This is a genomic window from Aureibaculum flavum, assembly GCF_016406085.1.
Lineage (GTDB): Bacteria > Bacteroidota > Bacteroidia > Flavobacteriales > Flavobacteriaceae > Aureibaculum > Aureibaculum flavum.
The window spans coordinates 57,672-115,342 of sequence record NZ_JAEHFJ010000008.1 but is presented as its reverse complement, the minus strand read 5'-3'; the positions used below and the strand labels follow the sequence as shown (position 1 = coordinate 115,342).

The window sequence follows — 57,671 nt, the reverse complement described above, 5'->3', positions numbered from 1 at the left end:
AAAGGCATTAATGGTTATCAAATTGTATCCTCATCTAAAAACAATTATATCCTTTTTGATGGAGCTATTGCAACACTTGATATTGATGGTAATAAGTTAAAGGAAATTGAAACCAATTTCACATTTAATAAAGCTCTTGTAAATGAATTTGACCAAATGTTTTATGAAGCTTGGGCGGGTATGGAAGAGAATTTCTATGATGAAAATTTCCATGGTCAAAACTGGCAAAAATTACGCGACCATTATGCTCAATATTTACCCAATGTTACCAGTAGAAATGATTTGAGCTTAATTTTTAATGATATGTTGGGTGAATTGAACACATCACATTTTGGATTCAACTCTCACGGTGATGAACAAGATGTTTATTATGGTACGCGTTCTTTAGCAACCGGAATTTTATTTAATAATACTGATCCGTTTATCGTAGATGCGATTGTAAAGGAAAGTCCGACAGATGTAAAAGGTAAAAACATAAAAAAGGGTGATGAATTGGTAGCCGTAAATGGAGTGAAAATTTTAAAAACAGAAAATAGAGAAAAATACTTCTCTGTTCCCTCTTTTATAAATGAGATTACGCTAACATTGAAACGTAAAGGTGTTGAACATAAAGTAAATATTCATACTGCATCAACTAATACTATCAAAAGCTTACTTTATGATGAATGGCAAGATTTTAATCAAAACTATGTAGATAATAAATCAAATAATAAAATAGCCTATGTTCATATGAAAAATATGTCTGGTGGAGAATTGACAAAATTTAAAGAAAATTTAGTAAGTAACGAGGCCGATAAAAAGGCTTTAATAGTTGACTTACGTTTTAACACAGGTGGAAATGTACATGATGGTGTGCTTAATTTTTTACAACAAAAAAAATATTTAAATTGGAAATATAGAGAAGGGAAGTTAACCGGTCAGTCTAATTTTAATTATGGTAATAAACCAATTGTTCTTTTAATTAATGAACAATCATTATCTGATGCTGAGATGACTGCGAGTGGATTCAAAGAGTTGGGTTTAGGTACCATTGTTGGAACTGAAACGTATCGATGGATTATTTTTACCACAGGTAAATCTTTAGTTGATGGCTCTTTTTATCGATTACCTTCTTGGGGATGTTATACCCTCGATGGTAAAAACTTAGAAAGTGAAGGTGTAAGTCCTGATGTTTATGTCGCTGAAAGCTTTAAAGATAGATTAGAAGGTAAGCAGCCTCAATTAGATAAAGCCATTGAAATACTATTAAAAGAACTAAATAAATAGTATTTGGTTTTTATTTCGCTTAAAAGCAAACTATCTTTGCCGACAATTAAAAACGAGTACATTTAAAAAATATAATAATGAAAGACGGATTATACGCAAAATTCAACACCACCAAAGGTGAAATAATAGTTGAGTTAACTTACGACAAAACACCAGGTACAGTTGGAAATTTTGTAGCTCTAGCTGAAGGGAATTTAGAAAATAAGATACTTCCACAAGGAACACCTTACTATGATGGTTTAAAATTTCACAGGGTAATACCTGATTTTATGATTCAAGGTGGTTGTCCACAAGGAACAGGTACTGGAAACCCAGGTTATAGTTTTGATGACGAATTTCATCCTGATTTAAAACATGACAAACCAGGTGTTTTATCTATGGCCAATTCTGGTCCAGCAACTAACGGAAGTCAGTTTTTTATTACACATGTACCAACCCCTTGGTTAGATAATAAACACACCATATTTGGAAATGTTATAGAAGGTCAAGACGTTGTTGACAGTATTCAACAAGATGACAAAACAGAAAGCATTGAAATTATAAGAGTTGGTAAAGAAGCGGAAGACTTTAACGCTATAGAGGCTTTTAGAACTTTTGAAGGTTCTAGAGCAAAAAGAGAAGCTGAAGAAAAAGAAAATTCTGAAAAATTATTGAGTGATGTTTCTAAAGGTTTTGAAAAAACGGATAGCGGATTAAGATATAAAATCACGGAAAAAGGAAATGGAAAAAGTGCAACTAAAGGAGCTAAAGTTTCTGTACACTACAGAGGTCAGTTATTAGATGGTACTGTTTTCGATTCATCATTTGAACGTAAAGAACCTATCGAATTTGCAATTGGTGTTGGCCAAGTTATTGCAGGTTGGGATGAAGGTATTCAACTATTACAAGTTGGCGATAAAGCACGTATGGTAATTCCTTCTGAATTAGCTTATGGTTCTAGAGGAGCTGGTGGTGTTATTCCTCCAAATGCTCCATTAATCTTTGATGTAGAATTAATAGATGTGAAATAAAATTTCGCATAAGATTTTATAAAAATTAAAAAAAGACTCCACAAAATGGAGTCTTTTTTTATATTTGTAGCGTTGTTGCTTCTTAAAATTATAACTAATATGCCAGTAACAGACATCGATATTCTTAAATATCCTATAGGTAAAGCAAAAATACCCACTCCCATTTCTTCTCAACATATTACAGATTGGATTCAAATTTTGGAAGATTTCCCAGAACAATTGACAAAACTTGTAAGCTATTTAAATGATTCGCAATTGGATACACCTTACAGACCTGGTGGTTGGACGGTAAGACAAGTTGTACATCATTTGTCAGATAGCCATTACAACAGTTATATTCGTTTTAAATGGGCATTGACAGAAGTAAAACCTATCATAAAAACCTATTATGAAGATCGTTGGGCTGAACTTAGAGATGGTAAATCTGCCCCCATCCTACTCTCTTTAAGATCTTTAGATGCCTTACATCAAAAATGGGTGTATTTTTTAAAGGGATTAAGTGCTAACGAGTTACAACATACTTTTGTACACCCTGAAACCAATGAAGAAGTTTCTCTTGCTGAAAATATCGGAATTTACGCATGGCATTCAGTCCACCATTATGCTCATATTAACGGATTAATAAAAAGAATGAATTGGTAACCTGCTACTTATAAATTAAACCATTCTTAAAATTAGCGTTTTCTCCATTTAGATTAATTAAATAACCGTTTACCACTGCGTACTCAATCGTACCGTTTTTCTCCAATAAAAAGGTCGGATTTCTACCTACATTAATATTCAATTTAGGAGTAGCCTTAGTTACTTTTAATACGGTCATAGGTTTACTCGTGTATCTAACATCAGGTAATTTTGCCATTTTAACATAGGCATATCCCTTTTTTAACATCGATAAAGCATTCAGTCTTTCGTAACTTGTACTAGAAGCAATCATAGTTGGGTATAATGTACCTGCAACAATTTTATAACCTTCTGCATCAAAAGTTTCATATCCGTAATAAGTAGACAAATCTCCTAGATCTACAATTCTACCAACGTTATAAAAATCTGTATTTTCTCTATTATCAACTTCTATACGATTAATACCTAAATCTATTTTATAAGGTTTCCCGTTTAGCTCATAGGTAAGATTTTTAATTTTTAGATTAAATAATTTCCGATCATTCTGAGGAATTTTATTGTAATCTTCAACAGCGATATCATTATAATCTCCATTTGCTATTGTATAAATTGCTGAAAGTATAGAAACATAATTTAGTTTTCTAATTTCTTGTTTTTCCACATCATTTAAATAACCACCCGATTCTATTAAAATGGCACTCGTACCCCACTTTGTAATATTATCGCCAAATGCTCTAGGTTCAAAATCATCATTATAACGCCCTACTTGTCCTGGGGCATATTTTTGTATAATAGAATTCATATAAACAATAACCTTCATGGCATTGGCTCTAACATCGTTTATTTCCTTTTCATAATTATAGGCAGGTGCCAAATACGATATTGTTGCAGGTTTATCGGTTCTCTCAGCATTGTAATAGGTACTTTGGTCATGTAAATTAAATCCGAATTCAGCATTCAAACTATCCCTAACACGCTTTAACGTTTTTCCTTCCGGTGATTGTAAACGTAATGCATCTCTATTTATATCAACACCTAATGCATTTCTTCTCGTAAAAACTTCCGCTCCATCGGGATTCAACATCGGTAAAAAATGTAAGGTCAATTTTTTTAAAATTTTCTTTTTCTCTTTCGAAAAATCATCACTATCTAAAAAGTTTAAAATATCAAAGATGGCTTGCGTAGCTGTTGGTTCATCACCATGCATTTGTGACCATAAAAAAACATTGGTTTTACCATTACCAATACTAATTAGATTTAAATCGCGACCTTCTATAGATTCTCCAACTTTGTTTACAATAAACTTAGGGTTCTTACGAAGTTTATCAACTAATGGCTTTATAGTATTATGCTTAATTCTACGTTTGTCTAGACTTGCCTCTTTAAACTTTTCATAAGTCTTATAAAGTTCGCTGGTCATTTCTTCAGATTGACCCAGCATTAATTCTGTACTTAATAGGATAATAGTTATAAGTAGTATTCTTAATTTCATAGTTTAATTGTCTTGATAGTTATTCGTTGAAGTTTTACCCTCGGCATTATCATAAAATCATTTTTAATGCCTCGTATAAATCATTTATAATTTTAAAGGTGTTGGTTTCAAATTTAAGCTTTTTGTAGCACTTTTAACTTTGTTTACAAAATCTACACCAGGATCGGTTTTTTCGGTCCTATAATTACCATCTTTTTCCAACCATAATGGATGACCTTCAAAATTAGTATATTCATAATGTCCAATCACATATTGAATATCATATTTTTTAGCTAAATAAGTAACCAACCATATATTCGATTTTAATTGAGCTGATGTCAATGGTGTATCTTTTGTACCTCCTACATTTTCTATGCCAATTGCTGCATGGTTTAATCCAATAACATGCCTAGCCATAAAAGTTTCGGGCATTAAACGATAAATAGTACCATCTTGAGCTACTAAAAATTGTGAAGAAACATTTAGCCAACTCTTATCAACCAATTCAGGTCTCCAATTCGGTAAAGCTGATTTATTAAAAGCAGTAAAAGATCTTTCTAAAGTAGGAATAGCCGTCCAGTGCAGTACCACCATTTTAGGCTCAATTGTTGGCGATTCTTGTTCTAACCCATAACGATTAGATAAATAAGCTAAAGTCAACTCTTTCCTTTCTTGATCAAAAATTATTGGTTTATCCACAATTTTCTGAGCAGATTTACAGGAAAAAAAGGCTATAAAAACAAGTAACAATACACTACATTTCATTGAGTACAATTTTCCACTTTTAACGTTTCAAAAATACTAAACTTAATTACATATAATAATGTATTTTGAAAATTTAAAATAACGCAAAAAAAAAACTGCCTTAACTCACCAATGCGTTAAGACAGTTTTTACCCCTTTGTTCTATTAATCTTATAGTATATCTGAATTTATAATTTGATTAATATTATTTCACTATTCATTATTAAAACAACTTCCATTCAAAAACTCCTACATAAAATCCATGTTTTTTTACATTATTTAGAAGATATTATATAAGCGACTAATTATCAGATTAATAAAATTTCATTTAAAAAAATTATTTTAATTACTACTTGACGATTTTTCAAGGTCCTTTAATAAATCTTCACTCGATTGTGTAACATTATTTACACATTTAATTCCCCATCTTGAAAAGAAAAATAGAAATACCAACATTACAGGTAAATAGATATACCAAATGTTACTTTCAAAGAAAATATCTTTATTATTTATTATTTTACCTGCCAAAGGCATTGCTGTAAATACTAGTAAAAGACTAAAGTAGATACTTGATTTTTGAATCATCATATATCTTTTTTTGTTTCTTGAAAATTTAATTAAGGTCTGCTTATAATTAGTATCATCAAGCGAAACATTTTTCATTTTGAATAAACTTCTTAACGAAACTATAGGCAGTAAAATGAGATATGAAATAGTAAAAATACCACAGGTAATAAAATACCAGGTATCTAATTTTGAGAAATTTGCTAAAATAAATAAGGCTCCTGCAAAACAAACCAATGCTCCAATCATTTCAGGAAGTGCTATTTTATTCAATTTCGAGTTAATACGTTCCTTAGTCATTTCCATAATTAAATTATCAGTTAATATTTTTTGTTGTTCAACTTCTTTAGATAAATTGGACCAAAGTGATTTCATTTCTTCTAGTTCCATATTACTTTAAAATTTGCGTTTTTAATTTTTCTTTAATTCGAGATAATCTGGTACCCACATTTGTATTTGTAAATCCGGTTATTTCCGCTATTTCATCATAGTTTTTTCCTTCTAAATAAAGCAGAATTATACCTTTTTCTATAATATTCAATTTCTTAATCTGAGTATGTAACAGCACAATACGATCTTCTATAATAGTATCTTCTTGTTCCGTTTTATATGTAAGTATTTTTTCAATTGGAATTCGAACGCCACCTCTCTTTTCCTTTTTCAAGTAGGTTATTGATGTATTTAAAGCGACCCTATACATCCAGGTGCTAATTTTTGCGTTACCCTTAAAGGTCTTATAAGACTTAAACAGCTGATAAACTATTTCTTGATATAAATCTTGTTGATCTTCTTTGTGGTTTGTATAAACTGAGGTTATTTTAAAAATAATTCCTTGGTTCTCTTTTATAACTTCAGTAAATGCTTGTTTCTTGGTCATTCAAAATTAATTACACTCCATTAGTATCTGAAGTCTCTGAAAAATCACAAAAAAAATTATTTTTTTATTTTTGTAGTATCGATAACACCATATTGTATCTCTAATTTCTTGCGGCCCCACTCTTTCGCTCGCTTAATATCTTTACCCATATAGATATCAATTTTATTTCTCCAACGGTAATGCATTTTATCTTTTACAAGATACGTTCCTTTTATTCCTTCAATTTTTATGGGTGTATTATGCTTTAATCCCATTCTCAATAAATCTCTAGAAACGGCAATATATGGCATTCCGGGTCGTAGACTATCGCCCCAAGCGGTAATATGTGGATTCCCATCTGTTTGTGCTGTTGTAGAATTATAGGCAGTAGCAGTAACTTTAATTGTTTTCCAAGTAAAAGGATCTTCAATTTTTTTCTTACATCCAATTACAACGGATAAGACCATAAATAGGCAGATATTCTTTAGCATAATAGTCTATTCAACATTCAGTTAGATGAATGAAATTTACTAAAAAATTTCTTAATGATTAAATGAGCTGTTTTTAATAAAAACAGGTAAGTACTTTCTAAGACGTAAATACCTCCGTAAATTTTATGCCTAAGCTCTTTTGAAGTCCATGAATCATTTGTAATTCATTAGGTAAAATCAATGCCATTGAAACTCCTTTTTTTCCGGCTCTTGCCGTTCTACCACTTCTATGGGTATAATATTCTAGTTGTTCTGGTAATTGGTGGTGAATTACAAAGGCTAAACTATTAACATCAATACCACGAGCAGAAACATCTGTAGAAATAAGGATTTGTACACTTTCATTTTTAAATGCTCGCATTACCTTATCACGATCTCTTTGCTGCATATCTCCTTCCAAAGCTCCTACTGAGAAGCCTTCTTCTTTCAAAATATTTGTAAGGTTTTGTGTACCAGCTTTTGTTCTACAAAAAATAATACCGCGTTCTTCAGGCTTACTTTCTAAAAACTGAATAAGGACATCTACTTTTTTCTTTATAGTAGTGATTAAATATTGATGACTAATATTTGAATTGACTAAATTATTTTCATTCACTGCAATCCGTACCGCCTTTGGCGACATGTATTTCTTGATGATACTTTGAATTTCATCAGGCATTGTAGCTGAAAACAACCATGTATTTCTAAGTCCACTTGTATATTTTAAGATGGTATTTAAATCTTGTTTAAAACCCATACTCATCATTTCATCAGCCTCATCTAAAACTAACGTCTTCATGTGTTGTAAATCAATTTCTCCTCTTTCAATAAAATCAATTAATCGTCCAGGTGTAGCAACAACAATGTGGGTAGTACGCTGAATTCTTTTCAATTGAATATCAATTTTTTCACCACCATAAATACCTTCAGAAAATATTTTTTTTGAATGGTACTTTGTAAACCTAAATAATTGTTTCTGAATTTGTTGTACCAACTCTCGTGTGGGAGCCAAAATTAAAGCCTGAATCTCATCTTTAGAAGGATCTATTGCTTGTAATATAGGGAGTCCGAAAGCAGCAGTTTTACCCGTACCTGTTTGAGCTAATCCAATAAAATCTGTTTTTGAACTTAAAAGTACAGGAATAGCTTTTTCTTGAATTTCAGTGGGAACAGTAATCCCTAATTCTTTCAAAGATTTTATATAAGACGATTGAACACCTAAATCAGAAAACGTTGACATAATTTAATGTAATTTTCTGCAAAAGTACGCTTAATAATAGAATTGATGAGCAGTTTAACTTTTATTGGCTTTTTTTAACTGCTTCTTTATTTTGTTAATAGCAGATTCAATAGACTTTTCAGGTTCGATAACATTATAAGCTCCCCAAAATCCTGGATCTGAAAACCCTGATGCAGAATCACTTATAACGACAGATTTCTTAAGCTTTTCTCTATTCTTTAACTTCTCATTATTACTATTAAATTTCCAATCGGTTACTGCCATTTCACTCGTTAATGAATAGTTAGAACTAAACAATTTTCGTTTCCGTTTCACTTTAAAACTCAATTGTACATTTCCATAACCATAATAATATTTACCATCTTTTTCACGATAATCCACCCTATATGCTGCATTGGTTGGGTATACTTTAATATCCCTCGGTTTTTTTCGCACAAATAGGTCGCCCGTTAATTCTTTATTTTCAACATTTAAATTGTAGATCGCACTTTTTAACGCTGACGTTTCAACATCTATATATAATTTACCATAATATAAAGGTTCCGTAACCGTATTTAGTTGCTTAAACTCGACTACATAAACGGCTTTACCATTAATTGTTGTTGAAGAAGCAAAGCTAAATCGATAAGAATTAATCATATCCGAATTAAAAATATATTCAGGGTACTTCATTAAATCTATATATAACGGATTATAAGGACCTCCTTGCAATTTTAAAGCTACAGTATCTAACTTGTTATAATCTGTACTTTTTCTTGCCTTAAACAGCTCAATATCATCTTGTCTAGATGAGGTATACGGTTGTTTATACACATTTACAATTGCCTCAGCTAAAGAGGCATTTTTACGACCTTTTTTAATAGTTTCTCTATAAAAAGCGGTCATTAGGACAGGTTTATTTACATTATTATCAGCTTTTTTCTTTAATGTAGATTTCACCAAAGCTTTAGCATCATTTGGAGCGACCAATTTAATTTCACTTAACTTGATGATTGAATTGATTAATACAATCTCATTACCTTCAGCCTGTAGCGTTGTCAATAAAACCTCCTTCGTATCAAATCCGATATAGGATATTACTAACACTCCATTGTCAAGATCTTTTGGTACTTTTAATAGAAATTGGCCATCGGAATTTGTAATCGTACTGATATTTGTTTCTTTAACAGTTAATGTTGCAAAAACCAATGCATTACCAGTTTCACTATCTAAAACAACACCGCCATATTCTAAATATTCATTAGCATACGCAATTGAGTCATCCTGAAAATTTGAATAGGCAAACACTGAACCTACTGACAAAGTCAAGCAAATAAAAGAGAACAATATTTTTGTTGAAATTGAAGTAATATTTATAGCTACCATAGTTTTAAGTCAAAAATTAAGGTAGTAATTTAATCAAAAAAAAGGAATATTTGGCTATATATTTAACTTTACTAAGGTTAAATTATATTCAACATCTTTTGAGTCGCTTTTATAGCTGAGACGGTTTGATCAGAATCTAACCCTCTTGTTTTAAAAGTTTTATCAGCTGTTTTCCAAGTAATAACAGTTTCACAAAGTGCATCAGAGCTCGACCCTGGTGGAATTCTAACAGCGTAATCTGTAAGTTTAGGTAATGTTAACCCTTTACTTTTATACACCTTACCTAACGCATTCATAAACGCATCAAATTGTCCATCACCTTGACAATGCTCTTCTATTAAGACGCCATCAATTTTAACAGAAACGGTAGTTGATGGTTTTAACCCCTGAGCATGTGTTAACACGTATGATTCAATAGTAATACGTTCTTCATAAACATTACTATCCAATACATCAGAAATTATATAAGGTAAATCTTCCTTGGTAACTACTTCTTTCTTATCACCTAATTCAATAATACGCTGCGTTACTTTTAAAACATCTTCATCGTTTAATTGTAAACCTAGCTCTTGTAAATTCTTTTGAATATTGGCTTTTCCAGAGGTTTTTCCTAAGGCATACTTACGTTTTCTACCAAATCGTTCTGGTAACAAATCATTAAAGTAAAGATTCTTTTTACTATCGCCATCCGCATGAATACCTGCGGTTTGAGTAAAGACATTATCTCCTAAAACAGGTTTGTTAACCGGTATTCTAAAACCAGAGAAGGTCTCTACCAATTTACTTACTGTATATAACGCTTTTTCATTGACACCAATTTCAACATCAGGTAAAAAGTCATTTATTACAGCAACAACGCTAGCCAACGGAGCATTGCCCGCTCGCTCACCCATTCCATTAACCGTAAGATGCAAACCGTTTACACCTGCCTTTACCCCTTCTAAGGCATTTGCAACTCCCAAATCATAATCATTATGTGCATGGAAATCAATATGCATTTTAGGATATTTAGCACGAATGGTGGAGAGATATTTAAAACTTTCTTCTGGCGATAATACCCCCAAAGTATCTGGTAATAAAATACGTTCTACAGGTTGCGTTTCTAAAAAATCTAAATATTCATAGACATAAGCTTCTGAATTACGCATTCCATTACTCCAATCTTCTAAATAAACATTAGTTTTAATTGAAGCGGCTACAGCAAGTTCTATAACTTTTTTTATTTCTGAAAAGTGTTGCTCAGGTGTTTTTTTAAGCTGATATTTTAAATGATTTAAGGAGCCTTTGGTCAGTAAGTTCTGAACTTTGGCTCCTGTATTTTTCATCCACTCGATGGACAATCCATTATCTACAAAAGATAAAACTTCTATTTTATCTAAATAACCTTTTTCTTTAGCCCATTCCGTTATGCTTTTAACCGCATTAAATTCACCTTCAGAAACTCGCGTTGAAGCAACTTCAATTCGATCTACCCTTAGTTCTTCTAATAATAATTGAGCAATGGTCAACTTTTCTGATGAAGAAAATGATACACCACTAGTTTGTTCACCATCTCGTAAGGTGGTGTCCATAATTTCAATTTTACGCTTGGTCATATAGGTCTGCTGTAGAAAATTATATTAAAAAGGACGAGTTTTTACAAACTCTTGAATCTCTCCTTTTATATTTTGTAAATAGTCTATATCATCAAAACCATTGAGCATATTTTCCTTTTTATAGGAATTAATTTCAAACGATTCTGAGTTACCCGAACTTAAAAGTGTAACCGTCTGATTTTGTAAATCTACTTTGATTTCCGTGTCCGGATTAGCTTCAATTGCTCCAAATATCTCTTGTAAAAATTCTTCGCTTACCTGAACTGGTAAAACACCAATATTCAAACAATTCCCTCTAAAGATATCTGCAAAAAAACTAGAAATTACACATCTGAATCCAAAGTCATATACTGCCCAAGCGGCATGCTCTCGTGAAGATCCTGATCCAAAATTTCTTCCTCCTACTAAAATTTTACCACTGTATTTTGGATCGTTTAAAGGAAAATCAACTTTCGGACTATCATCTGCATTGTATCTCCAATCTCTAAAAAGATTATCTCCAAAACCTTTTCTTTCTGTAGCCTTTAAAAAACGAGCAGGAATGATTTGATCGGTATCCACATTTTCTATTGAAAGTGGGTATGCTGATGTTTTTAATATATTAAATTTATCGTATGCCATTGTATGGTTATTCTATTATTATACTTATTGTTATTTGGTAGACGCTTACGCCATCAATTCACGTGGATCAGTTACTTTTCCAGTCACTGCCGCTGCTGCTGCCACTAAAGGACTTGCTAATAATGTACGAGAACCGGGTCCTTGACGGCCTTCAAAATTTCTATTTGAAGTACTTACTGCATATTTCCCTGCAGGTACCTTATCATCATTCATTGCTAAACAAGCTGAACAACCAGGCTCTCTTAATGCGAAACCTGCATCTGTTAAAATATCTAAAATACCTTCTTCTTTAATTTGAGCTTCAACTTTATGTGAACCTGGTACTAACCAAGCGGTAACATTGTCTGCTTTTTTTCTTCCTTTAACAATAGATGCAAAAGATCTAAAATCTTCTATTCTACCATTAGTACAACTACCAACAAAAACAAAATCTATAGTTTTACCAATCATAGATTCTCCTTGTTCATACCCCATATAGCTCAATGATTTCTCATAAGTAGCTTTTCCATCTTTTACGGTATCTGATTGTGGAATTTGATTAGAAATACCCATACCCATTCCTGGATTGGTACCATACGTAATCATGGGTTCTATATCTGATGCATTAAATGTATATTCTTTATCGAAAGTAGCATCAGCATCAGTTTTCAACGTTTTCCAATACTCCATAGCTGTATCCCAATCCGCTCCTTTTGGTGTAAACTTTCTACCTTTTATATAATCAAATGTTTTTTCATCAGGGGCAATCATTCCACCTCGAGCTCCCATCTCAATACTTAAGTTACAAACGGTCATTCTTCCTTCCATGGACATTTCCTCAAATACATCACCTGCATATTCTACAAAATAACCTGTGGCACCTGAAGTTGACAATTGTGAAATAATATATAATGCAACATCTTTAGGTGTCACTGCTTTATTCAGTTTCCCAACGATATTAATTCTCATTTTTTTAGGCTTAGGCTGCATAATACATTGCGTAGAAAGCACCATTTCAACCTCTGAAGTACCAATACCAAAAGCAATAGCTCCAAAAGCACCATGTGTTGATGTATGTGAATCTCCACAAACTATAGTTGCTCCTGGTAATGTAATTCCATTTTCTGGACCTACAACATGAACAATTCCATTATTTTCATGACCTAAACCCCAATGTAGAATACCGTGCTCTTTAGAATTTTCTTCTAAGGCTCTTAACTGATTAGCAGAAAGCGGATCCTCAACCGGTAAATGTTGATTTATAGTTGGTGTATTATGGTCAGCTGTAGCAAAAGTTCGCTTCGGCTCCATAACCTGAATGCCTCTAGTTTTTAACCCCAAGAAAGCAACAGGACTTGTAACCTCATGTATTAAGTGTCTGTCGATAAAAAAAACATCTGGTCCTCCTTCAATTTTACGTACCACATGGGCATCCCAAACTTTGTCAAATAAAGTATTACTCATAATCAATATAAATTTTCTTATTTTTAAAATGATTGCGAATATAAAATTTTATAAAATAGCTATAAAATTACATCGTATAAGATTACGATGTTCAACACCTTATTTCGGGTTTTAAAGTTTACTTTTATTCTTATTTTTCAGTCGGTGGCGTTATCATGATATGTGCACCTGCAGTACCTGGAAACATCAACCAAGGATGCCCCGGAGCATTAGGTTTTAATGATAAACCTGTACTTTCTTGAGTGGCAAATGGCATATAAACAACATATCTATAATGCGTATTTACATTCGTTGCACTTTCAACATCAAAACCACCTTTTTCACCTTGTAAAACATGCAATGTTGAGGGGTTTTTAGGCAATTCTAATTTACCATCCTTACCCTCTTGTTCTCGTATTGCCCTTAATTCTTGTGTTTTCTTCCCTTCGGCTTTTAATGCTCTACCTCTCGCCATAAATGGATCTAGATCTTTATGATATGCCACTACTTGAAATCCCTTTTTATTGGGATTGTCAGCAATACAAATCATCGCATTTGTACCTTCTCTTAAAGTGATAAAATTTCCTTCATCATCATACCCATATACCTTTGCTCCTGCCCTTGTTTCTTCAGGGGCTGCCAAAACTGCCGAGGCAATTTGATGCTCTTTCGTCAGTTTTTGATTTGGAACAATTACATTTTCTTCTGTTTTTTCGACCTTTTGCTCTAATTTTTCATTTTCTTCTACCTTTTGTGTGTTTTCTTTAGGTTTTTCACAAGAAATATAAAAAATCGTTAATAAAATAATTGGTAAAATGTTTTTAGATAGTTTCATAATTGATATATTTGATTCAAATATAAATAATTATACATATTTTACACCTTAACCAACCTTAAATTTAAATACATGAGAACTACATTGCTTTTACTTACAATTGTCTTTTTAACTTCTTGTAATATGAATAAAAAATCGGATACTTCCGAAACCTCAGAAACGATTTCAGATTCTACTGACATTAAAACTAAAATTGTTGAAACTAAAATAGTAGACACTGTAGCATACGCCAAAGAAATTCATGAACGCGTTATTACATTAGATACCCATGATGATATTAATGTAGCTAATTTTCTTAAAGAAAAAAATTATACACAACGTTTAGAAAACCAAGTTAACTTGCCTAAAATGGAAGAAGGTGGACTTGATGTGGCATGGTTTATAGTTTACACTGGTCAAAGTAATTTGAATAAGGCGGGGTATAAAAAAGCTTATGCAAATGCAATGGCTAAATTTGAAGCTATTCATAGATTGACTGAAGAAATTGCACCAGATAAAATTGAATTAGCATTAACTTCTGATGACGTTAGAAGAATAAACGCAGCTGGAAAAAAAGTGGCAATGATTGGTGTAGAAAATGGATATCCAATTGGAACAGATATTTCTAATGTAAAGAAATTTTATGATCTAGGAGCCAGATATATGTCCTTAGCTCATAATGGACATAGCCAATTAGCGGATTCAAATACAGGTGAAAAGGATAATGTATGGTTACATAAAGGTTTAAGTGATTTAGGTAAAGAAGTTATCGCTGAAATGAATAAATATGGTATAATGGTAGATTTATCGCACCCATCTATTGAAGCTAATAAACAAGCTATTGCATTATCTAAAGCTCCAGTAATAGCCTCACATTCAGCCGCAAGAGCTTTATGCGACCATAGCAGAAACTTAACTGACGAAGTATTGCAATTAATTAAAGAAAAGAATGGCGTAGTGCAAACAGTAGCCTTTAAATCGTATGTAAACACCAATAAACAAAATAAAAGAAATGCTTTTGAAAAATCTATCTATAAAAAGGTATTAGACTCCATGGGTGTAAAGTATTTAGAAAGAAGCGAAGCTAGAAAACTAGCTGAAGCTGACAGAGATACTTATTATGCAAATTATATGAAAGCTAGATCTGTGGTGAATCGTAAGATGGAAACAATTAAAGATGCACCTGGTGCGGTTGACGTTTCTGATTTTGTAGATCACATTGATTATTTGGTAGATTTGATTGGTATTGACCATGTAGGAATTTCTTCTGATTTTGATGGCGGTGGTGGTATTGAAGGATGGTCAGATGCTTCTGAAACTTTTAATGTAACACTCGAGCTGGTTAAACGTGGTTATACCGAAGATCAGATTAGTAAGTTATGGAGTGGTAATTTATTAAGGGTATTAGATGATGTACAAAAAGTGGCTGCAGATTTACAAAAAGTAGTCTAATACATATCGTTTAAAGACGCAATGTATTGCGTCTTTAAACGATAAATAAATCTGCTAATTCATTATCAATTCGTTTTGGTTTTAAAGTTTCGGCATCTATCAAACACCATGTCGTTTTACATTTCACTAAAAGTTCGTCTTCACGATAAATTCGAAAAACCCGATTTGACCGTGCCCCTTTTACATCTTCAATCCACGTATAAATAGTTATAGTGTCATTGTTAAAAGCTTGTTGTACATAATCAACTTCATGCCGAAGCACAAACCATTGAACGTTTTTCTTTAGTTCATCTGAAGCTAGTTTTTCCCAATGCATATTAGCAACCATTTGCGTCCAAGCTAAATAAGCTACATTATTTACATGTCCTAATGCATCTATATCATTTAACGTAACTTTAAAAGAATATTTAAATGATACTTTGTTTTCCGGTACTTTATCGATCATGAAATTATAATTTTGAACACCAATAATACAATATAAATGTATAACAGCAACGATAGTTATTTCATTTTCTTTAGTTTTGCATTTTAGTTTAATTTCCAAAATCACCTTCTATAATGAGCAATTATTTTAAATGGTTTTATGATATTTTAATAACCAATAATGTATCTGAAGATGTAGCCCTATATTTAAACCTATTGATAAATGCGATTATTTTAATCGTCTTACTGCTATTGATTGATTTTATTCTTAAAAGAGTAATAATAAGGACCTTTAAAGTTTTCACCATTAAGACCAAAACTACTTATGATGACTACTTGGTTCAAAGTAATTTTCCAAAATATATAGCTCACATCATCCCTTTTATTATACTTAGAAAGCTAATTCCATTTGTTTTAGCAGACTTTGAAGTTTGGAAAACCTTCTTTATTAAAATTACCGATGTATATCTTATAATTTTAATGGTTTGGATTTTTAGAAGTGTTTTAAGAACAACCAAGGAGTACTTAAAGCAAAAAGATTATTTCAAAGATAAACCCTTAGACAGTTACGCTCAAGTGATCGTCATTTTTTTATGGTTTGTAGGAGCCGTATTTATTTTTTCTGAAATTACAGGTCAAAGTATCCTAAAATTCTTAGCCACGTTTGGTGCCGCATCTGCTATTTTGTTATTAATATTTAGAGATACTATATTAGGTTTTGTAGCAAGTATACAAGTTTCTATCAATGATATGGTTCGTATTGGTGACTGGATAACCATGGAAAAGTATGGTGCCGATGGAGATGTTGTTGAAATAAATTTGGCCACAGTAAAAGTATCTAACTGGGATTTAACGATTACTACAATACCAACATATGCTTTAATCTCTGATTCTTTTAAAAACTGGAGAGGCATGCAAGAAAGTGGTGGTAGAAGAATTAAAAGGGCTTTTATTATTAAAACAAATAGTATTAAATTTTTAACAGATAAGGACCTGAAAAAGTTTTCAAAAATTCAAATTCTTACCGATTATATAGCTCACAGGCAATCTGATATTGATAATTATAATACAGAACATAATTCGGACAGATCTATCATTGTTAATGGCAGAAATCAAACCAATCTTGGCTTATTTAGAAAGTATTGCGATTTATATTTAAATGAACATTCGGCAATCAATAAGGATATGATGATTATGACGCGTCATCTCGAGCCTACTTCAAAAGGGATTCCATTAGAAATTTATACTTTTTCAAAGGATAAAAGATGGATCAACTATGAACATATTATGGCCGATATTTTTGAACACTTGATTGCTACCGTTCCCCATTTTGATTTAGAATTATTTCAAGAACCTAGCTCTAAAGATTTTCAAGAATTGAGTTCTAAATTTAAGTAAGGCTACTTATTTTTTAACCGATCCGTAACATATTCCATCTCCGTTTTACCATGTGCTTTTGGCTTACCCTTGTCATCAAGGTTTGCCATCACAATACTAGAGATGGTTAAAATAGTTTCTTGTGTCATTTTGTTTCTAACCTCACATGCTAAGGTTAAAGACGCCATGCCAAATTTAACTGCTTCAATACCTATCTCGATAATATCTCCTTCCCGGGCAGAATTTTTAAAGTCTACTTGAGATATGCGTTTGGTTACTACTTTTGTATTCTCTAATTGAATAATTGTAAACAAGGCGGCTTCTTCATCTATCCAAGACAATAGTCTTCCTCCAAACAAGGTTCCATTAGGGTTTAAATCTTCAGGTTTTACCCATTTTCTAGTGTGAAATTTCATATGTATTAAATTACGTTAGAATTACTTTTAAACGTGTTCCTTTTGGTTGATAATACGTGGACAACTATTCTTCTAAATGCTCTATCAAATATACATAATCCTTATTTTTAAATAAAACTTATACATCATGAATTCTAGAAAAGAGCACTTATTAAGTATCAGGCCCATCATAAATTATAAAGTCGAAGCTATTTCTGAAATAGAAAAATTTCAAAACACTACGCTTAGACCCATATTAAAATTTCAGAATGAGCTCTTAATAGCCATTTTTAAAGCATATATTAAACGCTTTAAGAATGCCTTTTATGAGTTACCTATTGCTGGGAAAATGAATTATATAGACAATGCTGTACAGAAAAACACAAAATTCAGAAATGCCCTAAAGGGTTTAGTTACAGGAATGTTTACCTTAGATGAATATCAATATTACTCGGAAAATTCATCAGAAATTAGTAAAAGAATGATGCAAATGATTAGTGAAAGGTTGAAGGATCAATTACAACTATTTGAAAACTAGATAGCGTATTGCCAATCCAATGATAATACAAATGGCAAAACTCATTAGGGTACCAATTAAGACATATTCCGTTTGTTTTCTTGCCCCTTTTGTATCACTAAACCTTAAAATGGACTTCGCTCCTATCAAGAACCCTATTGCGGCAAAATTATTAATTAAAATAAAAGTCAAAACCAATATACGCTCAAAAATTCCGATATAACGCCCTGCTTTATTCAAGCTACTTTGTGCTTCTTCGTTTGATATTTCCTTTTGCCAACGCTCTGTTGCTTTACCAATAATGAAGCCCACTGGAAAAATCACAATTAAATATCCTGTGAAAATGGCTAAGGCTTGTGTTGATGTAAAAAATGTAGCTATTGTGGGCAGTACTTCTGAAAATCCATTAATTAAGTATAACCAGGCAAGTACTAGTATAATTAAGTGCAAAATTTGATCAATGATAAAGTACTTTAAATTATCCTTCTTTTGATGTAACTTCCATAGGTCTATAAAAAAATGTGTGATCACAATAACTATTGGAATGAACAACTGATTCCAATCCTGTAAAATTATATAGGTTAATACACCTGCCAATAAACTATGAGCATACAAATACCATGACTTACCCTTATAATTGCGTTTGTGCTTCACCATTTTAGTATTTTGAAATACAAAATCGGTCAATACATGAGCTAATAACAATTGCAATATGATAAGAATGTTGTCCATTTATTTATTCTTTTTTTTTCTAATACTCATTTTTAAGCGTTGGTATAGTTTCCGATAGCTGACTTATAACGTTCTAACAACAGGGCAACGGCATCCCAATTGGCTGCTTTTTTTCGATGATTAACCGCAGATTGATTTATACCTAGTATTTCTGCAACTTCCGTTTCCTTTTTACCTTTAAGTAAATAATAAGCCACCTCAGCAGATGCGACACTCCATTTACTTGTTACACTATCTAACAAAGCAAAATGCACATTAAACTCATCATTTAAATTTTCATCAGCCGTTTTTAATAGTAAACGTGGATAATCTCCTTTCATACTATCTAATGTTCTTCCCGAAAAATGGAACGCTTCGCCATTAGATTCTAAAATTGATTCTCTTTTTAAATTAATATTACCAATACCTATAGCAATTCTAAAATCTGTTAACCCACTTATTTTCTTATTTTTTGCTGGAATTTTATTAACGGCTGTCTTTACCGTAAGCACCAATTCTAATGCTCTTGAAGAATCTAGCACAACACCCTGAAAACTATCGCCTCTAAATATTTTAAAATCCGCATCATAGGCAGTTCGAAAGTATTCAAATTCTGTATTTACCACATTAAGTATCGCATCTAAATGCTGCGGTGGATAGTTGGTAGAGTCTATTAGGTCTCCTGTAATTACGGTTTTCATACTACAAATATATAAAAAATATTAGTCCACAGACTAATAATGACTAAATATTAGCCTACAGACTAATAATGACATAATATTAGCCTATAGACTAATAATACTTAATTGCTGTTTTTAGGATTTAAAGTATATTGCGTAATAATTTGATACATGGCTAAAACAGAATATAGTGTATATGTGATAGAGTTATCTAAACGTGTTTTTACCGACAACAGAAGGTTTAGAGCTGCCAACCCACAATTTAATGGCGTACTCCAGTGTCTTTATGTGGGTATGACCAGTAAGACCCCTGAAGACCGTTTCAAACAACACAAAACTGGCTATAGAAATAAAAAAGGGCATAAACTATCTTCAAATATTGTAGAAAAATATGGTATGTATTTACGTCCAAGTTTATATAATCATATAAACCCTATAAAAACAAGAGCTGAGGCCTTAAAAATGGAAGCCAAATTAGCATTAGACTTAAGAAGACAACGTTATGCCGTTTGGTTTAATTAAATCCCTACGCTAAACGGTAACTCCCCTTGAAAAAACGGGAAGGAATAGACATCCTTGATGTAAAGATTATCAGTTTTTAGTTTGTCATGACAATGCAAAAACATGCAACAATAGCCTTCAGAAGATTGCCACGCCACATCATCAATTCACATTAAACGAGTACGTTATTTTTATAATGCTCCTCGCAATGAAAGCACTAATCAATCAAAGAAACTCCATTCAAGTCTGTTGTTAAAATATCACTCATCAAATTAAAATATGGACGAATGCTTTTAAATGCAGTATTCACTTCATCCATAAAATTAGCTGAAAGTACCTCTTTATCTGTATATTTTTTAATGAACATAAATTGCTTTCTACGAATTAATTCTATGTTCTCATGTTCTTTACTAAAACCTTTTGGAGCGGTCTTAACAGCATCACCTACCATAGCTCCCCAAATGTTTTTAAAGCTTTTGTCATTAAGAATGTCATTAATTTCAGTAGCATCCAATTCAAACTCTTTACGAATACGCAACAAATCTTCTTTTTCAGGGTTCCAAAAACCAGTTGCTATAAAAGAATCACCTGGAGCAATTTGTAAATAATATCCTCCTCGTAATTTTGGTTTTATTCGGTTATAAGAACCACCAAAATGCGTTTTATACGGAGCTTTATTCTTTGAGAAACGTACATCTCTATAAATCCGAAACATTTTTAATTTATCAACCTCATCATGCTCTTGTATTTTTTTTAATAATTCATTATAGAATTGCTTTACCTCCGCCTCAATTTGCTTAAACTCTGGTTTACGTTCGTTAAACCAATCTCTATTATTATTTTTCTCTAGTTTTTTAAAAAAAGCAAATGCTTCTTGCGGTATTGTAGTCGCCATAAATTTATTTTATTCTTTCAAAGGTAAGCAAGATAATTTTAAAGGTCATTTATATAACTTCCATACAGGTCATTAAATCGATATCCTTTTGTAAATCTACTTTTATTTAATTTTTTATGCTCTACGAGTGCCCACAATACAAATTCTTTAAAGAAATAACGATCGTTTTCAGCAACCTCTGGTTGATACTTATCTATCAATACGTCCAATGCTTTAATTTTATCGAGTTCATTTTTATACATTTCATCGGTCATGTCATCCAGTAATTCAAAATTACTTTCTTCGAAAAACCATTGTATGATTTTATCATAAGGCGTAACCTCCTCTTTGTGTTGTAATTTTTGAATTTCAGGGAAATAATCTGGAAATAAGGTTTTAATTGCATCAGCAATCAAGGTTTTAGCTACAAAAGAAGCTCCTTCTTGCTCGCCTTCATATACCAACTCTACTTTACCAGTAATTGCAGGAATAACGCCTAAAAAATCTAATAATCGAACAGAGGTAGCACTATCAGAAGTTCGTATACTCCTACGTTCTGCCGTACTTAATAAATTCTCAAAAATAGTAATACTCATACGTGCACTTACACCACTTTTAGCATCTATATATTCACTTTCTCTCGCTTCAAAACTAATTTGTTCTAACAATTTCTTTGCGATGTCTGGCACATGGATTTTCTCCAACTGAGGTTTGTCTGCATTTGCTTCTTGATTGGTAATCTTTTGAGCAATTTCGATAGACTCCGGGTAATGGGTCAATATTTGAGATCCTATTCTATCTTTTAACGGCGTAACAATACTTCCTCTATTGGTATAGTCTTCAGGATTTGCAGTAAAGATGAATTGTAAATCTAAAGGCAATCGCAATTTAAAACCTCTAATTTGAATATCACCTTCTTGTAAAATATTAAATAAAGAAACCTGAATCCGAGCTTGCAAATCCGGCAACTCATTAATTACAAAAATAGATCTATTGGCTCTCGGAATCATTCCGAAATGGATCACCCGATCATCAGCATAGCTCAATTTTAAGTTCGCTGCTTTTATGGGGTCAACATCTCCTATTAAATCTGCTACCGTAACATCTGGTGTTGCTAATTTTTCATAAAAACGTTCATCTCTATGAAGCCATACAATTGGTGTATCATGTTGCTTTTCATTAATTAAATCAATCGCATAACGTGATAACGGTCTTAAGGGATCATCATTAATTTCAGAACCTTCTACAACAGGAATATATTCATCTAATAAATTAACCATTAAACGAGCCAAACGCGTTTTTGCTTGTCCACGTAAACCTAGTAAATTGATATTGTGACGCGAAAGAATAGCCGTTTCTAATTCAGGAATTACTGAATTTTCATAACCCCAAACACCTTCAAAGACATTTTCTTCTAATTTTATTTTTTCAATTAAGTTGTCTCTCAATTCATCTTTAATAGACTTTGATTGATACCCTGCTTTTTTTAAAGCACCTAATGTTTTTATATTTTCAATTTTCATATCGTCTTTTATCCTTTTAATCGTTTCTTTCTATTTTGTTCATAATCCTCAAAAATCATTTCTCCCAACCCTTGCAGACCCGTATAAAATGCTTTTCCTTGATTTGCTTGAGTAAATTCACGTACAAACTGCATTAAATATTGATCTTGAGCAATCATAAAGGTGGTAATAGGTATATGTAATTTCCGAGCTTGGCTCGCCATATTATAACATTTCTCAACAATAAATTGATCTAAACCATTGCTGTTTTTATAATACTGACCATCAGGCATTCGCAAACAACTTGGCTTACCATCCGTTATCATAAAAATTTGTTTATTCGTATTCCGCTTTCTGCGGAGCATATCCATTGCCAATTGTAAACCAGCCACCGTATTTGTATGATAGGGCCCTACTTTTAAATAAGGCAAGTCTTTGATAGCTATTGGCCAGGCATCATTACCAAACACTAAAATATCTAAGGTATCTTTTGGATATCGTGTTGTAATTAATTCCGCTAAAGCCATGGCTACTTTTTTGGCTGGAGTAATACGATCTTCACCATATAAAATCATACTATGGCTAATATCTATCATTAAAACCGTACTCATCTGAGCCTTAAAGTTAGTTTCTTCTACCACTAAATCATTTTCGTTTAGTATAAACTCACCAATGCCATTATGTATTTGTGCATTTTTAATACTTTCCGTCATTGAGATATTATCAAGACCATCTCCATAGCGATAATTACGAAACTCACCTGTATGTTCGTCTCCTTGCCCAATACTTTTAGCTTTGTGATTACCAGAGCGACTTCTCTTTAAATTGCCAAAAATTTGATCTAATGCCTTTTGCCGAATGGCACGTTCTGTTTTCGCAGTAATGGTCATACCACCACCCTTTTCAGGATCAACTTCATCGCGTAGGTATCCCTTCTTTTTAAGATCTTCAATAAAATCATCAAGGGTATACTCAGCTGTAGTCAAATCATACTCCTTATCTAGTTGTGCTAGCCAGTCTAAGGCCTCTTCAACATCACCAGAAGTATGTGTAATCAACTCTTTAAAAATTTCAAAGAGTTTATCAAAAGGAGAAATATTAGGAGCTTCGTAGTTTTCGAAACGTAACCCTTTTTTAAAGATGTTATTCATCGTATAAAAATAGGAACAAAATATTACAATAACTCTAACAAAATGTTAATTAATGCCGTGTCTTTAACACTTCAACAACATCATTTAGTTTATATCCTTTCGCCTGTAATAGTATAAGATAATGAAAAAGTAAATCAGCAGACTCATTTAAAAACAAATCGTCATTGTCATCTTTTGCTTCAATAACCACTTCAACAGCCTCCTCACCAACTTTTTGAGCTATTTTGTTCATGCCATCTTCAAATAGTGAAGCCACATAGCTTTTCTTTCCATCTGAATTTTCTTTTCTGTCCGTGATAACCGATTCTAATTCTGATAAAAATCCGAAAGTTGTTTTGTTATCTTCTCCCCAACAGGTATCCGTTCCTTTATGACAGGTAGGCCCAACTGGAACAACACTTACCAATAAGGTATCATTATCGCAGTCTAGCTTTATATCCACTAAATTTAGAAAATTTCCACTTTCTTCACCTTTAGTCCATAATCTATTTTTAGTCCTACTAAAAAAAGTTACTTTTTTACTATCAATAGTTTGTTGATAAGCTTCGGCATTCATATAGCCCAACATCAATACATTTTTTGTCAATGCATCTTGAATTATTGCGGGTACTAATCCGTCACTATTTTTATTAAAATCGATCTCCATGTTCTATTAATTATAACCTTACAGGAATATTATGCGATTGCAATTCCTTTTTTAATTCGTTAATTTCAATTTCTTTAAAATGAAAAACACTTGCTGCTAATGCTGCATCAGATTTTCCGTCTACAAAAGTATCAATAAAATGTTGATTAGTACCTGCTCCACCCGAAGCAATTATCGGGATATTTAATTCCGTTGATAATTTGGCCAATGCCTTATTTGCGAATCCGTTTTTAGTACCATCATGATCCATAGAGGTAAATAATATTTCACCAGCTCCTCTTTGCTCTACCTCTTTTGCCCATTCAAACAAATCTAATTCCGTAGGTACCTTTCCTCCTACTAAATGTACGGTCCATTTTCCATCAATTTGTTTTGCATCTATAGCAACTACAATACACTGACTGCCAAATTTAGCTGATAATTGATTGATTAAATCAGGATTTTTAACGGCAGACGAGTTAATAGATACTTTATCAGCTCCACATTTTAAGAGTACATCAACATCTTCAACTGAAGAAATTCCACCACCAACAGTAAAGGGTATGTTTACTTTTTCAGAAACATGTAATACTAAGTCGGCCAATGTTTTTCTTCGTTCTTCAGTGGCAGAAATATCTAAGAATACCAATTCATCGGCACCGTTTTCAGCATAAATAGCCGCCAATTCTACTGGATCTCCAGCATCTCTTAAATCGACAAAATTAACACCTTTAACAGTGCGTCCGTTCTTGATATCTAAACAAGGTATGATTCTTTTTGTTAACATGATTTCTTTTACTCTCGCATCAGCGAGAATGCTTTTAAATTAATTATATATTCTGAATTCCAGTTTTAGAATAACCCTTTGAAACTTCATAAAACCTCGCTTTATTATACTATTCTTCAGATGGTGCACCTCATTGACTAAAAATTTATTTTACAATTAGGTAAAGCTTCTTTAATTCTTAATTGTTCTTGTTCTGAAAAATTATTATTCTCTAAATTTAGACGTATTAATTTTTTTAAATTACCAACAGACGCTGGCATTTTTGTAAGTTGATTAGAATTTAAATCTAGATATTTTAAATTGCTTAGTTTCCCAAAACTTTCAGGCAATTCAACAAGCTTATTATGAGATAAACTTATGGCTGTTAAAACTGTTATATTTCCAATAGAGTTTGGTAAACGCTCTAATAAATTGTTCTTTAGGTCTATTTCTTTCCAATTTACATTTCCTATAGACTCAGGTAGCGATTTAATTAAATTATTATCGAGGTCAATACCTTCTAATTTTAATTGATCGATAGCCTCTGGTAATGCTGTTAATTTATTCCTATGAAGGTTTAAATCTACTAGATTAGGAAGTTTACATAGGGTATCAGGAATACTAATTAATTTATTATTTCCTAAATCTAACACTTCTAATGAAATTAGATTCCCCATGGTCTTTGGCAGTGTTATTAATTCATTACCACTCAGGTTTAATACTTTTAGTGTGCTTAATTTTCCAATACTACTAGCTATTTTTTTAACTTTATTATTCGGAATCTGTAATTTTTCTAACGTTTTAGAATTACATAAAGATGCTGGTAATTCTTCAATTTGATTGTTCCATAAATTTATCTTTTTAATAGATTTCATTTCGCCCAACCAATAAGGCAACGTCTTTAGATTATTATAAGCTAAGAATAATTCTTCTAAACTATGTAAGGACTTAATAGTTGTTGATATACTTGAGAGTTCATTTTCAGATAAATCTAAAGACTTAAGATGTTGTAATTTCACAAAAGACGCTGGCAACTTATTATGAAATATTCTACCCAAATCTAATTTCTCTAAATTTGATAGATTCCCAAAAGCTTCTGGTAATAATATACCTCTATTTAAATTTAAATTTAATTCTTTTATAGCACTTAAATCACCTATGCTTTTAGGTAATGTTTTTAAGCTGTTATGTCGCAAATCTAAAAATTCTAGCTGTTGTAAATTTTTAATTGATTCCGAAATTTCAGTTAAGTTATTAAGTGATACATCTAGTTTTTTTAATTTTTTCAGTTCCCAAATTCCATCGGGTAAACTGTTAAGATGCCTGTATGATAATTTTAATGTTTCAATGGTAAGATCTTCTAATTCGGAAGGTAATACTACTTTTTCTTTTTTAACAGATTCGTTAATTTCCGAAACTTCAACAACGGTTTCCACTTTCTGAGCATTAGTTATAAATACCTGAAAGACAAGCAACACCGTAAGTATTATTATTTTTTTCAACGTATCTCTATTTTAATATAAATTCTTCTAATTGCTTCAAACTTATTCTATTTTCATAGATAGCTTTTCCTATAATAGTACCTTCACAACCTAACTCAGCTAGCTTAGGAAGTTCATCAAAAGTTGAAATACCTCCAGAAGCTATTAAATTAATTTCTGGCACTTCTGATAACAGCCGTTTATACAATTCAAATGACGGACCTTCTAACATCCCATCTTTACTAATATCTGTACAAATAACATATTTTATACCTTCTTCTTGATACCCATGCACAAAAGGAATCAATTCTTTATCTGACTCTTCTAACCATCCGCTTATCGCAATTTTTTCACCTAAAGCATCAGCACCTAAAATAATTTTATCTGCACCGTATTTTTGAATCCAACCTTTAAAAGTCTCCGGATTTTTTACCGCAATACTACCGCCAGTAATCTGATTTGCACCACTGTCAAATGCAATTTTAAGATCGTCATCCGATTTTAATCCACCACCAAAGTCAATATGTAAACTTGTTTGAGAAGCAATCTTCTCTAAGACCTTATAATTGACAATATGACTTGCTTTTGCACCATCTAAATCTACCAAATGTAAATGCGTGATGCCATGTGCTTCAAATTGCTTAGCCACTTCTAGTGGACTTTCATTATATATTTTTTTTGTAGCATAATCACCTTTCGATAATCGTACACATTTACCATCTATGATGTCTATGGCGGGAATAATTCTCATTTTTTCTTATATTTTAAATAGGGATTACACCCATAAAGTCCACTACAAGGGACAATCTTACAATTAAACTTCTACAATTATAAACTATCTCGGCACCTCTACAGATTGAACTATCATTTCTATTACTTTATCTGTGGTCATTCCTTCCATTTCACGTTCTGGAGTTAGAATAATTCTATGTCTTAAAACAGGAGTCATCGCTTTTTTCACATCTTCAGGTATTACAAAATCACGACCATTAATGGCGGCAAAACCTTTAGATGCCATTAACACGGCAATACTTGCTCTTGGCGAACCTCCTAAGTATAAATGTGGATGATTTCTTGTTTTAATAATGATTTCTGCTATGTATTTAATAATCTTTTCTTCAACTAAAATTTCATAAATCTTACTTCTATACTCGGCTAAATCTTTTTCAGACAGTACTGATGTCACTTGTGATTGTGGTGATGCTCCTTTACGATTATTGTGAGACTGAATGATCAACACCTCTTCCTCTAAATTTGGATAGCCCACATTAATTTTAAATAAAAAACGATCTAATTGAGCTTCTGGTAACGCATACGTTCCTTCTTGCTCTATAGGATTCTGCGTGGCCAATACCATGAACGGTGGTGGCATTATATATTTAGCACCATCTATTGTTATTTGGCGTTCTTCCATTACCTCAAACAAAGCCGCTTGTGTCTTGGCTGGTGCACGATTAATTTCATCTATCAGTACGAGATTAGAAAATATGGGTCCTTTTTTAAACTCAAAATCCGATGTTTTCATATTTAATACTGATGTACCCAATACATCTGAAGGCATTAAATCGGGTGTAAACTGAATTCTATTAAAATCTGTAGCAATCGTTTTTGCTAATAACTTAGCCGTAACTGTTTTTGCGACTCCAGGAACCCCTTCTATCAGTACATGTCCATCTGCCAAAAGTGCTACCAACAGCAATTCCATAAATTCTTCTTGCCCCACAATTACTTGATGTAATTGCTCTTTTATTTGCTCTACCGCAACTCTTAACTTACTTAAATCTATTCTGCTATTAAAATGTAAGCCTTCTTCTGGAGTTTGTTCCGTGTTTTCCATGTCTATACTGGATTTTTAAATTTTTCTATTAAAGAATTAAGACCTATCAATTCTTCCTTTGTAATTGTATTTTTTTGATGAATTATTTCTATCTGTTTAAAAAGCTTTTTTACATCGTCCAATTTATGTCCACTTCTTGAAGCTACATAATTATAAAAACTATCATTAATGGTTACCGTTGGTACATGTAATTTAGTGCGAATATACTCTAACAAATAGGTAATCTTATGTTCTGCAATATTTTTATGTTCTGACTTTTCGTAATACATATTTGCTATGGTACGCGTAAATGCCAACGTTTGATTTTTTAATGGTGTAAGAATCGGAATATAACGCTGCTTGCGTTTCCCTTCGAAAATAATAAAAATTAGCACCCCTATCAATGTGATATAATAGGCCCATTTCAAACTTTTTGAACCTAATATGTATTGCATGGGCGATGTTATTTTGCTCTTGCCCGTTTTATAATAAGCATCCCAAAGTATGGGTTTTGAAGCATCTAAATAAGACAACAGTGAAGCAGTATATTGTTGGTTAGGCGATTTTAAAATATAATAATTGGTAAAAGCCTCAGGAAAAGTATGAAAATAAAAATTCCCTTTTCCATAGGGTTCTTTAAGGAAATTTATGCCTTCAGAAACCCGTTCCCCATCTGAATTTAAATAGCCTGTTATACCTAAGGCTATTGCCTTTAAGGTATCAATTTCAGAAAAAGTAGTGTTATAAAAACCTCTATCAAAACTAAATTCTTTCTTACTTAAATTTTTATTGTTAAGCTTAAAAAACACATCTTGCTCATATTCAACTGAAGAAATTCCCTCTGTTTTTAGATGTAAGGTATCAATATTAATGCCGTGTGTTGATATAAAGACGTCGTTACCTCGTTCTACAAATTGCAACAACTTGTTAAACTCATCTTCACCAAAATTTACTCCATCATTAATAAAAAAATAGGTTCCCATTTGGGTTGTGTCTTGCAAAAAGACATAAGGAGGAGTTATAATGTCTTGAATTTCTGTATCAGGGAAAATAGTTTCTAATTCGTTACGCAACACATATGTTCCATAAGGTAATTTGTGGTTTGCAGCATAAGTAGGAAACCAATTTAAGGGCTTAGGTTTAACGCTTTCCAAATAAATAAAAGCCATAAACACTAGTATAGCAACTCCTAACAATATTTTAGATCTCTTACTCAAATTACTTTATCAATTTTGCAAGTTCATTTAATTGATTTTCTGCTTTTACAAACTCCGTTTCATTCAATTCAAAATTTCCATACCAAACAAAATCATACAGATAAGTGCCTGACGCAAACTTATGTTTTAAAGTTTCAGATGTTATTTCCTTAATATAATCTTCGTTTGTTTTTTGTTGTTGCCAATCAATGATCTCTGAGTTAGACAGCTTTTGTAAAACCATGAGGTAATAGTACCTTACTGCAAGTCTGTAATTTTTTTGAGCAATTGCATTTTTAATTAAATTAGGTAAGTCTTCACTCTTTATCAATTCTTCATCATTAGTTAATCGAACTGTTGATGTATTTGTAGAACCTGAAATAAGACTACTTGTATTCACTTTTAAAAAGAATTTTATCAATAAAAACAATACCACCGCTGCTATAGCATAGGGTATAATTCTAACCAAAAACCCCATAATACCAGTGGCAACCTCATTACCAAATATTGCTCTTAACATATTCAAAAACACTCGATACAACCAATCGAGTGCACGCTCTAACATGGAAGGCTCTCTTACTTCAACTTTATAATTGAAATTTTTATCCGCATTATAGTCGTCAAGGTTGTTAGTGTCAAACTTTTTTAATTCAATGGCTTGCTTATCTACCTGAACCTTTAGAGAGTCTTGTTGAGCATTACTGTATACAGTAACTAATACGAATATGTAAAATAAAATTTTTCTCAAAGGATTATTGACCTAAACTATCAATTTTTTCAATGGTTCCTGTTAAATTCTTTTGCTCATTTAAATCGTAATAAATAAAAACGGATGCTATTAATGTAATTGAAGACAATACGAATTTACCTATAAAGGAGATTATATTTAAACCCATACTAATTGGGTCATTAAGCGTCATTACAATTTCTGTAGGATCATTACTTCCAATTGTTGTACCTCCACTTATCAAGTCATAGAACATTGCAGGTATAGAAAACGCATATCCTAATATATTAACTAAAATAGTTACTACAAGTAACACCCCAAAAGTGTTCCACCATTGTTCTTTTATTAAGACAAAACAATGTGAGATACTTTCGCCAACACTTTTGTCTTCAAATACCATAATTGAAGTTGCTAAGGATAATACTACCCATAGATAAATACCTGGTAAATAACATAAAATAGTTCCAAAGATCACCATTAATACTATAAGAATACCTAAGCCTAAAAACTTAAATATATTTTTATATGTATTTGATTTCACATCCTCAATGTTCACCTCTCCATTATTTTCAATATAAGATTTTATATAATATAAAGAAGTTAAAGACACCATAATAAAGACTAACATAAATACAATAGCCATCAAGCCCATCCAACCAAATATGGGTCCCATTAACCCCAACACATCATTAGGGTTTGAACTATTGATCATACCCGCCATTTCACCTGCAACTCCTAGGTAATAACCTAAAATTACAACCATCAATATTGATCCAGCCAAAATGAAAGGACCTGCAATTTTTATAACTGCACTAAAATAAGACTTCCAATTTTCTCTAATAAAGGCAAAAGTATCATTGATAATTGCTCCTAAATCTCTTTCTTTTTTAAATTCAATAAAACTATGATTCTCCATATTCTTGATTTTGTTTGGTTAATTTAATTGGATAATAAACGTAATAATATAATATACTAAATAAAGAGGCCACTATAATTAATAAAGCCAACCAATCTGGCATTTCTGTATGTCTTGTCACAAATCCTTCTAAAAAACCAGCGACTATAAAAAACGGAATGGTACTTACCATAATTTTTAACCCCGCCTTGAAACTGCGTTTAAAAGAATCTAATCGGGTATACGTTCCCGGAAAAAGGAGACCATTACCTAATACCATACCAGCACATGAGGCTATAACTATCACCGAAATTTCAATGGTACCGTGTATCCATATCGTCCGGGTAGATTCCCAGAGTAAATCATTGTCGTAAAAAAAATATAAAAAGGAACCTAACATGATACCATTACGCATCATTATATACAGTGTTCCTACAGAGAATAACATCCCCAATAAAAAAGCATACATGGCTACTTTTATGTTATTAATGGTTATTGAAACCGCCATTGCCGTTTCGCCTTCCTGCTTATAAACAGCCATTGGATCTCCTTTCGCAATGTTTTCTAGCGTCATGTTCACATAAGAATCACCAAGTATAAGCCTTACAAAGTCACCATCTTTTGCAGCAGAAAAGGCACCTACTATGGTAAAAAATGCAAATACTAAAAACGCAATTAATAATTGTTTACGATGGGTATAAAACGCTAAAGGAAATTCTGTTTTAAAGAAACTAATAAGTCTATTCTTTCCTTCTTTTTTCGTTTTATAAATCTTTCTATGAGCAGTAGAAGCTACTGAATTTAAGTACTTTACGGTATTGCTTTTTGGATAGAAGGTTTTGGCATAACTTAAATCGTCTGTTATTTCTATATATAAATCAGATAATTTATCGGGCGAAATTTGTTGTTGGTTGGACAGCACATTTTCAAATAATTGCCATCTTTCCTTATGTTTTTTTACAAAAGCCGCTTCTCGCATTGCTATTTTTTAATTCTTTTATAAAAAGAAAAATCATATTTTAAATTGTAGATTCTTTTTATATTCGCCTGTTTTTAGTTTCCAAAACTATTTGTACAAATAAACGTAAAAATGGATAATTTTCAAATAGAAACCGCCCAAAATGTAAGCATTAATCAAAATGTTGCTAATGTGAGTACCAGAATAGGTTCTTATCTTATAGATCTATTGATAATTGTTGGGTATTATATCATAATGTATTTCATTTTAAATGCTATTGGTATTGAACAAAATATGGATTCTTGGCTCATACTTACCATCATGGGATTACCTATTTTCTTTTACAGCTTAATCTTTGAAGTTTTAATGAATGGACAAACACCTGGGAAATATGCCAATAAAATACGCGTAGTAAAAATAGATGGATCTAAACCTACTTTCGGAAGTTACTTAATACGATGGATGTTACGTTTAATTGATATAGACATCGCTTCTGGCTCTATAGCATTACTAACGTTATTATTAAATGGAAAAGGGCAACGTCTTGGAGATATTGCAGCATCTACAACGGTTATTTCAGAAAAAAAGCGAGTTACAATACACGATACCTTAGTAGCCGATATTCCTGATAATTATGTGCCCACATATCCTCAAGTTACCATGCTTTCTGACGCTGATATTCAGTCTATAAAAGAATTATACAGAACAGCCAAAAGAAAAGGAAATCATAATGTTATTGATAAACTACAGCAGAAAATTATTGAAATAACAGATATAAAAACGGACTCAAGAGCAATGGATTTTGTTGATGTTGTAATAAAAGATTATAATTACTATACACAACAATAAAAAATCAAATAGCAAAAACCAAAAATAAATTAAATGATTTCGTTTTCTTTTAATTGAGATGTGAACATTAGTTGTTATTTGATACTTGTAATATGTTTATTAATTTAACGCATGACTATATTTTATTCTTTAGATATTTTAGGTACCATAGCATTTGCTATTTCTGGTACGTTAACCGCAATTCATAAAAAATTTGATCCTGTTGGCGTTTTTATTATTGCCTTTGCAACTGCAATTGGCGGCGGAACCTTACGTGATGTACTCATTGGCAGAACACCAGTAGGTTGGATGCTAGATCTAAACTATGTATATGCAATTATTGGTGCTACAATTTTTGCAATTATTATGAGGAAAAAGATAGAATATTTAAGTACTTCCTTATTTTTATTTGATACCATTGGGTTAGGCATTTTTACTATTATTGGCACTGAAATTGGTCTTCAACAAAATTTGCATCCTATTGTTTGTGTCATTTTAGGAGTAGTTACCGCTACTTTTGGCGGCGTAATTAGAGATACTTTATGTAATGAAATACCAGTTATTTTCCATAAAAAAATCATCTATGCAAGTGCATGTGTTGTAGGAGGCATAACTTTTTTAGTTTTAACAAGATTTAATGTACCTGTAAATATAAATTACATTATTACTTCTTTAATTGTAATAGTAATTCGTCTTATTACTGCAAAATTCAAGTTGAGTTTACCTACATTTTCTACACGAGAATAATTTTTTAAAGCTAAAATAATATAAAACAATAATTATGGGTGGCGAAGGAAGCATGCAAAGTATGATTACTATTTTACGTAACAATAAAAACTTGCTACGTAAAAAAAGCTTCTTTAAAAGAGATCGTACATTTTTGAGTACTCGTAAAGAGTATTATAAAGCTTCAAAAGGAAAAATTAACTTAAAAAAAGCGAGTAAACAAGAACTAAAAATAATTAGAGAAAGGGTAATAAAGCAAAGAAAGTTTGAAAACATTAAGATTTGGTTTGTTACAATTTCATTGTTGTTGCCTATTCTATTTTTTATTCTATACTCAACAAATGTTTTTGAAAATCAAAAGTTGGATAATATTGAAGATCAGAAAGACATTTATTTAAAAGAACATATCAATACTTACAGCTATTATTTGGATGAAGGTGATAAGTGGATTGAAAAAAGACATTGGAATAATGCAATATATCGCTACCAACAAGCTGTAAAACTATTTCCAAATGAGTACGAAGCAAATTACAGACTTGCGTTGGCCTATAGTTATAATTGCAAATTTGACAAAAAAAATTGTGAAGCTGGGAAACGTCTTACTACTCGTTTATTGAAAAATTATTCTGAAGATAAAAATTTACAAAAATTAAAATTTGTTTTCGGTATAGCCCCATAATATAAGATTCATAATTTACCTAAACTAGAGATAACTAATTATCTAACTTTTGTTACTTTTGAAAAGGTTTATAAAAAATTATATAATAATCTCCCAATATTTTAAAAGTATTCTTAAATCAATTTTCACTTATAAGGCTTTAACTATAAAAGTTTAATCTAAATATTATTCTTGAGATTTTAGTACCTTTGAGTCAGAACCTTAATTTAAACCTCTTGAAAAAAAAACCTATCAGACACAGGAAATCAAATGCCTCTAAAAAAGCGGGCTTGCCTCCTGGTAGCATTACCTATATTGGTAAAGAAAGATCAGAAGCTGCTATATTAGAAATGATAAGTTATAATCCTCAGGAGCTTTCTAAAGTAAAATATGACACCTGTGCTGAGCTTCATAAAAACATGCAGCCCAATTCTGTAAATTGGATTAATGTTGATGGAATACATAATTATCAGCTCATTAATGAATTTCATGATATTTTTAACCTTGACAATTTGTTACTTGAAGATGTCTCTAACACCAATCAAAGGCCTAAAGTTGAAGAATATGAAAATTACCTCTTCTTATCTTTAAAGATGCTCCGTTATGACGAAGTGGAAAAAACCATTGATAGTGAGCAAATTAGTCTGGTTTTAAGTAAAGATTATGTCATTAGCTTTCAAGAAAAAACAGGAGATGTCTTTGGCCATATAAGAGAGCGGATTGAAGCTCCTAAAGGACAAATACGAAGTAAAAAAAATGACTATCTTTTTTATTCACTTATTGATTCTATCGTTGATAATTACTTTATTGCCATTGAAAATATTGGGAATGACCTGGAAGATTTGGAGGATGAAATCTTTAACGATCCCTCACAAAAATCTTTACAGAAAATTCATGCCTACAAAAATATTTTATTAGTATTGAGAAGGTCTATCTATCCTTTACGGGAATCTGTAAATAAATTACTTCGTGATAATGACAAATTTATTAGTCCGAAAAATATTAAATATTTTAATGATGTTCATGATCATACCATTCAAATTATTGACATCTTAGAATCTTATAGAGATGTTGTTTCTGGTCTAAAAGATAGCTACTTGTCTAGCTTAAGTCTTAAAATGAATCAGGTAATGCAAGTACTTACCATTATGGCTACCATTTTTATTCCGCTAACCTTTATTTCAGGTATTTATGGAATGAATTTTGAAACCATCCCTGAGTTAAAATGGGAATATGGATATTATTATTTCTGGGCCATTTCTATTGTTATCGGAATCGGTTTGTTATTCTATTTTAAGAAGAAAAAATGGTTGTAATAGCTCTTTAAATTCAAATTATTCTATACCTAAATGAACTTCAACTATATTTTATTTTTTGCAGTATTAATTTCTCAAAGTATCTCATCTCAAGAAAAAAGAGCCCGAGATTATGGTATTGAAATTGGCGTTATGAAAACGGGAAAACAAAACGCAATTACTGATGTGGATGGCGTAAAAGTAGGACACACTACTTTAATTGATGGTGATAGCATTAGAACCGGAGTCACCGCCATTTTACCACACGCCAAAAACATATTCCAATTAAAGATACCAGCAGCTATTTATATAGGTAATGGTTTTGGAAAATTAGCAGGATATAGTCAAGTAAAAGAATTAGGGAATATAGAAACCCCTATAATTTTAACGAACACCTTAAGTGTTCCGAAAGCCTCTGACGCATTGATTACATACACTTTAAACCAACCCGAAAACAATAATGTAAGATCGGTAAATTCCGTTGTTGGTGAAACCAATGATGGTTATCTTAATGATATTCAAGGAAGGCATGTTAAAGAAAAGCATGTGTTAGCCGCTATTAAAAACGCAAGTACTTCAAATGTAGAAGAAGGTAATGTTGGTGCTGGAACTGGAACTGTTTGTTTTGGATTTAAAGGTGGAATTGGAACTTCTTCTAGAATGATACCAGAAACATTAGGAGGCTATACCGTTGGCGTTTTAGTACAAACTAATTTTGGCGGCGTATTACAAATCAATGGTGCTCCCATTGCAAAAGAACTCAATAGCTACCCCTATAAGAATGAAATGGAAGCGGATGGTTCTTGTATGATTGTTGTAATTACCGATGCTCCCATCGGTTCAAGAAACTTGGAAAGAATGGCAAAAAGAGCCATGTTAGGTCTCGCAAAAACAGGTGGTATTGCCTCCAATGGAAGTGGCGATTATGTGATTGCTCTTTCTACAGCAAAAGAAAATTTAATTGATTCAAAAAATGACTCCGCTTTTTATCAACCTAAAGAATTAAAAAACGGTAAAACGACGCCCCTATTTATGGCAACAATTGAAGCTACTGAAGAAGCTATTATCAATTCACTGTTCGCAGCTAAAGATATGACCGGTAGAAATAACCATACCATTAAGGCTTTGCCTATTGCTGATATTTTAGATATTATGAAAAAATACAATCTAATTAGAGAAGAATAAAAAATTTCTTGTGCTTCTTATTTAGCCCTACCTCTATAATTTAATGTCTTACAGATATTTATAAAAAACACCCCTGTATTCAGGGTGCTCATTTTCACCAAAAACCAGCTTTTGTACACCTAGGTTTTCAGATACTTTTGTTTTAAATAATAAAAACAAACATCATGAAAATTTTTGCAACCCTACTAATCGTTTTATCATTAATTTCTTGTAATACTAAAGAAGTAGTGAACACCAATACTAAAGCGGATGACATCCAAAAAGAAAAATTATATTTAAGTCATGTAAAATTCACAAATGCCATTCAGGTCTATGGTGAGCCACAAATCAGTAATAAGAAAAAGGTAGCAGAAAAAAATCTTTCTGAAGAGCAATTAGCCATTGTAGATACCTATTTTCCAAATAAAGAATATAAGTCTAAAAAAGTATTTTTTCTTGAAGCTCAATGGAAAAGACCAACAAGCACAGAACTTACGGTATGGTATTTATTTATAGAAAATGAATGGAAACCAATTGAAGTTCGCACAAATGCGTAACCTATTAATTTTCATTCCGTTACTTAACTTACTACTTGCTAACCTATGATGATAAAATTTAAACATATTGTATTTTTAGTATTCTTATGGATTCTTATATTTTCTTGTGAAGATAAAAAGGATACCGTAATAAATTCAAAAGAAGAAACGCATGATGCTCTAGCAAAAAATGAAAAAACCGCTTTGCTTATTTCAAAAACAACAAAAGAATTAAATATGCTCTCTTTAACTGAAGCGACAGCAAAATATGGAACCCCTCAAGAAAAAGAAATCATTAAAATAACAGCAAATCATATTCCTTTTGATTTAGAAGCATTAATAAAAGAACAGTATCCAAACAAAGAATATCTAAACTATGAAATTGAAATCACAGCAGCTTCTTGGAAGGTACAAGAGCAATCATGGATTCAGGTTTGGTATACATTAAAAAACAAGGTGTGGATGCCTATTGATATCTTGGTTACCATTTAATTATGAAGCCAATTGCCTATTTTTTGTTCCTGATGTAGCTTGTATAATAATTGCAATACCCATTACCAAACCACAACCAATTAAATTCAACCATAAATAACTCAACATTGCCTTATCGCCTTGACTTTCTGGTAAGAACATTGTAAAATAATAAATTGCTATAACAATTACTTGTGTAATAAGTGCCGCTGTAAACACTGCATTACTCTTCACAAATTTTATAAAAAAGGCCAACAAGAACATACCTAACACATTGCCATAAAATATAGAACCTATAATATTTACCAATTGAATTAAGTTGTCAAATAAATTGGCAACACAGGCTATTAAAATGGCAATAATACCCCATAATAATGTAAACCATTTAGAAGCGAACATAAAATGTTTTTCAGATTTCTCACCAACAACATTCCGTTTGTATAAATCTAATGCGGTGGTTGAACCTAAGGCATTTAACTCTGATGCCGTTGATGACATTGCAGCTGATAATATTACAGCCAATAACAAACCGATAAGACCTCTTGGTAAATTATTTAAAATGAAATGAATAAAAACATAATCCTTATCATTAGCTTCTACTTTTATATCTTTTTCTATTGCAGCTTCTTTTATGAGAACCCTGGCAGCTTCCCTATTTTCCTTGTCAATAGTATTAATTTCAGATATTTGTTTACTCAAGTCTTCATTCTCCGTTTTTACAAATTCATTAATTAGCAATTGTTTCTTATCGAAAATCAATTCTTGTTCTTCCTGTAATACTTTATAATCATTAGCATAGGATGAGTTTAATACCGTCTCGGTAGCTATTGGACTAAAGTTCAAAGGAGTAGGATTAAACTGATAAAACACAAAAACCATTACTCCAACCAAGAGTATAAAAAATTGCATGGGCACTTTTAAGAAACCATTAAAAAGCAAACCTAATTGCATCTCTTTTATGGACTTACCCGAAAGGTAACGTTGTACCTGACTTTGATCTGTACCAAAGTAAGATAAGGCTAAAAAGCTTCCTCCAATAATACCACTCCAAAATGTGTATCGATTATCAAAATCAAACGAAAAATCTAATACTTTCATTTTATCACTAGCTCCGGCAATATCTAAAGCTTTTGTAAAGGTAACATCAGCTGGTAAGGCATTAACAATCATAAAAAAAGCAATAAACATACCTGTAAAAATAACTGCCATTTGACTTTTTTGAGTTACGCTCACCGCTTTTGTACCACCTGATACTGTATAAATAATCACTAAAATTCCTATGGTGATATTAAGCGTAATCAAATCCCAACCCAACACCGCTGATAAGATAATGGCTGGTGCGTAAATTGTAATTCCCGCAGCTAATCCTCTTTGAATTAGAAATAAAATTGCTGCCAAACTCCGCGTTTTTAAATCAAAACGACTTTCGAGATATTCATATGCGGTAAATACTTTAAGACGATGGTAAATAGGTATAAATACCAAACAAATAATAACCATGGCAATAGGCACGCCGAAATAGAATTGCACAAAGCCCATTCCATCATGAAATGCTTGGCCAGGAGTAGATAAAAATGTTATGGCACTCGCTTGTGTGGCCATAACTGACAAACCGATGGTCCACCATTTAGATTCGTTACCTCCTCGAATAAAATCTTGTACATTTTTACTTCCTCTAGTTTTGTAAACACCGTAGGATACTATAAAAATAAGAGTACAGATTAAAATTATCCAATCAATTTGCTGCATAGCTATTTTTTAAGAAAATAATTTCATTATTAAATAAAACAATACCACGTAAAATGCATTGGCCACTAAAACCCATGTATATAATTTTTGCCATGTATATTTTTTATCCTCGTTCATTAGATTTGTTCTTATTTTTTTCCAACAGAAATCATATTAGCAAATAATTTATAAGCTCCGGGTACACCAGCAGGTAATTCTCTAAAAAAACTAATTCCTGTATATATAAAATGCCCTTTTCCGTATTTTGATACGAGCAGACTTCCTTTTTTTGCAGATTCTCCTTTATCATGCATTGATAATATTGGTGTAAAATCTTTACTCCATTCATTTGGAAAATACAAGCCACGTTCTTGAATCCATCCCTCAAAATCTTTTGGCTCAATGTTGTTCGGGGAAGTTAACAACCCATAATTTTCTGATAAAAAACCGACTGTAGCATCTTCTTCTACAACCCTATCTCTCGATAATTTTAATTCATAAGGAGCCACAGCATCTACTTTCAATCCCCTATTCGTATTGTATTGAACAATTAATGTACCTCCATTTTCTACATATTTATGTAGTGCAGCTTGGTAGAATTTTGCTTTATCACTTACATTGTAGATTCTAATACCCAACACAACAGCATCGTATTTGTTCAATGTATTTAAACTTATATTGTCTTCATTCAATTCCTCAACTTTAAAACCAATTTGTGCCAAACTTGTTGGAATTTGATCTCCTGCACCTTGAATATATCCTATTAAATTTCCTTTCTTTTTAATATCTAATCGCACCAATTTAGCTTCTGACGGCATTAAAATAGTTTGTTTCGGAATATGATCATAATCAATGTTTATCAATTCTTTGGTATAAACACTATCTCCGATAGTTACCATAGGTGACATTAACCCTTCACTTTGATTTTTTGGCGGTGTTATCGTAAAAATAACTGTTTTTTCTCCACCTTTATTAGCGATGGTAAAATCGATCTTTTCGGGACTCACTTTCCAATCAGAAGGATAACATAAATTAACTGAACCTGATAAATTATCTTTTGAAGATTTAATAACTACTGGTATTTCTTTCGCTGAATGATCAGAAAAAATATTTACTTTATTCGAAATTTTGGCCGTTACTACTGGTAAAATTTCAAAAGGTTGATACACTTCACCCTTTACAGGATCGTTATATTTATAAACAATAGGCTTTTTTATGTCAATAGGATAACCGTCAATCACCAAACTAAAAACTGCCGTGGCTTTATGTGGTGTTTCTGGGTTACCTATTAAGGTATGATCTTTAACTTTATACATCCCCAACGTACTCACATCAGTTAACCAATAAGGAGCCGTAAATTGTTCCTTATCAGAAATGTAAAGTTGATCTGTATATGTATATGATTGATTATTGTCCAAATCTTTTACCTGTGTAAACCCTTGACCTTTTATTGGTCTTTCAAAAGAAGTCATCAAATTAACACCAGTTAATTTAATAGGTACATCACTTCTATTAATGGCTTCAATGTCAATATTCACCTTTTCATTTAAAGCACTATATGAACTTTCTGATTTAGCCTCTAAATACAAACCCGTACACGCTGCAATAACACTTTTAATTTCAGGTAATTTTAAAGATTTCCAATGCCCCTCAGGTAAATTATCAATCAATTGATAGGCTTTCATTAATTCAGGTATGCTGTGGTCTGGATTCTTAAAATCAAATTCTTGTTGTACTTTACCCAAAATATCAGCAATGGCTTTCCCTCCCACTACTCTGTTCCAAGATGTGTCAACCCCTTCAAAGATATTTCCATTTTTTGGCATTGTACCTTTTAATAGTTCTATATATTCTAATTCAGAACCTCTAGAACCTGTGCTACCAAAACCTTGAGATCTATGTTGACTTCTACTTAATGACGCAATTTCAGGGTTAGACAATCCTTTAGAAGCATAATAAACTCCCATATCAAAACTTAATAAATTTGTTTTATCAGCTTTATCAAATTTTTCTTGACTTCCATAAAACCACCAAGAGGTATTAAAAAATAAATTCTTTGGTTGCCACGTTCCATATAAATTGTGACTTTTAAAATTTTTATCTCCAACTAAATCAAATGCCGCTACACTTAACATTGCCGATGATGTATGATGTCCATGTGTAGTGCCTGGCGTTCTATGATTGAAACGATTAATAATTACATCTGGTTTGAATTTTCTAATAATTGAAACCACATCTTTTAAAACTTCCTCTTTATTCCATATAGATAAGGTTTCATCAGGATGCTTAGAATACCCAAAATCTTTGGCTCTTGAAAAAAATTGCTCTCCACCATCTGTTCGTCGTGCAGCTAATAACTCTTGTGTTCTTATAACTCCTAAAAGTTCTTGTAATTCAGAACCTATTAAATTTTGTCCACCATCACCTCTAGTTATTGACAAATATCCCGTTCTGGCTTTAATATGATTCGAAAAATAGGAGATTAATCGTGTATTTTCATCATCAGGATGTGCAGCTACATATAGTACTGTTCCTAAAAAATTTAATTTCTGTATCGATTCGTAAATCTCAGAAGTACTGGGTTTATTAGGCTTTTGAGCATTAATTGGTAATACAAAAAGAAGAATTACCAGTAATAATAGTATTTTTTTCATAAATTTTAATGAGTCTAATTAAATCTTAGGCTCACAAATCTACTTAAAATTTACGATTGTGAATAAAACAGTAAAATTTATTTTTTTAGCTCCTATATATTAATCTATATTTGTAAATATATTAGAAGACTTCATTAAGAGCTTTGATATAACTCGTTTAATTACTACAAAAGGTAGTGACTAAACATTGAACATTTTAACCTATTATACAGAGATGAAATTTATAGTTTCAAGTAATCAATTATTAAAGCAACTTCAAGTTTTAGGAGGTGTTATCAATAATAGCAATACATTACCAATTTTAGACAATTTCTTATTTGAATTGTCAAATAATCAGTTAAAAGTTTCTGCATCAGATTTAGAAACTACAATGACTACAATTATTGAAGCTGAGGCTGACGAAGATGGTAAAGTTGCAATCAATGCAAGATTATTATTAGATACTTTAAAAACTTTTCCGGAACAACCCTTAACTTTTGTTGTTGAAGAAAATAACACGCTTGAGATCAGCTCTGAAAGTGGTAAGTACGCCTTAGCATATGCTGATGGTGAAGAATTTCCGAAAGCCGTTGAATTAGAAGAACCTAGTAAAACTGTAATTACTGGAGATATATTAGCAACAGCTATATCCAAAACTATTTTTGCATCTGGTAACGACGATTTACGTCCGGTAATGAGTGGTGTTTTCTTTCAGTTTTCTAAAGAAAACTTAACTTTTGTAGCTACAGATGCTCATAAACTGGTTAAATATACGCGTAATGATGTTAGTGCAAGTGAAGTTGCTGAGTTTATCATGCCTAAAAAACCATTGAACCTATTAAAGAATATTTTATCAGGTTCTCAAGAAGACGTTAGTGTTGAATATAACGACGCTAATGCCAAATTTACGATAGACAAAACAGTTTTAGTTTGTCGTTTAATTGATGGTAAATATCCTAATTACGAAGCGGTAATTCCAAAAGAGAATCCAAATAAGTTAACTTTAGAAAGAAGTTCATTTTTAAATTCTGTTCGTCGTGTTTCTATATTCTCAAGTAAAACGACACATCAAATACGTTTAAAAATGGCAGGTACTGAATTAAATATCTCTGCAGAAGATATTGATTTTTCAAATAAAGCAGACGAACGCCTAAAATGTAACTATGAAGGTGATGATATGCAAATAGGTTTTAATTCTAAATTTTTATCAGAGATGTTAAACAATTTAGAATCAAATGAAATATTATTAGAAATGTCATTACCCAATAGAGCTGGAATTTTAACTCCAATAGATGGATTAGAAGAAGGTGAGCATATTACAATGCTTGTTATGCCAGTAATGTTAAACGGTTAATACCTTTTAAGCCCCTTTTATTTTATTATTTTAATTACTGTTTTTAAGGCTTATTTTAAGACCAATCGGTATGTTTTTTTATTAAATAAACAGAATACTACCATTTTCTTACCATTTAAATAGAAAACCATACTTTATATTGATTTTATTGTAATGTAATGAAATATTCGTTACTTTAGCAGTCTTATAGAACCCCTAAATTCTATTTTAATTTATTGTATTAATAAAATTAATATTATTTCACTAAAATATTATTAATTTTCGTGTGTAAAAGCGAAGTGTAATTAAAATAACTCTATGAAAAGAACACTACTCTCTATTTTAACATTCACAGTATTCACCTATGTGGCAGTTTCTCAAACAACTGACTACTCTAAGGTTATTTTCAGTAGTAAAATATATGAATACAAAAACGACGAACCCAGAACTCAAGAATTAGGTATCGATAAAGAATTATTATCAAATATTATTGATAATCTTGGCGATTCACTTTACTCAGAGAAAGAAAAAAAAGACATTGTAGATAAAGCATGGTTGGCTTTTTCTAACCCTAAACTATTTGATTTTGTTTTTAAGGATTTTGCCGTCAAAACAATTAATAACTGGGGGCAAGTAAATGCTAATGGTGAATTGGTATTAGAACCCAATCCATACCTTACTGAATGGACTATCAATAGCGACGAGTTTCCCTATTTTCAATTGGCATTAAGTAAAATATTAAGTCACTATGAATTAATAACGTATGGTGATGATGCTGAAGGTGTGAAATCATCGTTTAATGAATTATTAATCACAAAAAATATTAACTTTCAAGATCCTAAAGATGATGATTGGGCATATTCTTATTTAGAAACTGTAAATGCCGATTTAGCACCAAAAGGATTAGTAGCATTGGTTACGAAAGGATATTATAACATCATAGTATGTAAACTTGAAAAGAAGGACGAAATAACCGAGCTTTTCAAAAAAATTGAATGGGATTTTATTCAACCCTAAAATTTATAAAAAAATTATACTCAAGTAATTAAAAAACCGTTCTTTAAGGGAGCGGTTTTTTTCCATGCAACGCCGAACCAGCTATTAATAAATAAAAACTAATGACAACATGATGAAAAACATCATACTTATCTGTTTAGCGTTAATTACATTTAATGTTGACCTTTTTGCTCAACCAGATTATTCTGCAATACGTTTCCACAGTACTATAAAAGAATATAAAAAAGAAAAACCCAACTTAAAAGACGCTAATTTTAAAAAAGCTGATATTCAAAATATCGTATCATTATTAGGAAGTTCTTTTTACAACGAGGACGAAGTAATTGATATTACCGAAAAAATTTGGCTGGCACTTTTAGATCCAAAGAAATTTGATTACGTCTTTAAAGATATTGCCGTTCAATCTATTCCTAATTGGGATAAAAAGAATTTTAAAGGTGAAATTGTTATCGAACCCAACCCTTTTTTAGCCAAATGGACCAAAGCTCAAAATGATATTTTATATTTTAAAGATGCAGTTGGGCAATTACTAACCTTTTATAAATTAATGGGGTATAGTGAAGATGCAAAAGGTGTAAAAAAGGCATTAGCCAACATGTTGCATACAGAAAAATATAAATTCAGATCTATTAGAGCTAATGATTGGCCAAGTTATTATTTAAGTTCTGCTAATGCAGGCATTAATACGAAAGGGCTAACAGCAATGATCGCCAATTATGACTTCTTTGTTTGTAAAACTAATGAAAAAGACAGTCTTGTAGCTGCTTTCCAAAAAATGGATTGGTCATTTGAAAAACCAGTAAAATAGCTAAAAAAGGCAACTTAAATTCTTATTTAAATTTTCATTCATTTTACTTTCAGTTGCATAGTACGGATCTTATTCGTTCAGTTATCGTAATCTTTCGTGTTATAATAAGTAATCATCAGAACACTTTTTTAACTTTAAGCTCTAATTATTTGTAATTAAATATTACAGAAAAACTAACTGCTGCAGACGCCGACGAAAGACTTTTTTTCCTACCTTTCGAGAATGAACTTTTTAGCACATATTTATCTTTCTGGTAATAACGACGAACTTAAAATTGGTAATTTTATTGCCGATGGAATTGTTGGAAATAAATATAAACACCTCCCTATTACTGTTCAAAAAGGAATTCAACTCCATCGAAAAATTGATTCATTTACGGATACACATCCAATTGTTCGTAAGAGTAAAAAAAGGCTTCATCCAAGATACCGACATTACGACGGCGTAATTATTGATATTTTATACGATCACTATTTGGCAAAAAACTGGTTAGTATACAGCGATATAGAACTGAATGCGTATGCACAACAATTTTATACCTTATTAACCGATAATCATGAGATTCTACCTGAAAAAATTAAAAAGCTATTGCCATATATGATCAAGGGTAATTGGTTGTACAATTATAGAACTATCGAAGGAATAGAAACGGTATTAATAGGTATGAATAAAAGAACAAAAAATATCTCTAAAATGAATTTAGCCATTGAAGATTTACAACTCTATTATACTGATTTTGAAGATGATTTTACAACTTTCTTTGAAGATTTACGTAACTTATCATCTGAACAAACAAAAATAATACTTAATAAATAGAGGTATGACCGTTTAATTGTGCTCCATCTGAAACAGTAATTAATAACATAACCTACAACGACTTATCTAAATAACCTTAAGCATAAAGGTTCGTATAATTTTATTTAAATGAAAAAAATCCTACTTATTTTAAGCATTAGCTTCCTTGTTATACAATGTAAAAAAAGTGCCCCAAAAACTACAATACTTGAACCCGTAGCTAATAGAACCTATGGTATTTTGGCCGATTCTGCCATGGTGGTATCTGCAAGAGAAGAGGCTTCCAAAATTGGATTAGCTATTATGAAACAGGGTGGAAATGCTTTTGACGCTATGGTTGCCACTGATTTATCATTGCTTGTCTCCTATCCATTTGCAGGCAATATTGGAGGTGGTGGCTTTATGGTTTACCGTTTAAAAGATGGTAAAACAGGAAGTATTGACTACCGTGAAAAAGCTCCTCTCAAAGCCTCGAGAGATATGTATTTAGATAAAAAAGGGAATGTAATTCCCAATAAAAGTACTTTGGGAGCTATGGCTGTTGGCGTGCCTGGCACTGTGGCTGGGTTATTTGAAGTTCATAAAAAATTTGGCACCCTACCCATTGAAAAACTTATGCAACCTGCCATAGATTTGGCAACGAATGGTGTTGTTGTTACCAAGCACCAAGCGAGAATGTTGAATGCATACCGCCCTCTTTTTGAGAAAGCAAACAAACGTACTATCCTTTTAGATAAAGAATGGCAGGTTGGTGATACTATAAAATATCCTGCACTAGCGTTAACATTAACAAGAATAAGAGATAATGGCAGAGATGAATTCTATAAAGGAAAAACAGCTGATATGTTGGTGGATTATGTTCAAAGTTTAGGTGGAATTATAACGAAAGAAGATTTGGCTAGCTATGAAGCACAATGGAGAAAACCAATAACATTTGATTATAAAGGCAATAAGATCATTTCTATGTCTCCACCATCTAGTGGAGGAATTTGTATTGGTCAAATTTTAAAAAGTATTGAGCCCTATAACATCAATCAATATGCTCATAACTCTATAGAATATGTTCAATTAATAACCGAAGCAGAACGAAGAACTTATGCCGATAGATCTGAATTTTTAGGTGACCCTGATTTTGTACATGTGCCTATTGACACCTTACTTTCCCCCTATTACTTATCGCAAAGAATGTCTGATTTTAATTGGGATAAAGCAACCAAATCTACCGATATTACGTATGGCGAAATCACCTTACCTGAAAGTGACGAAACAACACATTATTCCATTATCGATCAATTTGGAAATGCTGTAGCGGTTACTACTACAATTAATGGAGCTTATGGTTCTAAAGTGTATGTTAAAGATGCTGGATTCTTTCTAAATAATGAAATGGACGACTTCAGTTCTAAACCTGGCGAGCCAAATATGTTTGGATTATTAGGAGCGGAAGCGAATGCCATTGCCCCTCAAAAAAGAATGTTAAGTGCTATGACACCTACCATTGTAGAAAAAGACGGTAAACTTAAAATGGTGATTGGCACCCCTGGCGGTTCAACAATTATCACCTCGGTAATGCAAAACATTTTAAATGTATTAGAATACGATATGACCATGCAAGAGTCCGTATCACAACCTCGATTTCATCATCAATGGTATCCAGATGATATTAAATTTGAAACTACATTTGATAGTATCATATTTCCCGATTTACGAAATAAAGGATATAACATTGACCAAAGTAACTCTCGCATTATAGGTAAAGTAGATGCCATTTTAGTTTTACCCAATGGTAAATTAGAAGGAGGTGCCGATCCTAGAGGTGACGATAGTGCAGAAGGGTTTTAATTTTAAAAATTCAAATAATTGAGTATAATGTTAACAATTGTCATTCCGAGGCACGAGGAATCTCATAAACAAGACCTATCATTTAAACAGATTCGTCCTTCGTCGGAATGACAGTTAGCTTTTATCTTCCTAATTTAGTATCCTTACTTCTTTCCCAACAATATTTTTACTAAAACACACCCTATATGCCTACTTTTTCATATTTTCGCAGTCTCAAAAACCCATCTGTTTTTTACTTTAAAACTTGATACTATAGTTGGGTTGATTTTATACATTATGGAAGAAAAGAAATTTGATGTCAATTCGCTCATAGGTTTTTTATTATTAGGTGCTATTATGGTTTGGTATATGTACACCAATCAACCAACACCTGAAGAACTTGAAAAGCAAAGAACTGAGCAAATACAAGATTCAATACAAAGCGTTCAAGACCAAATAACTCAACCGTCTACAAAGACCGTTGACTCAGCAATTACAACCGTAAACCCTACAGATTCTTTGGCTCTTTCTAATGCTCAAAGCCAATTGGGTGCTTTTGCATATAGTGCAACATTGCCCTCTGCATCCGCCAATGAAACCATTATTGAAAACGATTTATTAAAAATTAAAGTTTCTAATAAAGGGGGACAAATAACAGACGTTGAGCTTAAAGAATTTAAAACAAACGCTCAAAAACCATTACACCTCGTAAAAGATAATAATGCTCTTTTTAATATCAACTTTGCGACAATGGATAATAGAACTTTAAACACTAAAGATCTATTCTTTGAACCAACCTTATCTGAAAATGGGGAAAACCAAGTACTTTCTATGAAACTGAAAGTATCGGCTGACCAATATTTAGAATATCGTTACGAGATTAAACCAGGAGATTATATGCTCGATTTTGCTATAAAATCTCAAGGCATGGATAGGGCAATAAATACTACACAACCTTTACAATTGAATTGGGACTTTAAAGCCTACCGTCAAGAAAAAAGTATAAAGACCGAAAATATGTACGGTTATTTCTACTATAAAGCTGATGATGATGTAAGTTACTTAAGTTTTACAGATGAAGATGAGTTAAAAGATGTAAACTGGGTTGCCTACAAACAGCACTTTTTTACTTCTTTATTAAAAACAGAGACTCCTTTCAGTTCTGCAAATGTTTCTTCTACAGATTTAGTAAAAGATGAAGAAAAGGATACCGTCTTTACAAAGCTGTTTACTTTAAAAGCACCATTAGATATGAAAAATGGTGAGCTTAATTATGCCATGAACTGGTATTATGGGCCTACAGATTATAAAATATTCAAAAAGTATGAAGGCACAGACATTAAAGATGTGGCTGACCTAGGTTGGGGTATTTTTGGTTGGATTAACAGAATTATCTTTATCCCTGTATTTACGTTTTTAAGTACGTACATGACCAATTATGGATTAATAATTATTTTAATGACCATAATTGTTCGTATTATCATGTCACCTGTGGTATATAAATCTTATTTATCTAGTGCAAAAATGAAGGTGTTAAGACCTGAAATGCAAGCGATAAATGAAAGACTTAAGGGTAAAGAAAATGCAATGAAGCGTCAACAAGAAACAATGGCGTTACAACGTAAAGCTGGAGTTAGTCCATTAGCTGGTTGTATACCTGCATTGATTCAAATGCCAGTATTCTTTGCTTTATTTAGATTTTTCCCTTCAGAGATAGGTTTACGACAAAAAAGCTTTTTATGGGCAGATGATTTATCTTCTTATGATATGGTTGCTCAATTACCCTTTAAAATATGGTTTTATGGAGATCACGTCAGTTTATTTCCAATCTTAGCATCTATAGCTATATTCTTTTATATGCGTATGACGCAAAGTCAGCAAATGAACATGCAACAACCTACACAAGAAGGTATGCCTGATATGAGTAAGATGATGAAATACATGATGTACTTTTCTCCTCTTATGATGCTTTTCTTTTTTAATAATTATGCAAGTAGTTTAAGTTTATACTATTTCGTATCAAACTTACTTACTATTATAATTATGTTGGTCATTAAGAATTTTATTATCGATGAAGATAAAATTCACGCTCAAATACAAGAAAACAAAGCCAAGCCTGAAAAGAAAAAAAGCAAGTTTAAACAACGTTTAGATGATGCTATGAAGCAAGCTCAAGTGCAACAGGAACAAAAAAAGAAAAACAAATAATTTATTTAAATTATTGTTGAAAATTCAAAACCGAAGTTAATAGCTTCGGTTTTTTTTATGATTCTATTTTATTTGATTTTCTTCTTTAAAAATACGAACTTCGTTTGCTCAAATAATTATAGTGATTTTATATCTTTACATTCAAGACAACCTAAAAACCTAACCTAATGCTTAAGAGATTCTTTAGTTACCAACTTGTTTTATTTATTTGTGTAATCGTATTGTCCTCTTGTAGCTCAAGTTCAAAATTAACAAGTCCAACGACTACGGTTAATTCAAAAGCTTCTCTTGAAAAACCATATGTAATTTTAATTTCCTTGGATGGTTTTCGTTGGGATTATGTAGATAAATATAAACCGCCTCATTTAACTAATTTTATTAAAAATGGTGTAAAAGCGGAGTCCTTAATTCCTTCATTTCCTTCTAAAACCTTTCCAAATCATTATACCATTGCCACCGGGATGTATCCAGATAAACACGGTATTATTGGAAATTCATTCTATAGTTATAAAAAAAATGCAACTTATAAATTAGGAAACCGTGAGACCGTAGAAGATGGTAGTTTTTATGGAGGTACCCCAATTTGGATACTAGCTGATAAAAATCAGATGGTTTCTGCTAGTTATTTTTTCGTTGGTTCTGAAGCCGACATTCAAGGTAAACACCCTACCTATTATAAAATTTATGATGGAAGTATAAAAAATGAAACGCGAGTAGCTCAAGCTCTTGATTGGTTAGCATTACCAGAAGAAAAAAGGCCACATTTAATTACCATGTATTTTTCTGACATGGATAATACGGGTCATGATTTTGGACCAAATAATGATACTGAACTGAAAAAGACATTATTTGAATTGGATAGAAACTTAGGTGATTTATTTAAAGGTACAGCAGCAACGAGTCTACCTATCAACATAATTATTGTTTCTGATCATGGTATGACAGAACAAAAAACTGAAAATTTGATTCCTATAGAGAGGGTTAAAAACGATAGCTTGTATGTTACCATAGATAATGGAGCCATTGTAAATATTCACCCAAAAAAACAAAGTGACACGGATGCTATTTTTAAGAATTTAAAACAAAAAGAAGTTCACTTTAAAGTTTATAAAACTGCAAACACTCCGGGTTTTGAATATATTCCTAAAAGTAAAGACTGGGGAACGCTACAGATAATTCCAGATTTTGGCTATTATTTTAGTTCTAATTCAAGAATAGCATCGTATAAAAAGAACGCTATTAAAATAATGGGGATCCATGGTCCAGATACCAAGTATAAAGACATGCACGGAATATTTTATGCCAATGGTCCCGGTTTTAAAAACGGATATATCACTCCTTCGTTTAAAAACATACACATTTATCCACTGCTCTGTAAATTGTTAGGACTTCCTATCCCTAATAGTATTGACGGAAAGCTAGAAGAGGTAAAAAGTGTTTTAAAATAAATGAATAATTAAACCAAACTTTTCAACACTTCCACAACTTGATCAATTTCTTTTAAAGTATTGTATTTACTAAAAGAAAACCGAACTGAAGTTGATTTGACCTTATGTTCTGGTAAAATGGCTTCCAGCACATGTGAGCCTTTTGCACTTCCACTTTGGCAAGCACTGCCTCCTGAAGCCGCAACACCTTTTAGATCCAGTTGGAACAATAACATTGGTAATTCTTTTGGAAAACGCACATTTAAAATGGTATAACTACTGTGTTCTAAATCTGCTGAACAACCGTTAAATTCTAATGTTGGTAATTCACTTTTAATTTGATTAATAAAATGCTTTTTTAAATTGGTAATGTATGTTTTATCAATTTCTTCATTTTCCAACGCTATATCTAATGCTATTTCCATTCCTGCTATTTGCGGCACATTTTCTGTTCCTGCTCTAGCACCACGCTCCTGCTCTCCTCCTATTAACATGGGTTTTATGCCAAAACCTTTTTTAAAAATGGCAAATCCCACACCTTTTGGTCCATGGAATTTATGAGCACTCGCTGTAATAAAGTCAATCGGTACTTCTCGTAAATCCATTGCATAATGTCCAATAGCCTGTACCGTATCTGAATGAAAAAAGGCCTTATGAGCTATACATAAATCAGAGACTTTCGTGCTATCTAATATGTTTCCCAATTCATTATTTACTGACATTAAACTCACTAAGGTTTTTTCTTTATTTGAATTCAAAAGAGCCTCAATTTGACTATAATTTACCACTCCCCGTTCGTCTAATTCTAAAAAATCGATGGTGATATTAAACTCTTCGGCCAAGGCTTCAATAGTATGTAACACGGCATGATGTTCAATTTTAGTCGTAATTATTCTTTGTACTCCTAAATGTACAATTGCATTACGCAGTATTAAATTATCAGCTTCACTTCCCCCTGCCGTAAACACAACCTCTCCCGCAGTTACATTAAAATGTTTTGCTATGCTTTTTCTGGCTGCTTCAACCACTGATTTCGCTTTCCTACCCACTTGATGTGTTGAAGACGGATTGCCATGAACATTAGTCATAACTTCCGTAATTCGTTCAATTACCTTAGTATCTATCTGCGTTGTTGCTGCGTTGTCTAAATAAATTATACTCATCTAAATATATTTTCACTAACTTATTTAATTTCAATCACTTAATAAGGTAGTGTTCTGTGTTATCAAACCAAATGCCCATTAAGAGCTCTATGAGCACAAAAGTAATCAAATTTAACAGCAAGTATTTTTACTTTGTTGCGTATTTCGCCTATTTTTGTCAGTGAACAGATTTAAAGTTTATAAATGAGCAGAATATATTTATTTTTTTTACTGATACTTGTATTGTCATGTAATGATGGTAGCCTAGACATTCCTGAATTTGACTTTTCCTCTACAGACATTGAAACTTGCGGTGAGGTGGTCCTGTTCAAAATTAATGAAAACGAAACTTTTGTTATTGAATTGGATTCTGATTTTGACGCAGATGATGAAGAAACCTTCTTAACGTATAATTGGAATGAAGAAACATTTACCGTTTCAGAGAGTGGAACCAATAGTATTACCTATAGAACAATGTCCGAAGCACCAACCTCTAGTTATTTCTGCCAAAATATACCACCAACTTCTCCTACGGTTACGCAAGAGTGGACAGGAACAGGGACTGTTTTGGTAAATACTGAGTTTTCAGAAGATGACAATGATGGAGTCGATGAAACTGATGATTTATTATTGGATACAGATGGCGATGGTATACCCAATTATATTGACTCTGATGATGACGGTGATGATATTACCACCGACAATGAGGATATTGATGGGGATGGAGATCCTACCAACGATGATACAGATGGTGATGGCATCCCTAATTATTTAGATGCTGATGATGATGGTGATGGTGTTTTAACAATAGATGAATCTTCTACCCTTGATGCGAACGGAAATGATCTTAATGATTATCTGGACCCAGATACCATTAGCACCATAACAGAGCCAAGAAATATACAAAATAGTTACACAGAGACCTATAAAACCACCATAACAATATCACCTTTAAAACTGGTAAATGCAAATGGAGAACCCGTTAATTATGATTCTTATGAATTTGGTACCATAGAGACTTCTAAAACGAAAGTACCAGAATAAACAGGGTAATTCTCTCTTGGTTAGAAAGTACGTTTTCTTGTCATTGAAATAATTGGGTGTAAAATGTATAGGCTGTGGTGTGCAATGGTACTATATTTAACTTTTAAAAGGAGAATTTCATATGGCTTTTTGTAGGTTGATCGGAAAGTTTACATATTTAGCATTACAGTTAAAAATCGCTTTTAAAAACTATTAATCAACTCAATGAAATGGAACAACAAAAACTTGTATTATCTTAAAATGAAGATAATACTTTCAGTTTTCCTTAAATAAAGTAAGAAAAAATTCTGTAATTACTAAGCCAATATTCTTAATATTTTGAAATATAAAAAATTAATTACGCTAATATTTATATTGGTAGTAGCATTATTTTATTTTAGTAGTACTTCCAGTCAATTCAATATTTTACTGAAATGCCCACTCTATAACACCACTGGCATTTACTGTCCTGGCTGTGGCAGCCAACGTGCATTTCATAGTTTAATACATGGTGATTTTTTAGAAGCACTGCGGAATAATATAATGTTACTGTTAGGTATAATCGCCTTGATTTACCATTACGGAATACAATTGAGTAACCATTTTTTTAAAACAAGTGCTAAAAGCATCTTTAACAATAAAAAGATACAGTTTTTGGTTTTAGGATTATTTATACTTTTTTGGATTTTAAGAAATATAAATGTTGACCCATTTTCATTATTGGCACCAATAAATTAGGCAAACTCTTTTATTCATAACAATTATAGATAAAAATTAGCTGTAATATTTAGTGGTATTTTCAATATTTAGTTTCTCAAAAGAATAACTACTTCATAGTAATTTATCATTAATGTAATAAAAGAATCAAAACATACTAATCTTTGACTATCAACACATTACATATTTTCCTTTGATTTAATTTCTCTTTATCTAAAAAAAATTAATAAAACAGGTAGGAATTAGAGCTCTTAAGTTGTTCTATCAACAACTACCTAAACCTAACACATACTATTTTATTCATGTGAGTAATTCATGATGCCTAATAGTATATAACTGTATCATATATTTCCTCATAGAATATATAGTACAAAAAATCATTCATTAACATAAACTAATATTTCCCCTTATGAAAAAAGTAATTTTAACAACATTTTTAATGTTGACATCCCTAATTTATTCACAAGAATATTCCAGAATAACAATTGAACCCTCTATAGGCATCACACAAATACAAGATGTGGCTTCATTCGCCTTTGCCAATTACAATGTAGGTGGTCGATATATGCTTAATAATAAATTTGGAGTTCGAGTATCTGCTACCTATACTGATAATATTGAAAATTATTACTCAGCGAATATTCAAGGTATAGTCAATGTAGGTAGAGTATTAAACTTTGAGGAATTTACCAAGGTTTATACCATATTATTGGGAGTAGGTGGAGATTATACGTATTTACATAAAATACACAACCCCAAAATATTTAGAGAAAATAGCAACTTTCATTTAACTACAAGTATCGACAATTTGTATAAAATTAATAATAAATTAGCTCTAAAAGCATCTTTAAATGTAGTTACAGGTATTAACGATTTACAAGAAAATGATCTTTATACTACCAATTCTTTCGGTATCAATTTAGGGGTTTCATATACTCTAGGAAAAAAGGATCATATCGATTGGTCAGTTAAGAATATGGAACCAATTATAATAGACAGTACTAAAACTATCATTGAAAAACCTGTTATCAATAATTATATTACCAATGAACCGGATAATAATTATAGTCAAAATGAATATGTCTTTTTCGACAATAACAAATCAGAAATAAAAGCAACAGGATTGAATGCAATAAGTAAAATAGTTAACTACTTAAAGGCATATCCTGAAAAAGAAGTAACTTTAATAGGTTATGCCTCTGATACGAATAATACGAGTGTTGATTACGATAACGCACTTTCAGAAAAAAGAGCACAAGTAATTTTTGAAAAACTTTCCGAATTAGGAATCTCAGCTGGCCGAATAAATTTAGAATTCAGAGGTAAAGATGCTGACAAAATCAAATCTTCATTTGATTTTGCAAGAAGGGTAGAACTCATAATTAGATAAGATTTTACGTTATACTTAAAACATATAAAAACTCCTGAAATAGTTAATATTTTAGGAGTTTTGTTGTTTATATAAACCTATTATATTATAAATTTGAGCAGAATATTGAATTGCAATATTTAAAAAAACAAACCGTTATTTATTCAAACCATTTTTAAAGTTGAATTAATCATTATGAATTTCGTAATTAAAAAATATAAAACGCTACTATTATTACTATTAACAATAGGACTTGTGTCTTGTAGTGGTACCAAAAAAACTCAAGAAGCTTTAAATAGTGGAAATTATTACAGTGCAATTAATGCGTCAATCGCTAAATTATCTGCGAACAAAACTAAAAAAGGAAATCAGAAGTATATTACAATGCTTGAAGATGCCTTTGCAAAGAATACAAAAAGAGAAAATAAAGAAATTAATTTTTTGTTGAAAGAAGGAAATGAAGCTAATTATGAAAAAGTTTACAATAGCTATTTAGAATTGGAGTCTATTCAAGAAAGAATACAACCGTTACTTCCACTGTACTTATCTGAAGAAGGTAGAAAAGCAAAATTTTCATTTAGTGATTACACCAATAAAATATTAGCTTCTAAAGAAAAACTCGCATCTTATCTCTATTCAAATGCTTCAGGCTTAGCCGAATCAGCAACTACAAAATATGATTATAGAAAAGCATATGATGACTTTACCTATTTAGAAGAATTAAGCCCAGGTTATAAAGACACCAAGCAAAGAATTGAAGATGTTTATGTAAAAGGGATAGATTACGTAAAGGTGAAATCATACAATGCCAGTGACAAGATAATTCCTGAAGACTTAGAAAATGAATTGTTAAATTTTAATACTTATGGTTTAAATGATTTATGGACAACATATCACACAAACCCTCAAAAAGATATTAATTACAATTATGAAATGGTATTAGAGTTTGTAAGTATAAACATTAGTCCCGAAGCCATAAATGAAAAACAATTAATTAAGGAAAAGCAAATTAAGGATGGTTGGAAATATGTCTTAGATACCAATGGAAATGTAACTAAAGATAGCCTTGGTAACGATATAAAGGAAGATAAATTTATAAAAGTTAAAAGTGTTTTTAATAAACTAACACAACATAAAGAGGCTAATATAACAGCCAAAGTAAGTTATTTTGATTTACAAACAAATCAATTAATTAACGCATACCCTATAACTTCAGGGTTTGTTTTTGAACACATATATGGTAATTACAATGGTGATAAAAGATCTTTAGATTCTGAATACTTAGGTTTCTCTTCACAAAAGTCGGTTCCTTTTCCAACAAGTGAACAAATGATTTATGATTCCGGTGAAGATCTTAAACTTAAAATAAAAAATATAGTAAAGGCCTATAAGTTCAATTAGCGTTAAATAACTATATATAGTTACTCTAAATTTTTACACTCATAATATCGTAATGAGAACCATGTGCAACTACGGCACCATCTTTTAATACTATTAATTGTGGTGATTGATGCATCACTCCAAATTTTGAAGAAATTTCTTCTGAAATTGGCCGAAAACTCAATAGATCCAGCAAGTAAAAATCTACTTCTCCAGTATCCTCTTGACGCTCAAACTGACGAAGTACACCACTGCTAATTCCACATCTCGTGCTGTGTTTAAATATAGCTTGATATTTTGAATTCGACTTTTGCTCAATTTCATCCAGTTGTTCCATTGAATTTAAAGCAATCCAATTAAAATTATTTTTGGGTTTTGAAGCCTCAGAACTACCAAACAAACTTTTTAATATTCCCATGTTAATATTTCGTTTTCAATTTCAGTTTCAAAGTTAGCTATTTTATTACTGACAATAAACGTTGTGCC

Annotated in this window: 56 protein-coding genes (1 of these 56 only partly in view); 25 read left to right on the top strand and 31 right to left on the bottom strand. The window is 31.7% G+C overall.

Features of this window, described 5'->3' with window-relative positions:
- The 3 genes from JBL43_RS15430 to JBL43_RS15420 form a co-directional block, all read left to right on the top strand.
- A protein-coding gene (locus JBL43_RS15430; RefSeq protein WP_198842302.1) for a S41 family peptidase crosses the window boundary here: on the top strand, nucleotides 1-1,266 show its final stretch. It extends 1,899 nt beyond the left edge of the window; 1,266 of the gene's 3,165 nt are visible here — the last part of the coding sequence; its start codon lies off the left edge, out of view; its stop codon occupies nucleotides 1,264-1,266.
- Nucleotides 1,267-1,343: 77 nt separating this feature from the next.
- Nucleotides 1,344-2,276, top strand: a complete 933-nt coding sequence (locus JBL43_RS15425) for a peptidylprolyl isomerase (RefSeq protein WP_198842301.1) — start codon at nucleotides 1,344-1,346, stop codon at nucleotides 2,274-2,276.
- A 99-nt stretch (nucleotides 2,277-2,375) separates the two neighbouring features.
- Entirely contained in the window at nucleotides 2,376-2,918 is a 543-nt protein-coding gene (locus JBL43_RS15420) for a YfiT family bacillithiol transferase (RefSeq protein ID WP_198842300.1), read from the top strand.
- 4 nt (nucleotides 2,919-2,922) lie between these two features.
- Here JBL43_RS15420 and JBL43_RS15415 read toward each other — a convergent pair whose 3' ends face one another.
- The 11 genes from JBL43_RS15415 to JBL43_RS15365 all read right to left on the bottom strand — a co-directional run bounded on the left by JBL43_RS15415 (nucleotide 2,923) and on the right by JBL43_RS15365 (nucleotide 14,080).
- Complete coding sequence (locus tag JBL43_RS15415) at nucleotides 2,923-4,389, bottom strand: M14 family zinc carboxypeptidase (RefSeq protein ID WP_198842299.1); 1,467 nt, start codon at nucleotides 4,387-4,389, stop codon at nucleotides 2,923-2,925.
- An 84-nt stretch (nucleotides 4,390-4,473) separates the two neighbouring features.
- Nucleotides 4,474-5,133 carry a peptidoglycan recognition protein family protein gene (locus JBL43_RS15410; RefSeq protein ID WP_198842298.1) on the bottom strand — a complete coding sequence of 220 codons (660 nt, stop codon included), beginning with the start codon at nucleotides 5,131-5,133 and terminating at the stop codon, nucleotides 4,474-4,476.
- Between the two features lie 321 nt (nucleotides 5,134-5,454).
- Nucleotides 5,455-6,066 carry a hypothetical protein gene (locus JBL43_RS15405; RefSeq protein WP_198842297.1) on the bottom strand — a complete coding sequence of 204 codons (612 nt, stop codon included), beginning with the start codon at nucleotides 6,064-6,066 and terminating at the stop codon, nucleotides 5,455-5,457.
- A gap of 1 nt (nucleotide 6,067) precedes the next feature.
- Nucleotides 6,068-6,553: an RNA polymerase sigma factor gene (locus JBL43_RS15400; RefSeq protein WP_198842296.1), complete on the bottom strand. Its 486-nt coding sequence runs from the start codon at nucleotides 6,551-6,553 to the stop codon at nucleotides 6,068-6,070.
- Nucleotides 6,554-6,609: 56 nt separating this feature from the next.
- Nucleotides 6,610-7,023 carry a 3D domain-containing protein gene (locus tag JBL43_RS15395; RefSeq protein WP_232829137.1) on the bottom strand — a complete coding sequence of 138 codons (414 nt, stop codon included), beginning with the start codon at nucleotides 7,021-7,023 and terminating at the stop codon, nucleotides 6,610-6,612.
- Nucleotides 7,024-7,120: 97 nt separating this feature from the next.
- Nucleotides 7,121-8,242, bottom strand: coding sequence for a DEAD/DEAH box helicase (locus JBL43_RS15390; RefSeq protein ID WP_198842295.1), 1,122 nt, complete (start codon nucleotides 8,240-8,242; stop codon nucleotides 7,121-7,123).
- Nucleotides 8,243-8,296: 54 nt separating this feature from the next.
- Nucleotides 8,297-9,607: a carboxypeptidase-like regulatory domain-containing protein gene (locus JBL43_RS15385; RefSeq protein ID WP_198842294.1), complete on the bottom strand. Its 1,311-nt coding sequence runs from the start codon at nucleotides 9,605-9,607 to the stop codon at nucleotides 8,297-8,299.
- Between the two features lie 77 nt (nucleotides 9,608-9,684).
- The gene (locus JBL43_RS15380; RefSeq protein WP_198842293.1) at nucleotides 9,685-11,202 is read right to left on the bottom strand and encodes a hydroxymethylglutaryl-CoA lyase-like TIM-barrel protein; all 1,518 of its coding nucleotides are present in this window, start codon (nucleotides 11,200-11,202) and stop codon (nucleotides 9,685-9,687) included.
- Nucleotides 11,203-11,226: 24 nt separating this feature from the next.
- Nucleotides 11,227-11,823, bottom strand: coding sequence for a 3-isopropylmalate dehydratase small subunit (gene leuD / locus JBL43_RS15375; protein WP_198842292.1), 597 nt, complete (start codon nucleotides 11,821-11,823; stop codon nucleotides 11,227-11,229).
- A gap of 45 nt (nucleotides 11,824-11,868) precedes the next feature.
- A complete protein-coding gene (gene leuC, locus JBL43_RS15370) occupies nucleotides 11,869-13,266 on the bottom strand; it encodes a 3-isopropylmalate dehydratase large subunit (protein WP_198842291.1) in 1,398 nt (465 codons plus the stop codon).
- A 130-nt stretch (nucleotides 13,267-13,396) separates the two neighbouring features.
- Entirely contained in the window at nucleotides 13,397-14,080 is a 684-nt protein-coding gene (locus JBL43_RS15365; RefSeq protein ID WP_198842290.1) for a hypothetical protein, read from the bottom strand.
- Between the two features lie 123 nt (nucleotides 14,081-14,203).
- Between JBL43_RS15365 and JBL43_RS15360 the strand changes: the two genes are divergently transcribed.
- Nucleotides 14,204-15,511 (top strand): dipeptidase, encoded by a 1,308-nt coding sequence (locus tag JBL43_RS15360; protein ID WP_233098807.1) that lies wholly within the window; start codon nucleotides 14,204-14,206, stop codon nucleotides 15,509-15,511.
- Between the two features lie 34 nt (nucleotides 15,512-15,545).
- On the opposite strand, the gene JBL43_RS15355 is transcribed toward JBL43_RS15360, so the two are convergent.
- Entirely contained in the window at nucleotides 15,546-15,956 is a 411-nt protein-coding gene (locus JBL43_RS15355) for an acyl-CoA thioesterase (RefSeq protein ID WP_198842288.1), read from the bottom strand.
- Between the two features lie 113 nt (nucleotides 15,957-16,069).
- On the opposite strand from JBL43_RS15355, the gene JBL43_RS15350 reads away from it, so the two are divergent.
- On the top strand, nucleotides 16,070-17,332 hold the full coding sequence (locus JBL43_RS15350) for a mechanosensitive ion channel family protein (protein WP_198842287.1): 1,263 nt from the start codon (nucleotides 16,070-16,072) through the stop codon (nucleotides 17,330-17,332).
- Between the two features lie 2 nt (nucleotides 17,333-17,334).
- On the opposite strand, the gene JBL43_RS15345 is transcribed toward JBL43_RS15350, so the two are convergent.
- Nucleotides 17,335-17,727 carry an acyl-CoA thioesterase gene (locus tag JBL43_RS15345; RefSeq protein ID WP_198842286.1) on the bottom strand — a complete coding sequence of 131 codons (393 nt, stop codon included), beginning with the start codon at nucleotides 17,725-17,727 and terminating at the stop codon, nucleotides 17,335-17,337.
- A gap of 127 nt (nucleotides 17,728-17,854) precedes the next feature.
- Between JBL43_RS15345 and JBL43_RS15340 the strand changes: the two genes are divergently transcribed.
- Nucleotides 17,855-18,244, top strand: coding sequence for a glyoxalase (locus tag JBL43_RS15340; protein WP_198842285.1), 390 nt, complete (start codon nucleotides 17,855-17,857; stop codon nucleotides 18,242-18,244).
- On the opposite strand, the gene JBL43_RS15335 is transcribed toward JBL43_RS15340, so the two are convergent.
- Both JBL43_RS15335 and JBL43_RS15330 read right to left on the bottom strand, forming a co-directional pair.
- Nucleotides 18,230-18,955: a DUF3307 domain-containing protein gene (locus tag JBL43_RS15335; RefSeq protein ID WP_198842284.1), complete on the bottom strand. Its 726-nt coding sequence runs from the start codon at nucleotides 18,953-18,955 to the stop codon at nucleotides 18,230-18,232. The genes JBL43_RS15340 and JBL43_RS15335 overlap by 15 nt on opposite strands.
- A gap of 32 nt (nucleotides 18,956-18,987) precedes the next feature.
- The gene (locus JBL43_RS15330; RefSeq protein WP_198842283.1) at nucleotides 18,988-19,635 is read right to left on the bottom strand and encodes a SatD family protein; all 648 of its coding nucleotides are present in this window, start codon (nucleotides 19,633-19,635) and stop codon (nucleotides 18,988-18,990) included.
- A gap of 150 nt (nucleotides 19,636-19,785) precedes the next feature.
- On the opposite strand from JBL43_RS15330, the gene JBL43_RS15325 reads away from it, so the two are divergent.
- A complete protein-coding gene (locus JBL43_RS15325; RefSeq protein WP_198842282.1) occupies nucleotides 19,786-20,136 on the top strand; it encodes a GIY-YIG nuclease family protein in 351 nt (116 codons plus the stop codon).
- Nucleotides 20,137-20,332: 196 nt separating this feature from the next.
- Here the strand turns inward: JBL43_RS15325 and JBL43_RS15320 are convergent, their stop codons facing one another.
- The 12 genes from JBL43_RS15320 to JBL43_RS15265 all read right to left on the bottom strand — a co-directional run bounded on the left by JBL43_RS15320 (nucleotide 20,333) and on the right by JBL43_RS15265 (nucleotide 32,127).
- Entirely contained in the window at nucleotides 20,333-21,010 is a 678-nt protein-coding gene (locus JBL43_RS15320; RefSeq protein WP_198842281.1) for a DUF2461 domain-containing protein, read from the bottom strand.
- Nucleotides 21,011-21,048: 38 nt separating this feature from the next.
- The gene (locus JBL43_RS20485) at nucleotides 21,049-22,512 is read right to left on the bottom strand and encodes a magnesium chelatase (RefSeq protein ID WP_233098806.1); all 1,464 of its coding nucleotides are present in this window, start codon (nucleotides 22,510-22,512) and stop codon (nucleotides 21,049-21,051) included.
- 8 nt (nucleotides 22,513-22,520) lie between these two features.
- Entirely contained in the window at nucleotides 22,521-23,642 is a 1,122-nt protein-coding gene (locus tag JBL43_RS15310) for a vWA domain-containing protein (protein WP_198842280.1), read from the bottom strand.
- A 49-nt stretch (nucleotides 23,643-23,691) separates the two neighbouring features.
- Complete coding sequence (gene hisIE / locus JBL43_RS15305; RefSeq protein ID WP_198842279.1) at nucleotides 23,692-24,288, bottom strand: bifunctional phosphoribosyl-AMP cyclohydrolase/phosphoribosyl-ATP diphosphatase HisIE; 597 nt, start codon at nucleotides 24,286-24,288, stop codon at nucleotides 23,692-23,694.
- A 10-nt stretch (nucleotides 24,289-24,298) separates the two neighbouring features.
- Nucleotides 24,299-25,054 (bottom strand): imidazole glycerol phosphate synthase subunit HisF, encoded by a 756-nt coding sequence (gene hisF, locus JBL43_RS15300; RefSeq protein WP_138949413.1) that lies wholly within the window; start codon nucleotides 25,052-25,054, stop codon nucleotides 24,299-24,301.
- Between the two features lie 137 nt (nucleotides 25,055-25,191).
- Nucleotides 25,192-26,535 (bottom strand): leucine-rich repeat domain-containing protein, encoded by a 1,344-nt coding sequence (locus JBL43_RS15295; protein ID WP_198842278.1) that lies wholly within the window; start codon nucleotides 26,533-26,535, stop codon nucleotides 25,192-25,194.
- Between the two features lie 7 nt (nucleotides 26,536-26,542).
- Nucleotides 26,543-27,265 (bottom strand): 1-(5-phosphoribosyl)-5-[(5-phosphoribosylamino)methylideneamino]imidazole-4-carboxamide isomerase, encoded by a 723-nt coding sequence (hisA, locus tag JBL43_RS15290; RefSeq protein ID WP_198842277.1) that lies wholly within the window; start codon nucleotides 27,263-27,265, stop codon nucleotides 26,543-26,545.
- A gap of 84 nt (nucleotides 27,266-27,349) precedes the next feature.
- Nucleotides 27,350-28,351 (bottom strand): AAA family ATPase, encoded by a 1,002-nt coding sequence (locus tag JBL43_RS15285; RefSeq protein ID WP_198842276.1) that lies wholly within the window; start codon nucleotides 28,349-28,351, stop codon nucleotides 27,350-27,352.
- Between the two features lie 2 nt (nucleotides 28,352-28,353).
- Entirely contained in the window at nucleotides 28,354-29,499 is a 1,146-nt protein-coding gene (locus JBL43_RS15280; RefSeq protein WP_198842275.1) for a DUF4350 domain-containing protein, read from the bottom strand.
- 49 nt (nucleotides 29,500-29,548) lie between these two features.
- Nucleotides 29,549-30,274 carry a DUF4129 domain-containing protein gene (locus JBL43_RS15275; RefSeq protein WP_198842274.1) on the bottom strand — a complete coding sequence of 242 codons (726 nt, stop codon included), beginning with the start codon at nucleotides 30,272-30,274 and terminating at the stop codon, nucleotides 29,549-29,551.
- 4 nt (nucleotides 30,275-30,278) lie between these two features.
- On the bottom strand, nucleotides 30,279-31,169 hold the full coding sequence (locus tag JBL43_RS15270) for a hypothetical protein (protein WP_198842273.1): 891 nt from the start codon (nucleotides 31,167-31,169) through the stop codon (nucleotides 30,279-30,281).
- Nucleotides 31,156-32,127: a stage II sporulation protein M gene (locus tag JBL43_RS15265; RefSeq protein WP_198842272.1), complete on the bottom strand. Its 972-nt coding sequence runs from the start codon at nucleotides 32,125-32,127 to the stop codon at nucleotides 31,156-31,158. Before JBL43_RS15265 ends, JBL43_RS15270 begins: the two co-directional genes overlap by 14 nt.
- A 111-nt stretch (nucleotides 32,128-32,238) precedes the next feature.
- On the opposite strand from JBL43_RS15265, the gene JBL43_RS15260 reads away from it, so the two are divergent.
- The 7 genes from JBL43_RS15260 (at nucleotide 32,239) to JBL43_RS15230 (ending at nucleotide 37,805) form a co-directional block, all read left to right on the top strand.
- The gene (locus JBL43_RS15260; RefSeq protein WP_198842271.1) at nucleotides 32,239-32,955 is read left to right on the top strand and encodes an RDD family protein; all 717 of its coding nucleotides are present in this window, start codon (nucleotides 32,239-32,241) and stop codon (nucleotides 32,953-32,955) included.
- 117 nt (nucleotides 32,956-33,072) lie between these two features.
- Nucleotides 33,073-33,681, top strand: a complete 609-nt coding sequence (locus JBL43_RS15255) for a trimeric intracellular cation channel family protein (protein ID WP_198842378.1) — start codon at nucleotides 33,073-33,075, stop codon at nucleotides 33,679-33,681.
- Between the two features lie 34 nt (nucleotides 33,682-33,715).
- Nucleotides 33,716-34,339: a tetratricopeptide repeat protein gene (locus JBL43_RS15250; RefSeq protein ID WP_198842270.1), complete on the top strand. Its 624-nt coding sequence runs from the start codon at nucleotides 33,716-33,718 to the stop codon at nucleotides 34,337-34,339.
- Nucleotides 34,340-34,554: 215 nt separating this feature from the next.
- Nucleotides 34,555-35,634 carry a magnesium/cobalt transporter CorA gene (gene corA, locus JBL43_RS15245; protein WP_198842269.1) on the top strand — a complete coding sequence of 360 codons (1,080 nt, stop codon included), beginning with the start codon at nucleotides 34,555-34,557 and terminating at the stop codon, nucleotides 35,632-35,634.
- A gap of 33 nt (nucleotides 35,635-35,667) precedes the next feature.
- Entirely contained in the window at nucleotides 35,668-36,798 is a 1,131-nt protein-coding gene (locus JBL43_RS15240; RefSeq protein WP_198842268.1) for a DmpA family aminopeptidase, read from the top strand.
- Between the two features lie 164 nt (nucleotides 36,799-36,962).
- Nucleotides 36,963-37,334, top strand: coding sequence for a hypothetical protein (locus tag JBL43_RS15235; RefSeq protein ID WP_198842267.1), 372 nt, complete (start codon nucleotides 36,963-36,965; stop codon nucleotides 37,332-37,334).
- Nucleotides 37,335-37,379: 45 nt separating this feature from the next.
- A complete protein-coding gene (locus JBL43_RS15230) occupies nucleotides 37,380-37,805 on the top strand; it encodes a hypothetical protein (protein WP_198842266.1) in 426 nt (141 codons plus the stop codon).
- Here the strand turns inward: JBL43_RS15230 and JBL43_RS15225 are convergent, their stop codons facing one another.
- Nucleotides 37,806-39,533 (bottom strand): sodium:solute symporter family protein, encoded by a 1,728-nt coding sequence (locus JBL43_RS15225; protein ID WP_198842265.1) that lies wholly within the window; start codon nucleotides 39,531-39,533, stop codon nucleotides 37,806-37,808. It lies immediately after the preceding gene.
- Nucleotides 39,534-39,661: 128 nt separating this feature from the next.
- Complete coding sequence (locus JBL43_RS15220) at nucleotides 39,662-42,166, bottom strand: PIG-L family deacetylase (protein WP_198842264.1); 2,505 nt, start codon at nucleotides 42,164-42,166, stop codon at nucleotides 39,662-39,664.
- Nucleotides 42,167-42,380: 214 nt separating this feature from the next.
- On the opposite strand from JBL43_RS15220, the gene dnaN reads away from it, so the two are divergent.
- From dnaN to JBL43_RS15185, 7 genes are all read left to right on the top strand, one after another.
- Nucleotides 42,381-43,499: a DNA polymerase III subunit beta gene (dnaN, locus tag JBL43_RS15215; RefSeq protein ID WP_138949396.1), complete on the top strand. Its 1,119-nt coding sequence runs from the start codon at nucleotides 42,381-42,383 to the stop codon at nucleotides 43,497-43,499.
- 297 nt (nucleotides 43,500-43,796) lie between these two features.
- Complete coding sequence (locus JBL43_RS15210) at nucleotides 43,797-44,495, top strand: hypothetical protein (RefSeq protein ID WP_198842263.1); 699 nt, start codon at nucleotides 43,797-43,799, stop codon at nucleotides 44,493-44,495.
- Nucleotides 44,496-44,604: 109 nt separating this feature from the next.
- A complete protein-coding gene (locus JBL43_RS15205; protein ID WP_198842262.1) occupies nucleotides 44,605-45,303 on the top strand; it encodes a hypothetical protein in 699 nt (232 codons plus the stop codon).
- Nucleotides 45,304-45,525: 222 nt separating this feature from the next.
- Nucleotides 45,526-46,119, top strand: coding sequence for an acyl carrier protein phosphodiesterase (locus JBL43_RS15200; protein ID WP_198842261.1), 594 nt, complete (start codon nucleotides 45,526-45,528; stop codon nucleotides 46,117-46,119).
- 108 nt (nucleotides 46,120-46,227) lie between these two features.
- Nucleotides 46,228-47,940 carry a gamma-glutamyltransferase gene (gene ggt, locus JBL43_RS15195; RefSeq protein ID WP_198842260.1) on the top strand — a complete coding sequence of 571 codons (1,713 nt, stop codon included), beginning with the start codon at nucleotides 46,228-46,230 and terminating at the stop codon, nucleotides 47,938-47,940.
- A gap of 276 nt (nucleotides 47,941-48,216) precedes the next feature.
- Nucleotides 48,217-50,127: a membrane protein insertase YidC gene (yidC, locus tag JBL43_RS15190; RefSeq protein ID WP_198842259.1), complete on the top strand. Its 1,911-nt coding sequence runs from the start codon at nucleotides 48,217-48,219 to the stop codon at nucleotides 50,125-50,127.
- Nucleotides 50,128-50,294: 167 nt separating this feature from the next.
- Complete coding sequence (locus JBL43_RS15185) at nucleotides 50,295-51,575, top strand: alkaline phosphatase family protein (protein WP_198842258.1); 1,281 nt, start codon at nucleotides 50,295-50,297, stop codon at nucleotides 51,573-51,575.
- A gap of 8 nt (nucleotides 51,576-51,583) precedes the next feature.
- Here JBL43_RS15185 and JBL43_RS15180 read toward each other — a convergent pair whose 3' ends face one another.
- Nucleotides 51,584-52,717 carry a cysteine desulfurase family protein gene (locus JBL43_RS15180; protein ID WP_198842257.1) on the bottom strand — a complete coding sequence of 378 codons (1,134 nt, stop codon included), beginning with the start codon at nucleotides 52,715-52,717 and terminating at the stop codon, nucleotides 51,584-51,586.
- 183 nt (nucleotides 52,718-52,900) lie between these two features.
- On the opposite strand from JBL43_RS15180, the gene JBL43_RS15175 reads away from it, so the two are divergent.
- From JBL43_RS15175 to JBL43_RS15160, 4 genes are all read left to right on the top strand, one after another.
- On the top strand, nucleotides 52,901-53,740 hold the full coding sequence (locus JBL43_RS15175; protein WP_198842256.1) for a hypothetical protein: 840 nt from the start codon (nucleotides 52,901-52,903) through the stop codon (nucleotides 53,738-53,740).
- A 318-nt stretch (nucleotides 53,741-54,058) separates the two neighbouring features.
- The gene (locus JBL43_RS20445) at nucleotides 54,059-54,457 is read left to right on the top strand and encodes a DUF2752 domain-containing protein (protein WP_198842255.1); all 399 of its coding nucleotides are present in this window, start codon (nucleotides 54,059-54,061) and stop codon (nucleotides 54,455-54,457) included.
- Between the two features lie 388 nt (nucleotides 54,458-54,845).
- A complete protein-coding gene (locus JBL43_RS15165; protein WP_198842254.1) occupies nucleotides 54,846-55,826 on the top strand; it encodes an OmpA family protein in 981 nt (326 codons plus the stop codon).
- Nucleotides 55,827-56,000: 174 nt separating this feature from the next.
- Nucleotides 56,001-57,206: a hypothetical protein gene (locus tag JBL43_RS15160; protein ID WP_198842253.1), complete on the top strand. Its 1,206-nt coding sequence runs from the start codon at nucleotides 56,001-56,003 to the stop codon at nucleotides 57,204-57,206.
- A gap of 25 nt (nucleotides 57,207-57,231) precedes the next feature.
- On the opposite strand, the gene ytxJ is transcribed toward JBL43_RS15160, so the two are convergent.
- Nucleotides 57,232-57,603 (bottom strand): bacillithiol system redox-active protein YtxJ, encoded by a 372-nt coding sequence (gene ytxJ / locus JBL43_RS15155; RefSeq protein WP_198842252.1) that lies wholly within the window; start codon nucleotides 57,601-57,603, stop codon nucleotides 57,232-57,234.
- Between the last annotated feature and the right edge of the window lie 68 nt (nucleotides 57,604-57,671).

Bases quoted from the DNA above. Each gene is read 5' to 3' on its own strand.
- JBL43_RS15310 (WP_198842280.1), bottom strand. From the start codon at position 23,642: ATGAATAACATCTTTAAAAAAGGGTTACGTTTCGAAAACTACGAAGCT.
- JBL43_RS15420 (WP_198842300.1), top strand. From the start codon at position 2,376: ATGCCAGTAACAGACATCGATATTCTTAAATATCCTATAGGTAAAGCA.
- JBL43_RS15360 (WP_233098807.1), top strand. From the start codon at position 14,204: ATGAATAAAAAATCGGATACTTCCGAAACCTCAGAAACGATTTCAGAT.
- JBL43_RS15405 (WP_198842297.1), bottom strand. From the start codon at position 6,066: ATGGAACTAGAAGAAATGAAATCACTTTGGTCCAATTTATCTAAAGAA.
- JBL43_RS15345 (WP_198842286.1), bottom strand. From the start codon at position 17,727: ATGAAATTTCACACTAGAAAATGGGTAAAACCTGAAGATTTAAACCCT.
- JBL43_RS15410 (WP_198842298.1), bottom strand. From the start codon at position 5,133: ATGAAATGTAGTGTATTGTTACTTGTTTTTATAGCCTTTTTTTCCTGT.
- leuD (WP_198842292.1), bottom strand. From the start codon at position 11,823: ATGGCATACGATAAATTTAATATATTAAAAACATCAGCATACCCACTT.
- JBL43_RS15365 (WP_198842290.1), bottom strand. From the start codon at position 14,080: ATGAAACTATCTAAAAACATTTTACCAATTATTTTATTAACGATTTTT.
- JBL43_RS15205 (WP_198842262.1), top strand. From the start codon at position 44,605: ATGATGAAAAACATCATACTTATCTGTTTAGCGTTAATTACATTTAAT.
- JBL43_RS15175 (WP_198842256.1), top strand. From the start codon at position 52,901: ATGAGCAGAATATATTTATTTTTTTTACTGATACTTGTATTGTCATGT.
- JBL43_RS15280 (WP_198842275.1), bottom strand. From the start codon at position 29,499: ATGGCTTTTATTTATTTGGAAAGCGTTAAACCTAAGCCCTTAAATTGG.
- leuC (WP_198842291.1), bottom strand. From the start codon at position 13,266: ATGAGTAATACTTTATTTGACAAAGTTTGGGATGCCCATGTGGTACGT.
- JBL43_RS15415 (WP_198842299.1), bottom strand. From the start codon at position 4,389: ATGAAATTAAGAATACTACTTATAACTATTATCCTATTAAGTACAGAA.
- JBL43_RS15350 (WP_198842287.1), top strand. From the start codon at position 16,070: ATGAGCAATTATTTTAAATGGTTTTATGATATTTTAATAACCAATAAT.
- JBL43_RS15390 (WP_198842295.1), bottom strand. From the start codon at position 8,242: ATGTCAACGTTTTCTGATTTAGGTGTTCAATCGTCTTATATAAAATCT.
- JBL43_RS15250 (WP_198842270.1), top strand. From the start codon at position 33,716: ATGGGTGGCGAAGGAAGCATGCAAAGTATGATTACTATTTTACGTAAC.
- JBL43_RS15355 (WP_198842288.1), bottom strand. From the start codon at position 15,956: ATGATCGATAAAGTACCGGAAAACAAAGTATCATTTAAATATTCTTTT.
- yidC (WP_198842259.1), top strand. From the start codon at position 48,217: ATGGAAGAAAAGAAATTTGATGTCAATTCGCTCATAGGTTTTTTATTA.
- JBL43_RS15235 (WP_198842267.1), top strand. From the start codon at position 36,963: ATGAAAATTTTTGCAACCCTACTAATCGTTTTATCATTAATTTCTTGT.
- JBL43_RS15240 (WP_198842268.1), top strand. From the start codon at position 35,668: ATGAACTTCAACTATATTTTATTTTTTGCAGTATTAATTTCTCAAAGT.
- JBL43_RS15330 (WP_198842283.1), bottom strand. From the start codon at position 19,635: ATGAAAACCGTAATTACAGGAGACCTAATAGACTCTACCAACTATCCA.
- JBL43_RS15260 (WP_198842271.1), top strand. From the start codon at position 32,239: ATGGATAATTTTCAAATAGAAACCGCCCAAAATGTAAGCATTAATCAA.
- JBL43_RS15285 (WP_198842276.1), bottom strand. From the start codon at position 28,351: ATGGAAAACACGGAACAAACTCCAGAAGAAGGCTTACATTTTAATAGC.
- ytxJ (WP_198842252.1), bottom strand. From the start codon at position 57,603: ATGGGAATATTAAAAAGTTTGTTTGGTAGTTCTGAGGCTTCAAAACCC.
- ggt (WP_198842260.1), top strand. From the start codon at position 46,228: ATGAAAAAAATCCTACTTATTTTAAGCATTAGCTTCCTTGTTATACAA.
- hisA (WP_198842277.1), bottom strand. From the start codon at position 27,265: ATGAGAATTATTCCCGCCATAGACATCATAGATGGTAAATGTGTACGA.
- JBL43_RS20485 (WP_233098806.1), bottom strand. From the start codon at position 22,512: ATGAAAATTGAAAATATAAAAACATTAGGTGCTTTAAAAAAAGCAGGG.
- JBL43_RS15165 (WP_198842254.1), top strand. From the start codon at position 54,846: ATGAAAAAAGTAATTTTAACAACATTTTTAATGTTGACATCCCTAATT.
- dnaN (WP_138949396.1), top strand. From the start codon at position 42,381: ATGAAATTTATAGTTTCAAGTAATCAATTATTAAAGCAACTTCAAGTT.
- JBL43_RS15265 (WP_198842272.1), bottom strand. From the start codon at position 32,127: ATGCGAGAAGCGGCTTTTGTAAAAAAACATAAGGAAAGATGGCAATTA.
- JBL43_RS15200 (WP_198842261.1), top strand. From the start codon at position 45,526: ATGAACTTTTTAGCACATATTTATCTTTCTGGTAATAACGACGAACTT.
- JBL43_RS15325 (WP_198842282.1), top strand. From the start codon at position 19,786: ATGGCTAAAACAGAATATAGTGTATATGTGATAGAGTTATCTAAACGT.
- JBL43_RS15380 (WP_198842293.1), bottom strand. From the start codon at position 11,202: ATGACCAAGCGTAAAATTGAAATTATGGACACCACCTTACGAGATGGT.
- JBL43_RS15340 (WP_198842285.1), top strand. From the start codon at position 17,855: ATGAATTCTAGAAAAGAGCACTTATTAAGTATCAGGCCCATCATAAAT.
- JBL43_RS15385 (WP_198842294.1), bottom strand. From the start codon at position 9,607: ATGGTAGCTATAAATATTACTTCAATTTCAACAAAAATATTGTTCTCT.
- JBL43_RS15210 (WP_198842263.1), top strand. From the start codon at position 43,797: ATGAAAAGAACACTACTCTCTATTTTAACATTCACAGTATTCACCTAT.
- JBL43_RS15160 (WP_198842253.1), top strand. From the start codon at position 56,001: ATGAATTTCGTAATTAAAAAATATAAAACGCTACTATTATTACTATTA.
- JBL43_RS15270 (WP_198842273.1), bottom strand. From the start codon at position 31,169: ATGGAGAATCATAGTTTTATTGAATTTAAAAAAGAAAGAGATTTAGGA.
- JBL43_RS15400 (WP_198842296.1), bottom strand. From the start codon at position 6,553: ATGACCAAGAAACAAGCATTTACTGAAGTTATAAAAGAGAACCAAGGA.
- JBL43_RS15225 (WP_198842265.1), bottom strand. From the start codon at position 39,533: ATGCAGCAAATTGATTGGATAATTTTAATCTGTACTCTTATTTTTATA.
- JBL43_RS15230 (WP_198842266.1), top strand. From the start codon at position 37,380: ATGATGATAAAATTTAAACATATTGTATTTTTAGTATTCTTATGGATT.
- JBL43_RS15425 (WP_198842301.1), top strand. From the start codon at position 1,344: ATGAAAGACGGATTATACGCAAAATTCAACACCACCAAAGGTGAAATA.
- JBL43_RS15180 (WP_198842257.1), bottom strand. From the start codon at position 52,717: ATGAGTATAATTTATTTAGACAACGCAGCAACAACGCAGATAGATACT.
- JBL43_RS15320 (WP_198842281.1), bottom strand. From the start codon at position 21,010: ATGGCGACTACAATACCGCAAGAAGCATTTGCTTTTTTTAAAAAACTA.
- JBL43_RS15220 (WP_198842264.1), bottom strand. From the start codon at position 42,166: ATGAAAAAAATACTATTATTACTGGTAATTCTTCTTTTTGTATTACCA.
- hisF (WP_138949413.1), bottom strand. From the start codon at position 25,054: ATGTTAACAAAAAGAATCATACCTTGTTTAGATATCAAGAACGGACGC.
- hisIE (WP_198842279.1), bottom strand. From the start codon at position 24,288: ATGGAGATCGATTTTAATAAAAATAGTGACGGATTAGTACCCGCAATA.
- JBL43_RS15395 (WP_232829137.1), bottom strand. From the start codon at position 7,023: ATGCTAAAGAATATCTGCCTATTTATGGTCTTATCCGTTGTAATTGGA.
- JBL43_RS15185 (WP_198842258.1), top strand. From the start codon at position 50,295: ATGCTTAAGAGATTCTTTAGTTACCAACTTGTTTTATTTATTTGTGTA.
- JBL43_RS15335 (WP_198842284.1), bottom strand. From the start codon at position 18,955: ATGGACAACATTCTTATCATATTGCAATTGTTATTAGCTCATGTATTG.